This is a genomic window from Pandoraea sp. XJJ-1, assembly GCF_026802345.1.
Lineage (GTDB): Bacteria > Pseudomonadota > Gammaproteobacteria > Burkholderiales > Burkholderiaceae > Pandoraea > Pandoraea cepalis.
On record NZ_CP113828.1, the window covers coordinates 1 to 51,847 of the forward strand.

General features: G+C 63.2%; 53 protein-coding genes and 3 pseudogenes. 42 read left to right on the forward strand and 14 right to left on the reverse strand.

Annotation, left to right across the window (positions count from 1 at the left end; all coding sequences use genetic code 11):
* The 23 genes and pseudogenes from OYT13_RS24860 (at window position 1) to OYT13_RS24970 (ending at window position 21,120) form a co-directional block, all read left to right on the forward strand.
* Window positions 1-1,377, forward strand: coding sequence for an SRPBCC family protein (locus tag OYT13_RS24860; protein ID WP_268567938.1), 1,377 nt, complete (start codon window positions 1-3; stop codon window positions 1,375-1,377).
* 46 nt (window positions 1,378-1,423) lie between these two features.
* Entirely contained in the window at window positions 1,424-1,990 is a 567-nt protein-coding gene (locus OYT13_RS24865) for an aromatic-ring-hydroxylating dioxygenase subunit beta (protein WP_046196312.1), read from the forward strand.
* Between the two features lie 17 nt (window positions 1,991-2,007).
* Window positions 2,008-2,337 (forward strand): non-heme iron oxygenase ferredoxin subunit, encoded by a 330-nt coding sequence (locus OYT13_RS24870; RefSeq protein ID WP_046196311.1) that lies wholly within the window; start codon window positions 2,008-2,010, stop codon window positions 2,335-2,337.
* A gap of 18 nt (window positions 2,338-2,355) precedes the next feature.
* Window positions 2,356-3,186, forward strand: coding sequence for a cis-2,3-dihydrobiphenyl-2,3-diol dehydrogenase (bphB, locus tag OYT13_RS24875; protein WP_188590655.1), 831 nt, complete (start codon window positions 2,356-2,358; stop codon window positions 3,184-3,186).
* Window positions 3,187-3,204: 18 nt separating this feature from the next.
* Window positions 3,205-4,080: a biphenyl-2,3-diol 1,2-dioxygenase gene (gene bphC / locus OYT13_RS24880; RefSeq protein ID WP_268567943.1), complete on the forward strand. Its 876-nt coding sequence runs from the start codon at window positions 3,205-3,207 to the stop codon at window positions 4,078-4,080.
* Window positions 4,081-4,111: 31 nt separating this feature from the next.
* Window positions 4,112-4,972 carry a 2-hydroxy-6-oxo-6-phenylhexa-2,4-dienoate hydrolase gene (gene bphD / locus OYT13_RS24885; protein ID WP_188590653.1) on the forward strand — a complete coding sequence of 287 codons (861 nt, stop codon included), beginning with the start codon at window positions 4,112-4,114 and terminating at the stop codon, window positions 4,970-4,972.
* Window positions 4,973-5,096: 124 nt separating this feature from the next.
* Window positions 5,097-5,753, forward strand: a complete 657-nt coding sequence (locus OYT13_RS24890; RefSeq protein WP_268567939.1) for an OmpW/AlkL family protein — start codon at window positions 5,097-5,099, stop codon at window positions 5,751-5,753.
* A 179-nt stretch (window positions 5,754-5,932) separates the two neighbouring features.
* Window positions 5,933-7,144 carry an NAD(P)/FAD-dependent oxidoreductase gene (locus OYT13_RS24895; RefSeq protein WP_046196308.1) on the forward strand — a complete coding sequence of 404 codons (1,212 nt, stop codon included), beginning with the start codon at window positions 5,933-5,935 and terminating at the stop codon, window positions 7,142-7,144.
* A gap of 258 nt (window positions 7,145-7,402) precedes the next feature.
* The gene (locus OYT13_RS24900) at window positions 7,403-8,347 is read left to right on the forward strand and encodes a LysR family transcriptional regulator (protein WP_046196307.1); all 945 of its coding nucleotides are present in this window, start codon (window positions 7,403-7,405) and stop codon (window positions 8,345-8,347) included.
* 6 nt (window positions 8,348-8,353) lie between these two features.
* Window positions 8,354-8,623: an entry exclusion lipoprotein TrbK gene (locus tag OYT13_RS24905; RefSeq protein ID WP_080731479.1), complete on the forward strand. Its 270-nt coding sequence runs from the start codon at window positions 8,354-8,356 to the stop codon at window positions 8,621-8,623.
* 236 nt (window positions 8,624-8,859) lie between these two features.
* Window positions 8,860-10,863, forward strand: a complete 2,004-nt coding sequence (locus tag OYT13_RS24910) for a conjugal transfer protein TraG (protein WP_268567941.1) — start codon at window positions 8,860-8,862, stop codon at window positions 10,861-10,863.
* A complete protein-coding gene (locus OYT13_RS24915; protein WP_046196305.1) occupies window positions 10,860-11,324 on the forward strand; it encodes a CopG family transcriptional regulator in 465 nt (154 codons plus the stop codon). The genes OYT13_RS24910 and OYT13_RS24915 overlap by 4 nt, the downstream gene beginning before the upstream one ends.
* Window positions 11,321-12,359, forward strand: a pseudogene (gene trbB, locus OYT13_RS24920) (P-type conjugative transfer ATPase TrbB). The gene OYT13_RS24915 and the pseudogene trbB overlap by 4 nt, the downstream one beginning before the upstream one ends.
* Entirely contained in the window at window positions 12,356-12,748 is a 393-nt protein-coding gene (locus tag OYT13_RS24925; RefSeq protein WP_046196303.1) for a TrbC/VirB2 family protein, read from the forward strand. Before trbB ends, OYT13_RS24925 begins: the two are co-directional and overlap by 4 nt.
* Window positions 12,745-13,017, forward strand: coding sequence for a VirB3 family type IV secretion system protein (locus OYT13_RS24930; RefSeq protein WP_008786754.1), 273 nt, complete (start codon window positions 12,745-12,747; stop codon window positions 13,015-13,017). The genes OYT13_RS24925 and OYT13_RS24930 overlap by 4 nt, the downstream gene beginning before the upstream one ends.
* A gap of 12 nt (window positions 13,018-13,029) precedes the next feature.
* Window positions 13,030-15,483 carry a conjugal transfer protein TrbE gene (gene trbE / locus OYT13_RS24935; RefSeq protein WP_046196302.1) on the forward strand — a complete coding sequence of 818 codons (2,454 nt, stop codon included), beginning with the start codon at window positions 13,030-13,032 and terminating at the stop codon, window positions 15,481-15,483.
* Window positions 15,480-16,235, forward strand: coding sequence for a P-type conjugative transfer protein TrbJ (gene trbJ / locus OYT13_RS24940; RefSeq protein ID WP_046196301.1), 756 nt, complete (start codon window positions 15,480-15,482; stop codon window positions 16,233-16,235). The genes trbE and trbJ overlap by 4 nt, the downstream gene beginning before the upstream one ends.
* An 11-nt stretch (window positions 16,236-16,246) precedes the next feature.
* Window positions 16,247-16,546, forward strand: a complete 300-nt coding sequence (locus tag OYT13_RS24945; protein ID WP_046196300.1) for a hypothetical protein — start codon at window positions 16,247-16,249, stop codon at window positions 16,544-16,546.
* Complete coding sequence (trbL, locus tag OYT13_RS24950) at window positions 16,543-17,892, forward strand: P-type conjugative transfer protein TrbL (RefSeq protein ID WP_046196299.1); 1,350 nt, start codon at window positions 16,543-16,545, stop codon at window positions 17,890-17,892. Before OYT13_RS24945 ends, trbL begins: the two co-directional genes overlap by 4 nt.
* Window positions 17,893-17,910: 18 nt before the next feature.
* Entirely contained in the window at window positions 17,911-18,615 is a 705-nt protein-coding gene (gene trbF / locus OYT13_RS24955; RefSeq protein WP_046196298.1) for a conjugal transfer protein TrbF, read from the forward strand.
* Entirely contained in the window at window positions 18,612-19,592 is a 981-nt protein-coding gene (gene trbG, locus OYT13_RS24960; RefSeq protein WP_046196297.1) for a P-type conjugative transfer protein TrbG, read from the forward strand. Before trbF ends, trbG begins: the two co-directional genes overlap by 4 nt.
* 2 nt (window positions 19,593-19,594) lie before the next feature.
* A complete protein-coding gene (locus OYT13_RS24965) occupies window positions 19,595-20,878 on the forward strand; it encodes a TrbI/VirB10 family protein (protein WP_046196296.1) in 1,284 nt (427 codons plus the stop codon).
* A complete protein-coding gene (locus OYT13_RS24970; protein WP_046196295.1) occupies window positions 20,875-21,120 on the forward strand; it encodes a DUF2274 domain-containing protein in 246 nt (81 codons plus the stop codon). Before OYT13_RS24965 ends, OYT13_RS24970 begins: the two co-directional genes overlap by 4 nt.
* 1,058 nt (window positions 21,121-22,178) lie before the next feature.
* Here the strand turns inward: OYT13_RS24970 and OYT13_RS24975 are convergent.
* The 6 genes from OYT13_RS24975 to OYT13_RS25000 all read right to left on the reverse strand — a co-directional run bounded on the left by OYT13_RS24975 (window position 22,179) and on the right by OYT13_RS25000 (window position 27,865).
* Window positions 22,179-23,162: an AraC family transcriptional regulator gene (locus tag OYT13_RS24975; RefSeq protein ID WP_063599756.1), complete on the reverse strand. Its 984-nt coding sequence runs from the start codon at window positions 23,160-23,162 to the stop codon at window positions 22,179-22,181.
* A 109-nt stretch (window positions 23,163-23,271) separates the two neighbouring features.
* On the reverse strand, window positions 23,272-24,330 hold the full coding sequence (locus OYT13_RS24980) for a maleylacetate reductase (protein ID WP_063599757.1): 1,059 nt from the start codon (window positions 24,328-24,330) through the stop codon (window positions 23,272-23,274).
* Complete coding sequence (locus OYT13_RS24985) at window positions 24,327-25,043, reverse strand: dienelactone hydrolase family protein (RefSeq protein WP_256943243.1); 717 nt, start codon at window positions 25,041-25,043, stop codon at window positions 24,327-24,329. The genes OYT13_RS24980 and OYT13_RS24985 overlap by 4 nt, the downstream gene beginning before the upstream one ends.
* 15 nt (window positions 25,044-25,058) lie before the next feature.
* Window positions 25,059-25,898 (reverse strand): Bug family tripartite tricarboxylate transporter substrate binding protein, encoded by an 840-nt coding sequence (locus OYT13_RS24990; RefSeq protein ID WP_268567942.1) that lies wholly within the window; start codon window positions 25,896-25,898, stop codon window positions 25,059-25,061.
* A 75-nt stretch (window positions 25,899-25,973) separates the two neighbouring features.
* Window positions 25,974-27,086: a muconate cycloisomerase family protein gene (locus tag OYT13_RS24995; protein ID WP_063599758.1), complete on the reverse strand. Its 1,113-nt coding sequence runs from the start codon at window positions 27,084-27,086 to the stop codon at window positions 25,974-25,976.
* Complete coding sequence (locus OYT13_RS25000; protein WP_268567934.1) at window positions 27,083-27,865, reverse strand: chlorocatechol 1,2-dioxygenase; 783 nt, start codon at window positions 27,863-27,865, stop codon at window positions 27,083-27,085. Before OYT13_RS25000 ends, OYT13_RS24995 begins: the two co-directional genes overlap by 4 nt.
* Before the next feature lie 169 nt (window positions 27,866-28,034).
* Here OYT13_RS25000 and OYT13_RS25005 point away from each other — a divergent pair, with 169 nt between their 5' ends.
* Window positions 28,035-28,919, forward strand: a complete 885-nt coding sequence (locus tag OYT13_RS25005; protein WP_012248462.1) for a LysR substrate-binding domain-containing protein — start codon at window positions 28,035-28,037, stop codon at window positions 28,917-28,919.
* Window positions 28,920-29,062: 143 nt separating this feature from the next.
* On the opposite strand, the pseudogene OYT13_RS25010 reads toward OYT13_RS25005, so the two are convergent.
* Window positions 29,063-29,209, reverse strand: a pseudogene (locus OYT13_RS25010) (LysE family translocator); the annotation flags it as partial.
* Between the two features lie 144 nt (window positions 29,210-29,353).
* On the opposite strand from OYT13_RS25010, the gene istA (OYT13_RS25015) reads away from it, so the two are divergent.
* From istA (OYT13_RS25015) to OYT13_RS25030, 4 genes are all read left to right on the forward strand, one after another.
* Window positions 29,354-30,994: an IS21 family transposase gene (gene istA / locus OYT13_RS25015; protein ID WP_060983852.1), complete on the forward strand. Its 1,641-nt coding sequence runs from the start codon at window positions 29,354-29,356 to the stop codon at window positions 30,992-30,994.
* The gene (istB, locus tag OYT13_RS25020) at window positions 30,991-31,755 is read left to right on the forward strand and encodes an IS21-like element helper ATPase IstB (RefSeq protein WP_060983853.1); all 765 of its coding nucleotides are present in this window, start codon (window positions 30,991-30,993) and stop codon (window positions 31,753-31,755) included. Before istA (OYT13_RS25015) ends, istB (OYT13_RS25020) begins: the two co-directional genes overlap by 4 nt.
* A gap of 77 nt (window positions 31,756-31,832) precedes the next feature.
* Window positions 31,833-32,102, forward strand: coding sequence for a hypothetical protein (locus OYT13_RS25025; protein WP_268567935.1), 270 nt, complete (start codon window positions 31,833-31,835; stop codon window positions 32,100-32,102).
* 114 nt (window positions 32,103-32,216) lie between these two features.
* On the forward strand, window positions 32,217-35,132 hold the full coding sequence (locus tag OYT13_RS25030; RefSeq protein ID WP_003049965.1) for a Tn3-like element IS1071 family transposase: 2,916 nt from the start codon (window positions 32,217-32,219) through the stop codon (window positions 35,130-35,132).
* Between the two features lie 1,121 nt (window positions 35,133-36,253).
* Here OYT13_RS25030 and OYT13_RS25035 read toward each other — a convergent pair.
* A complete protein-coding gene (locus OYT13_RS25035; RefSeq protein ID WP_011114071.1) occupies window positions 36,254-36,535 on the reverse strand; it encodes a type II toxin-antitoxin system YafQ family toxin in 282 nt (93 codons plus the stop codon).
* Entirely contained in the window at window positions 36,522-36,785 is a 264-nt protein-coding gene (locus OYT13_RS25040; protein WP_011114070.1) for a type II toxin-antitoxin system RelB/DinJ family antitoxin, read from the reverse strand. The genes OYT13_RS25035 and OYT13_RS25040 overlap by 14 nt, the downstream gene beginning before the upstream one ends.
* A gap of 172 nt (window positions 36,786-36,957) precedes the next feature.
* Here OYT13_RS25040 and OYT13_RS25045 point away from each other — a divergent pair, with 172 nt between their 5' ends.
* The 10 genes from OYT13_RS25045 to OYT13_RS25090 all read left to right on the forward strand — a co-directional run bounded on the left by OYT13_RS25045 (window position 36,958) and on the right by OYT13_RS25090 (window position 42,625).
* Window positions 36,958-37,386: an antirestriction protein gene (locus tag OYT13_RS25045; RefSeq protein WP_011114069.1), complete on the forward strand. Its 429-nt coding sequence runs from the start codon at window positions 36,958-36,960 to the stop codon at window positions 37,384-37,386.
* A gap of 44 nt (window positions 37,387-37,430) precedes the next feature.
* On the forward strand, window positions 37,431-37,649 hold the full coding sequence (locus tag OYT13_RS25050) for a hypothetical protein (RefSeq protein WP_012478187.1): 219 nt from the start codon (window positions 37,431-37,433) through the stop codon (window positions 37,647-37,649).
* A gap of 11 nt (window positions 37,650-37,660) precedes the next feature.
* On the forward strand, window positions 37,661-38,869 hold the full coding sequence (locus tag OYT13_RS25055) for a hypothetical protein (RefSeq protein WP_011114068.1): 1,209 nt from the start codon (window positions 37,661-37,663) through the stop codon (window positions 38,867-38,869).
* 16 nt (window positions 38,870-38,885) lie between these two features.
* Complete coding sequence (gene korC / locus OYT13_RS25060; protein WP_011114067.1) at window positions 38,886-39,143, forward strand: transcriptional repressor KorC; 258 nt, start codon at window positions 38,886-38,888, stop codon at window positions 39,141-39,143.
* Between the two features lie 157 nt (window positions 39,144-39,300).
* Window positions 39,301-39,537, forward strand: coding sequence for a stable inheritance protein KleA (kleA, locus tag OYT13_RS25065; RefSeq protein WP_011114066.1), 237 nt, complete (start codon window positions 39,301-39,303; stop codon window positions 39,535-39,537).
* 208 nt (window positions 39,538-39,745) lie between these two features.
* Complete coding sequence (gene kleE / locus OYT13_RS25070) at window positions 39,746-40,072, forward strand: KleE stable inheritance protein (protein ID WP_011114065.1); 327 nt, start codon at window positions 39,746-39,748, stop codon at window positions 40,070-40,072.
* A 1-nt stretch (window position 40,073) separates the two neighbouring features.
* Window positions 40,074-40,403, forward strand: a complete 330-nt coding sequence (locus OYT13_RS25075; RefSeq protein ID WP_011114064.1) for a DUF2761 domain-containing protein — start codon at window positions 40,074-40,076, stop codon at window positions 40,401-40,403.
* A gap of 106 nt (window positions 40,404-40,509) precedes the next feature.
* Window positions 40,510-40,818: a transcriptional regulator KorA gene (locus OYT13_RS25080; RefSeq protein ID WP_011114062.1), complete on the forward strand. Its 309-nt coding sequence runs from the start codon at window positions 40,510-40,512 to the stop codon at window positions 40,816-40,818.
* Window positions 40,815-41,579 (forward strand): ParA family protein, encoded by a 765-nt coding sequence (locus OYT13_RS25085; RefSeq protein WP_011114061.1) that lies wholly within the window; start codon window positions 40,815-40,817, stop codon window positions 41,577-41,579. Before OYT13_RS25080 ends, OYT13_RS25085 begins: the two co-directional genes overlap by 4 nt.
* Entirely contained in the window at window positions 41,576-42,625 is a 1,050-nt protein-coding gene (locus tag OYT13_RS25090) for a transcriptional repressor gene korB (protein ID WP_011114060.1), read from the forward strand. The genes OYT13_RS25085 and OYT13_RS25090 overlap by 4 nt, the downstream gene beginning before the upstream one ends.
* Window positions 42,626-42,823: 198 nt before the next feature.
* Here the strand turns inward: OYT13_RS25090 and OYT13_RS25095 are convergent, their stop codons facing one another.
* The 4 genes from OYT13_RS25095 to istA (OYT13_RS25110) form a co-directional block, all read right to left on the reverse strand.
* Window positions 42,824-45,739, reverse strand: a complete 2,916-nt coding sequence (locus tag OYT13_RS25095; RefSeq protein WP_003049965.1) for a Tn3-like element IS1071 family transposase — start codon at window positions 45,737-45,739, stop codon at window positions 42,824-42,826.
* A 114-nt stretch (window positions 45,740-45,853) separates the two neighbouring features.
* The gene (locus OYT13_RS25100) at window positions 45,854-46,123 is read right to left on the reverse strand and encodes a hypothetical protein (protein ID WP_268567935.1); all 270 of its coding nucleotides are present in this window, start codon (window positions 46,121-46,123) and stop codon (window positions 45,854-45,856) included.
* A gap of 77 nt (window positions 46,124-46,200) precedes the next feature.
* Window positions 46,201-46,965 (reverse strand): IS21-like element helper ATPase IstB, encoded by a 765-nt coding sequence (gene istB / locus OYT13_RS25105; protein WP_060983853.1) that lies wholly within the window; start codon window positions 46,963-46,965, stop codon window positions 46,201-46,203.
* A complete protein-coding gene (gene istA, locus OYT13_RS25110; RefSeq protein WP_060983852.1) occupies window positions 46,962-48,602 on the reverse strand; it encodes an IS21 family transposase in 1,641 nt (546 codons plus the stop codon). The genes istB (OYT13_RS25105) and istA (OYT13_RS25110) overlap by 4 nt, the downstream gene beginning before the upstream one ends.
* 144 nt (window positions 48,603-48,746) lie before the next feature.
* Here istA (OYT13_RS25110) and OYT13_RS25115 point away from each other — a divergent pair.
* Window positions 48,747-48,893, forward strand: a pseudogene (locus tag OYT13_RS25115) (LysE family translocator); the annotation flags it as partial.
* Window positions 48,894-49,036: 143 nt separating this feature from the next.
* On the opposite strand, the gene OYT13_RS25120 reads toward OYT13_RS25115, so the two are convergent.
* Window positions 49,037-49,921 carry a LysR substrate-binding domain-containing protein gene (locus OYT13_RS25120; RefSeq protein WP_012248462.1) on the reverse strand — a complete coding sequence of 295 codons (885 nt, stop codon included), beginning with the start codon at window positions 49,919-49,921 and terminating at the stop codon, window positions 49,037-49,039.
* A 169-nt stretch (window positions 49,922-50,090) separates the two neighbouring features.
* On the opposite strand from OYT13_RS25120, the gene OYT13_RS25125 reads away from it, so the two are divergent.
* The 3 genes from OYT13_RS25125 (at window position 50,091) to tnpB (ending at window position 51,835) form a co-directional block, all read left to right on the forward strand.
* Window positions 50,091-50,873, forward strand: coding sequence for a chlorocatechol 1,2-dioxygenase (locus OYT13_RS25125; protein ID WP_268567936.1), 783 nt, complete (start codon window positions 50,091-50,093; stop codon window positions 50,871-50,873).
* A 165-nt stretch (window positions 50,874-51,038) separates the two neighbouring features.
* Window positions 51,039-51,380, forward strand: coding sequence for an IS66 family insertion sequence element accessory protein TnpA (gene tnpA / locus OYT13_RS25130; protein ID WP_014386446.1), 342 nt, complete (start codon window positions 51,039-51,041; stop codon window positions 51,378-51,380).
* Window positions 51,377-51,835 (forward strand): IS66 family insertion sequence element accessory protein TnpB, encoded by a 459-nt coding sequence (gene tnpB / locus OYT13_RS25135; protein WP_268567937.1) that lies wholly within the window; start codon window positions 51,377-51,379, stop codon window positions 51,833-51,835. The genes tnpA and tnpB overlap by 4 nt, the downstream gene beginning before the upstream one ends.
* The last annotated feature ends 12 nt before the right edge of the window (window positions 51,836-51,847 follow it).

The following is a 51,847-nucleotide window of genomic DNA, read 5'->3' on the forward strand; positions in this document are numbered from 1 at the left end:
ATGGGAATACATTCGGAACGCGAAGTGCAAGCCCTGCCGCTGACGTTCAAGCGTCGCTGGACGGACGAAGCCATCCGCGCACTGGTCGATCAAGACAAGGGCTTGATCGACCCGCGCATCTACGCAGACCAGGATCTCTACGAGATCGAGCTCGAGCGCGTCTTTGCGCGCTCCTGGCTGCTGCTCGGGCATGAAGCCCACATCCCCAAGACCGGGGACTACCTGACCACCTACATGGGCGAAGACCCTGTGATCATGGTGCGGCAAAAGAACGGAAGCATCAAAGTCTTCCTGAACCAGTGCCGCCACCGTGGCATGCGCATTTGCCGCTCCGATGCGGGTAATGCAAAGGCCTTCACCTGCACTTACCACGGCTGGGCGTATGACATTGCCGGCAACCTGGTCAACGTGCCCTACGAAAAAGAGGCTTTCTGTGACCAGAAGGAAGGCGATTGCGGCTTCGACAAAGCCGACTGGGGTCCGCTGCAGGCGCGCGTGGAAACCTACAAGGGCCTGATCTTCGCGAACTGGGACGCCGAGGCCCCTGACCTCAAAACCTACCTGAGCGACGCCATGCCCTACATGGACGTGATGCTCGACCGCACCGAAGCCGGCACGACTATCGTCGGCGGCATGCAAAAGTGGGTCATCCCCTGCAACTGGAAGTTTGCTGCCGAGCAATTCTGCAGCGACATGTACCACGCCGGCACGATGTCTCACCTGTCGGGCGTCTTAGCCAGCCTGCCGCCCGAGATGGACCTGACGCAAGTGCAAATGTCCAAAAATGGCAATCAGTTCCGTGCCGCCTGGGGTGGGCATGGCACGGGTTGGTTCATCAACGACCCCGCCATCCTGATGGCCATAGCGGGCCCCAAAATCGCGCAGTACTGGACTCAAGGCCCGGCCGCAGAAAAGGCCGCCAAGCGCCTGAACCAAATGCCGACGCAAACCATGTACCTCCAGCACATGACAGTGTTCCCGACCTGTTCATTCCTGCCAGGCATCAACACCATCCGTAGCTGGCACCCGCGCGGCCCCAATGAAGTGGAAGTGTGGGCCTTCGTGGTCGTCGATGCCGACGCGCCCGAGGACATCAAGGAAGAGTTTCGCCGCCAGAACATCCGCACTTTCAGTGCTGGCGGTACCTTTGAGCAGGACGATGGTGAGAACTGGGTCGAAATCCAGCGTGGGCTCCGTGGCCACAAGGCCAAGAGCGCTCCCCTTTGTGCGCATATGGGCATCAACGTGCCCAACAAGAGCAACCCGGATTTCCCAGGCAAGACAGCTTACGTCTACGCCGAAGAAGCAGCTCGAGGCCTGTACCACCACTGGGCGCGCATGATGTCCGAGCCAAGCTGGGACACGCTCAAGCCCTGAGTCCACGAAAAATCCTTCAAGGAGATACCACATGACCGTTGTCGCCATGGCCCAGAGTACGGCCGAACTGATCAAAGAATTTGCCTGGCCCGCCCAGCCCGTAAGTCCACAACTGCAACATGAGGTTGAGCAGTTTTATTACCGCGAAGCCCAGTTGCTAGACCACCACAACTTCGCGGCCTGGTTCGAGTTGCTCGAACAGGACATTCACTACTGGATGCCCATCCGCACCACGCTTCATAAGCGCGACAGCCACAAGGAATACGTTCCTGCCGGCTCACATGCGCACTTCGACGAAGACTACGACATGATGCGCGGTCGCATTCGCCAGCGTACCTCCGACCTGAACTGGGCCGAAGAGCCGCTGTCGCGTACCCGGCATATCGTCTCGAACGTGATCGTGCGCGAAACCGACACGCCCGGCACGCTCGAAGTGGCCTCCGCCTTTCTGCTCTACCGCAATCGCAATGAGCGGCAAATGGACATTTTTGCGGGCGAACGCCGCGACGTGCTGCGCCGCGCCAACAACGGCCTGGGCTTCAAGATTGCGCGCCGCACCATCCTGATCGACCAGAGCACGATTCTGGCGAACAACCTCAGCGTGTTTTTCTGAGCGGAGGAACCAGCACGATGGCGTTTACCAAAGCCTGCAGCGTGGACGATGTTCCGCCCGGAGAAGCCTTGCAAGTCAGTCATGACGCGCAAAAGGTGGCGATTTTCAATGTCGAGGGTGAGTTTTTTGCCACGCAGGATCAGTGCACCCACGGAGAGTGGTCGCTGGCCGAAGGTGGTTACCTCGACGGCGATGTCGTGGAGTGCTCCCTGCACATGGGAAAGTTTTGTGTGCGTACAGGCAAGGTCAAATCGCCCCCGCCCTGCGAGCCTTTGAAGGTCTATCCGATCCGCATCGAAGGGCGGGACGTGCTGGTCGATTTTTCCGCAGCCGCGCTGCATACCTGAACCAAAAGCGAGAACAACATGCAACTCACCAATGAAGTAGCCCTGGTCACCGGCGGCGGCTCGGGCCTGGGCCGCGCCATCGTGGACCGCTTCGTCGCCGAAGGCGCGCGCGTGGCCGTGCTCGACAAGTCGGCCGCCAGGCTCCAGGAGTTGAAGGCCGCGCACGGCGCCAAGGTGCTTGGCATCGAAGGCGATGTGCGCGTGCTGGCCGACCACCAGAAGGCCGCGCGCGAATGCGTTGCTGCCTTCGGCAAGATCGACTGCCTGATCCCCAACGCGGGCATCTGGGACTATTCGATGCCACTGGTCGACATCCCCGACGACAAGATCGATGCCGCCTTCGACGAGGTGTTCCACATCAACGTCAAAGGCTATCTGCTGGCCGTCAAGGCCTGCCTGCCCGCGCTGGTGCAAAGCCGCGGCAGCGTGGTCTTCACGATCTCGAACGCCGGCTTCTACCCCAATGGCGGCGGCCCGCTCTACACAGCCACCAAACATGCCGTCGTGGGCATGGTGCGCGAACTCGCTTTCGAACTGGCCCCGCACGTGCGCGTCAACGGTGTGGCGCCCGGCGGCATGAGCACCGACCTGCGTGGCCCGGCCTCGCTGGGCATGGCCAACCAGGCCATCTCCAGCGTGCCGCTGGGCGACATGCTGGCCTCGGTGCTGCCGGTGGGCCGCATGCCCGTGGCCGCGGAATACACCGGGGCCTATGTGTTCTTTGCCACGCGCGGCGACACCTTCCCCACCACGGGCGCTCTGCTGAACCATGACGGTGGCATGGGCGTGCGCGGCTTTTTCGAGGCTGCCGGGGGCAAAGACCTGCCGCAGAAACTGCAGCTTTCATAACCAAGGAGAAGACATGACATCGAACGTTTGGGTTACCTCGGCTTCGCCGTCAAGGACGTACCCGCCTGGGACTACTTTTTGACGCAAAACGTGGGTTTGATGGCGGCGGGTGCTGCCGGCGACGCTGCGCTGTACCGTGCCGATCAGCGTGCCTGGCGCATCGCCGTGCAGCCGGGCGAACTCGACGACCTAGCCTACGCAGGCTTGGAAGTGGATGACGCCGCTGCGCTCGAGCGCATGGCCGACAAGCTGCGCCAGGCAGGGGTAGCCTTCACCCGCGGTGACGAAGCGCTCATGCAGCAGCGCAAAGTCATGGGCCTGTTGTGCCTGCAAGACCCCTTCGGCCTGCCGCTCGAGATTTACTACGGCCCGGCAGAAACCTTCGACCAGCCCTTCCTGCCCAGCGCTCCCGTGTCGGGCTTCGTCACAGGCGACCAGGGTATCGGGCATTTCGTGCGCTGCGTCCCCGACACCGCCAAGGCGATGGCGTTCTACACCGAAGTGCTGGGCTTTGTGCTGTCCGACATCATCGACATCCAGATGGGGCCGGAAATGAGCGTGCCCGCGCACTTCCTGCACTGCAATGGGCGCCACCACACGATCGCCCTGGCTGCCTTCCCAATCCCCAAGCGCATCCACCATTTCATGCTGCAAGCCAACACCATAGACGACGTGGGCTATGCCTTCGATCGGCTGGACGCGGCCGGGCGCATCACTTCCCTGCTCGGGCGCCACACCAACGACCATACGATCTCCTTCTATGCCGACACGCCGTCGCCCATGATCGAAGTCGAGTTCGGCTGGGGACCGCGCACGGTGGATTCCTCCTGGACGGTGGTGCGCCACAACCGCACCGCCATGTGGGGTCACAAGTCGGTACGCGGCCAGCGCTGAACCGCGTCATTCAATTTTTTAGGAAATACCCATGACAGAACTGAGCGAAAGCACGACGAGCAAATTCGTCACCATCAACGAAAAAGGCCTCTCCAACTTCCGCATTCACCTCAACGATGCAGGCCAGGGCGAAGCGGTAATCATGCTGCACGGAGGCGGACCGGGAGCGGGGGGGTGGAGCAACTACTACCGCAACATCGGCCCCTTCGTCGCGGCCGGCTACCGCGTGATCCTGCCGGACGCGCCGGGCTTCAACAAGTCCGATGCTGTCGTGATGGACGAGCAGCGCGGCCTGGTCAACGCGCGCGCGGTCAAGGGCATGATGGACGCGCTGGGTATTGATAAAGCGCACCTCGTGGGCAACTCCATGGGCGGCGCGGGCGCACTGAACTTTGCGCTCGAATACCCCGAGCGCACCGGCAAAGTGATCCTCATGGGGCCGGGCGGCCTGGGCGCCAGCCTGTTCAACCCCATGCCTATGGAGGGCATCAAGCTGCTGTTCAAGCTCTACGCCGAGCCCTCGCTCGAAACGCTCAAGCAGATGCTCAACGTGTTCATGTTCGACCAGAGCCTGATCACCGACGAACTGCTGCAAGGGCGCTGGGCCAACATCCAGCGCAACCCCGAGCACCTGAAGAACTTCATCCTGAGCGCGCAAAAAGTGCCGCTTTCGGCCTGGGACGTGTCGCCGCGCCTGGGCGAGATCAAGGCCAAGACCCTGGTCACCTGGGGGCGCGATGACCGCTTCGTGCCGCTGGACCACGGCCTCAAGCTGGTCGCGAACATGCCGGATGCGCAGTTGCACGTCTTCCCGCGCTGTGGTCACTGGGCGCAATGGGAGCACGCGGACGCCTTCAATCGGCTGACGCTGGACTTCCTAGCCAACGGCTGAGCCCCCATTTCCTTTTTTCCGCACGGAGCAAATCTGTTGGCCGCTTTCCCGCAAGGGAAATGGGCCGCTGCTTTGCTCTAGAAAAGTCAGATAGTCCATTTAACAGAACATAAGGAGACAACCCATGAAACGCTTTTTCCGCACCCTGCTTTCGTTGGTCTGCGCCGCAGTGGTCAGCAACGCCCACGCACAAACAGCACCGAGCGCACCAACTTCGCCCTGGTCACTGGCGCTGGGCGCGGTGCACATGAACTTCAACACCAAGGCCGACCTGTATGCCGGCGGGCCCGTCCCGGGGGCTGGCGTAAACGCCAGCGACGACACCGTACTGGGCCTGGAAATCGCTTATTCCCTTAACCCCAACTGGACGGCTAGGCTGGACATCGGCACGCCCGTCAAGACAGACCTGTCCGGCACTGGCAACCTCGGGACTTTGGGGCGTCTCGGTGGCGTAAAAGCTGGGCCGGCAATTCTGACACTCAGCTACTCGCCGGGCATGTGGGGCCCTATCCGCCCATTCTTCGGCGGCGGCATGAGCTACCTCAAGGTATTCAGCACCAGCGAGGGCGCACTGCAAAACCTCAAGGTGGACAACAACTTTGGCGGCGCCTTCATCGTCGGTGCCGACTGGCCTTTGGCTGACGGCTACAGCATCTCCTTCACGCTGCAGAAGGTCTACCTCAAGACCACGGCCAGTGGTACCATGGGCGGCGTACCGGTCACGGCCAACGTGCGTCTGGACCCGCTGGTGAGCTTCCTGGCTGTGCGCAAGCAATTCTGATTCTGGCCCGGACAGCGATTTTTGCTGAACTTCAATGCAAGCGGCTCGATAACGTACGGTAATCGTTCGGCGTACAGTGACACGCATGCAAAGTGATGCGGCCGGGCAATTTGCTGCTGAATTGGGCCGCCCCTTTTTCCAATGATTTATCGAGCCACTGCACGATGCCCCAAGAAGCAATGAAAGCCCCTGTCGTCGTCCTCGGTGCCGGTTTGGCCGCCGTCTCTTTTGCTAGTGAACTGCGCCAGGCCGGCTACCAGGGGCCGCTCACCGTGGTCGGCGACGAGGCCGAGCCGCCCTACGATCGTCCGCCCTTGTCTAAAGACTTCATGGGCCATGGCGACGCCGAGAAAATCCGCCTCGACTGCAAGCGCGCGCCCGAGGTCGAATGGCTGTTGGGCGTGGCGGCGCAGTCGTTCGACCCGCAGGCACACACGGTGACGCTGTCGGACGGGCGCACGCTGCCCTACGGCACGCTGGTGCTCGCCACGGGCGCAACCCCGCGCACGCTGCCGGCCTTGCAGAGCGCGCCCATGCCCGTGCACACGCTGCGCACACTCGAAGACGCGCGGCGCATCCAGGTCGGCTTGCGCCCGCAGGCTCGGCTCTTGATCGTTGGCGGCGGCGTGATCGGGCTCGAACTTGCGGCCACGGCGCGCGCAGCGGGTGTTCACGTGACGCTGGTCGAAACCCAGCCGCGCCTCATGGGCCGCGCGGCCTCTTCCACGCTCTCGGACTTCGTGGCGCGCTACCACGCAGCGCAGGGGGTGGACTTGCGCTTCGGCCGCAGCGTCACTGGCTTTACCGAGGGCACCGTGCTACTCGACGACGGCGCGCGCATCGCGGCCGACATGGTGGTCGTGGGTATAGGCGTGGTGACCAACGACGCGCTCGCGCGCGCGGCCCGTCTGGCCTGCGACGACGGCATCTTCGTCGATGCCTTCGGGCGCACCACCTGCCCCGATGTCTACGCGATTGGCGACGTGACGCGCCAGCGCAACCCTTTGAGTGGGCGCTTCGAGCGCATCGAAACCTGGTCGAACGCGCAGAATCAGGGGATCGCGGTCGCGCGCCACTTGGTTGATCCAGCCGCGCCTGGATATGCAGAGTTGCCATGGTATTGGTCCGACCAGGGTGCACTGCGCATCCAGGTGGCGGGGCTTGCAAGTGGCGACGAGGAAATCGTGCGCGGCGAGTTCTCCATCGAGTCGCCCAAGTTCACGCTGATCGAGCTGCAAAAGGGCTGCATCGTGGGCGCCACCTGCGTGAACAACGCGCGCGACTTCGCGCCGCTTCGGCGGCTGCTTGCGGCCGGTGCGCAGCCCGACCGCGCCGCACTCGCCAACCCTGCCACCGACTTGCGCAAGCTCGCTGCCGCCGTCGGCACGTGAATGCCTGCGTATGACGTGCTCATAGCTCGGCGTATCAAGAGTGCACATGCCCCGCAGTCGCAATCTCGTGTGTCCATGCGCGCTTCGATCGTTGGCAATTTGAGTGCAAAGCAGAAGAAATCGAAAGCTGGGGCCAGATGGAGGACGGACGGAGTGGCTGGTGGCAGTGCTCCGATAAGAGTTCGTGACAGGGTGCATGAACAGGTGGCGTACCTCTGCTGCCGCATTCCTTGTACCCTCCAAATGGGAGCTTTATGCATGGAACTGCGACACCTGCGATACTTTTTGGCTGTTGCTGAAGAACTTCATTTTGCACGCGCGGCCGAGCGGCTTCATATGGAGCAGTCGCCGTTGTCGCGAGCCATCAAAGAGCTTGAAGAAGAACTGGGCGTGGTGCTATTTGCGCGTACCACGCGTAGCACACAACTGACCCGTGCAGGCAAGCTGTTTTTGGAGCACGTGCGCCGAGTTTTTGCGGCCCTAGAACAAGCGCGTGAGAGCGTGAACGCTGCGGCCAATGGATTTCATGGTCAACTGCGCGTGGCTTTATCCGACGGCATTACGCCGTCGCGCCTTCCCGCTTTACTAGCCCTCTGCCGACAGGAAGAACCCGAGGTCCAGATCCGCTTCTTCGAGGTGCCGCTGTCGCAGCAGATTAAAGGTTTGCATGACGATCTGTACGACGTGGGATTTGCGCAGTTCGAAGACGTAGGTGATGGCATCGTCACCATACCCGCCTGGAGCGATGCGCTCATGGTTGCGGTTCCAGCACGGCATCCGCTGCTGGCTCACAAGCGCATTCCTCTGGACGAGCTACTGCGCTACCCGCTGGTCTTGTGCGATCCGCAAGTTTGCGAAGGTCATGCCAGGCATGTCGAGCGAGTGTTGCGTCGTTCCGACGTGGAGCCGTTGGTCGCGGAGCGGGTTGCGTCCTGTGACCTGATGATGGCGCTGGTGTCGGCGGGTTTCGCGCTCGGACTCACTGGTGCAGCACACATTGCAGCCAGCAACGAAGCCGGCGTTGTGTCCCGGCCGCTGGCATCACGTGTACCGCCGCTGACGACCTACCTGCTGCACCTTGGGGGCGATCTATCTGATGTGATGATGCGCTTTATTGAACGTGTTCAGGCCATTGAATCGCCCGATTCACCCAGGCCCATGCGGGGCCACAACCCAGGCCCCCCGGAGGAACTGATGCCATGAAAACTCATCCTGCCCGTGCTGGTGGCCGCATTGACCGCATGTGACCAATCTGAGGCAGCTCAGAAAAAAGTCGCTGACCCGGAGGCAAAAATTCCGATGGTGGTAGAGCTGGCAGCCAACCCGGAACGACTCAATAAGCTGCGACATCAATGCAAGACTGAACGCTCCAAGCTGGGTGAGGTGTTATGCAACCGGGCCGCCGAAGCCACACGCAAGCGGTTCTATGGCGATGTACAAACGCAATACACCATACCGAAAGAGTCACCCAACCTCTGATTATTTGCGAATCGCCTCACCGCTTTAATTCCTCTGCCCAACACGCCGCAACGCACCCGCGCTTGCGGCGTTCTTCTTTGTCTCGCCACCGCGCTCATTCATTCTTTTTGCTCGACCTTTAAGCCCTAAACGGTCTTTGACCGGCACTGACGCAGCGCCGATCCTGATGCCTGCGGCACGTCCTTGTGCCGCTTTTTCCATGAGGAATGAGCGCAGGAGAAATCGGAGGCTAGGTCATGCGAGGGACGAACGTGTTGTTCGGTCAGACCGCCGTCGTATTCGGCATCGTGATCGCCGGCGTGTGGGCAGCCACACAATGGACGGCAGCGGCCCTTTGTTATCAAGTACGCCTTGGCTCGCCCTGGTTTGATTTCCTGGGTACGCCGGTCTACCACCCGTGGCGGTTGTTCGAGTGGTGGTTCTTCTTTGACGCCTACGCGCCCCGTGTTTTCGACATCGGCGGTGCGATTGCTGGCGGCAGCGGCCTTGTCGCCGTGCTGGTCGCCATCGGCATGTCGATCTGGCGTTCGCGCCAATCACGCCTCGTCACCACCTACGGCTCGGCACGCTGGGCCAACGCGGAGGACATTCGCAAAGCGGGCCTCACGCAGCCGGCCGGCGTGTTCCTCGGCCAGCACGACCGCCAGTACCTGCGCCACGAAGGCCCGGAACACGTTTTGACCTTCGCGCCCACGCGCTCGGGCAAGGGCGTTGGCCTCGTAGTACCGACGCTTCTTTCATGGCCTGCGTCAGCGGTCATCCATGACATCAAGGGCGAGAACTGGCAAATCACCGCAGGCTGGCGCTCGCGCTTCTCGCATTGCCTGCTGTTCAACCCGACGGATGCGAAGTCGGCGGCCTACAACCCGCTGCTGGAGGTGCGGCGCGGAGCGCATGAAGTGCGCGACGTACAGAACATCGCGGACATCCTGGTCGATCCCGAAGGCGCGCTGGAGCGACGCAACCACTGGGAGAAGACTTCGCACGCGCTGCTGGTCGGCGCCATCCTGCATGTGCTCTATGCGGGCGAGGACAAGACGCTGCGCGGCGTCGCCAACTTCCTCTCCGACCCTGCCTGCCCGTTCGAGCTGACCCTGCACCGGATGATGACCACGCCCCACCTGGGCGATGGCCCGCATCCGGTGGTGGCATCCGCGGCGCGCGAAGTGCTCAACAAGTCGGACAACGAGCGTTCCGGCGTGTTGAGCACCGCCATGTCGTTCCTCGGCCTGTACCGCGATCCCACGGTGGCCGAAGTCACCTCGCGCTGCGACTGGCGCATAGCAGACCTCATTTCCGCCGAGCACCCCGTATCGCTGTACCTGGTGGTGCCGCCTTCGGACATTTCGCGCACCAAACCGCTCATCCGCCTGATCCTGAACCAGATCGGACGGCGGCTCACCGAATCGCTGGATGGAAGCGATGGCATCGAACGCCGCCACAAGCTGCTGCTGATGCTCGACGAGTTCCCGGCCCTGGGCCGGCTCGACTTCTTCGAGACGGCGCTGGCCTTCATGGCGGGCTACGGCATCCGCAGCTTCCTCATCGCGCAGTCGCTCAACCAGATCGACAAAGCCTACGGCCAGAACCATTCGATCCTCGACAACTGCCATGTGCGCGTGACGTTCGCCACGAACGACGAGCGCACGGCCAAGCGCATTTCCGAGACGCTGGGCACCGCGACCGAGCTGCGCGCGCAGCGCAACTACGCGGGCCACCGGCTCGCACCGTGGCTGGGGCACCTGATGGTGTCTCGGCAGGAAACCGCGCGCCCGCTGCTCACGCCGGGCGAAGTCATGCAGCTTCCGCCCGACGAGGCAGTGGTGATGGTGTCCAGCGTCGCGCCGGTCAAGGCCAAGAAGCTGCGCTACTACGCGGACACCAATTTCAAGCGGCGTGTACTGCCGCCCCCCGTCCTGGCGGATACCGGCTATGCCGATGTACCGCCGCTGCGTTCCGACGACTGGAGCGGCCTGGCGATTCCTGCCGTGCCCGCCGCGCCTGCGGCCGATGCAGCCGAAGGCTTCGGTGCTTCGGCCGACGACGGCGGCCCGCGCCGCCAGCCCGAACTTTCCGAAGCCGTCGCCTACGACCCCGAGCTGGCCGCGCCCGCTGCCGACCTGGGCCTGCTCGATGACGACGACGACCTGCCGCTTCCCCTTCCTCGCCAGCTTGATCCGGCCATGCAACGCACGGCCCGGCTGGCTTCCCTCGACCCTAGCGACGGAATCGAGATATGAGCCACTACCGCCTGAACCTCTTTATCCAGCCCGAGCACGCCCAGCGGCTCGATGAACTGGCCGCCAAGAAAGGCGTGTCCAAGTCATCCATCGTCGCAGCAGCGCTCGCATCGTGGCTGTCGCCCGATGCCGCCGACCAGCGCGAGGCAGCAATTGCCAAGCGCCTTGATCGGTTGTCACGCCAGGCCGAACGAATGGAACGCGACCAAAACATCCAGATCGAGACGCTGGCGCTGTTCATTCGCTACTACCTGACCGTCAGCACGCCGATTCCCGAGGCGCACCAAGAGGCGGCGCGCGCCCAGGGCAAGGCACGCTTCGAGCAGTTCACCGAGCAGCTTGGCCGCCACCTGCTGCGCGGGCGCAGCCTCGTGCGCGACGTGGTGGAGGAACTGCATCCCGACCCGATGCGGATGGAGGAAGCGGCGGCGGCAGCCCAGGCGCGGGAGCGTGCGTCATGAGCGCCATTCCCCAATCCATGAGCGCCACGTCGCTCGACCGGCGCATCCAGATGCTGCGCACGGCAATGGGGGCCGCTGATCGCCACCGCGCTCGAAGACCCCGACGTGGTGGAAATCATGCTCAACCCGGATCGCACCCTTTGGGTGGATAGGTTGTCATCGGGCCGCGTGCCGATGGGCGTAGAGATGCCCGAAGCGGATGGCGAGCGAATCATCCGCTTGGTCGCGGCCCACGTTGGCGCGGAGGTGCATCGCGGCCAGCCGATGCTATCGGCCGAGCTGCCCGAAACCGGCGAACGCTTCGAGGGCATCTTGCCGCCCGCCGCGCCGGGGCCGGCCTTCGCGCTGCGCAAGCGCGCCATCGGCGTGATCCCGCTGGAGCGGTATGTCGTGGACGGAATGATGACCGCCGCCCAGGCGGGCTTTCTGGTGCGCGCTGTACGTGAGCGCCAGAACGTCCTGATCGCCGGGGCCACCAGCAGCGGCAAGACCACGCTCGCCAATGCCTTGCTCGCCGAAATCGCCGCCACCGGCGACCGCGTGCTGGTGCTCGAAGACACGGTGGAGCTGCAATGCGCGGCCCGCGACCACGTACCGCTGCGCACGCGCTCCGGCGTGGTGTCCATGACCGAGCTGGTGCGTTCGTCCATGCGCCTGCGGCCGGATCGCGTCGTCGTCGGCGAGGTGCGCGGGGCCGAGGCGCTGGATCTCATCAAGGTGTGGGGCACTGGCCACCCCGGCGGCATCGCCACGATCCACGCGGGTTCCGCGCTGGGCGCGCTGCTGCGCATGGAGCAACTGATTCTCGAAGTGGCGGTGAACCCGCCGCGTGCGCTGATCGCCGAGGCGGTCAACGTGGTGATCCACATCGCCGGACGCGGGCGCAAGCGCCGCATCGAGAGCATCGCCCGCGTCGTCGGCTTCGACGGCGTGGGCTACCGATTGGCGGATGCACTGGACGCGCCGTTTCCCGAGCTGCCATCGCAGTCCGCCCTTTCTTCCCCGTCCCTCAACCACCCTGGAGAACTGCCATGACGCAGATGATCGTTCCTGCTTTCCGTTTTTCTGCAAATCCGGCTTTGCGCCTTCCTGCGCGGTCACGGCTGCACAGCCTGGCCCGTCCTGCGGGGCAAGGACTGATGCTGGCCGCGCTGCTGCTGTTCCTGGCCGGAACCGCGCAGGCCGCCGGTTCCTCGATGCCCTGGGAAGGCCCCTTGCAGTCGATCTTGGAGTCGATCCAAGGGCCGGTGGCGCGCATCGTGGCCGTCATCATCATCATCGCCACGGGCCTCGCGCTGGCCTTCGGCGACACGTCGGGCGGCTTCCGAAAGCTGATTCAGATCGTGTTCGGCCTGTCCATCGCCTTCGCCGCATCCTCGTTCTTCCTGTCGTTCTTCAGCTTCTCCGGCGGGGCTGTCGTATGAGCGGCCCGGATAGCTTCGCGGCCGGGTTCGAGGTGCCTTTGCATCGCTCGCTCACCGAGCCGATCTTGCTGGGCGGCGCACCGCGCACCGTGGCGATTGCCAACGGCACGCTGGCTGCCGCCGTCGGGCTGGGCCTGCAACTGTGGATTCCGGGCGTCGTGCTTTGGATCGTCGGCCATTCGCTGGCGGTCTGGGGTGCGCGCGTCGATCCGCAGTTCATGGCCGTGTTCGCCCGGCACATCAAGCACCGCCCGCTGCTGGACGTGTGAGGGGATGCCGCCATGCTGAACCTCGCCGAATACCGTCAGCGCCCGGCCTTGCTCGCCGACTGGCTGCCCTGGGCCGGGCTGGTCGCGCCGGGTGTCGTCTTGAACAAGGACGGCAGTTTCCAGCGCACGGCCCGGTTTCGCGGGCCTGACCTCGACAGCGCCACGCAAGGCGAGCTGATCGCCACCAGCGCACGGCTGAACAACGCGCTGCGCCGAATGGGCTCGGGCTGGGCGCTGTTTATCGAGGCCGAGCGCCGCGCTGCCGCCGACTATCCGCACTCGGAGTTTCCCGAACCGCTGTCGTGGCTGGTGGACGAGGAACGGCGCGCGGCCTTCGAGGAATCGGGTAACCACTTTGAGAGCGGTTATCACCTGACGCTGGTGTACCTACCTCCCGAGGAATCCCGCGCCCGCGCGGCGGGCATGTTGTACGAGAACCGCCCTACCGAAGGCGTGGACTGGCGCGAGCGCCTGACTGCCTTCATCGCGGAATCGGATCGCGTCTTTGACTTGCTTGATGGCGTGATGCCGGAGATTGCCTGGCTGGACGACAGCCAGACGCTGACCTACCTGCACGCGGCCATCTCGACGCGACGCTATCGCGTGGGCGTGCCCGAGGTGCCATTCCACATCGACGCGCTGCTGACCGACTCCGCGCTGATCGGCGGCCTGGCGCCCATGCTGGGCGACCAGCACCTCCGGGTGGCGACGGTGCGGGGCTTCCCGACCTCGACCTGGCCGGGGATTCTGGACGACCTCAACCGCCTCGGATTTGCGTATCGCTGGAGTACGCGCTTTCTGTGCCTCGACAAATCCGAGGCGGAACGGGAGTTGGGGCGCTTGCGCCGCCAGTGGTTCGCCAAGCGCAAGAACGTCATCGCACTGCTACGCGAAACGATCTTTCAGCAGGAGTCGCCGCTGGTGGACACGGATGCCGCGAACAAGGCCACGGATGCCGATGCCGCCTTGCAGGAGCTGGGCTGCGATCAAGTCGCCTTCGGCTACCTCACCGCCACGGTGACGGTGCTCGATGCCGACCCGGCCGCGGCCGACGAGAAGCTGCGCATGGTGGAGCGCGCCATCCAGAGCCGGGGCTTCGTCACCATTCCCGAAACGCTCAACGCCGTGGATGCGTGGCTGTCCTCGCTCCCCGGCAACGCCTACGCCAATGTGCGCCAGCCCATCGTTTCGACGCTGAACCTGGCGCACATGATGCCGGTGTCGGCGGTATGGGCCGGGCCAGAGAAGAACGACCATCTCGGCGGCCCGCCGCTGATCGTCACCCGCACCGATGGCGCGACGCCATTTCGGCTGGTGACGCACATCGGCGACGTGGGCCACACGCTGGTCGCCGGCCCGACCGGTATGGGCAAGTCGGTCTTGCTCGCCACGCTGGCGATGCAGTTCCGCCGCTATCGCGGCTCACGTATCTTCGCCTTCGACATGGGGCGTTCCATGCGCGCCACCATCCTCGGGCTGGGCGGCGAGCACTACGACCTGGGCACGGACGGAGAAATCGCCTTCCAGCCGCTTGCCCGCATCGACCGCGAGAGCTACCGCACCTGGGCGGCCGAATGGATCGAAGGCCGCTTGCGGCACGAGGGTGTGGCGGTCGGCCCGGACGAGAAGACCGCGATCTGGTCTGCACTCGGCAGCCTCGCCGGTGCGCCGGTGGAGCAGCGCACGATGACGGGCCTGTCGGTGCTGCTGCAATCGAACGCGCTGCGCCAGGCGCTCGCGCCGTATGTGCTCGGCGGCGCGCACGGCAAGCTGCTGGACGCCGACCACGACCGGCTCGGCATGGCCGACGTGCAGTGCTTCGAGATGGAGGAGCTGATGCACAGCAAGGCCGCCGTCATGGCCGTGCTGCATTACCTCTTTGCGCGTTTCGATGAACGCTTTGACGGTGCGTCCACGCTGCTGATCCTCGATGAAGCGTGGCTGTTCTTGGATGACCCGGTGTTTGCCGCGCGCATACGGCAGTGGCTCAAGACGCTGCGCAAGAAGAACGTCAGCGTCATCTTCGCCACGCAGTCGCTGGCCGACATCAAGGATTCGAGCATCGCGCCGGCCATCATTGAAAGCTGCGCAAGCCGCATCTTCCTGCCGAACCCGCAGGCGACCGAGCCGCAGATTCGCACGATCTACGAAGGCTTCGGCCTGAACTCGCGGCAGATCGAGATCGTTGCCACCGCGCAGCCCAAGCGCGACTACTACTACCAATCCCGTCTCGGCAATCGCCTGTTTGACCTTGACCTGGGGCCGGCGGTGCTCGCCTTCGCGGGCGCTTCCACGCCGCAAGACCAGCGCGACATCGACGCGGTGCTCACCGCGGCTTCCACCGCTTCTTCCCCGTTCGCAGCCGCATGGCTGCGCCACCGCAGCCTCGATTGGGCGGCCGAGCTGCTGCGTGACTTCCCCGGCACGCCGCTCGTCCCCACCCATCCGCAGGAGAACCAACCATGAAACTGCATACCCCCAAGCTCGCCGCGTTAACCGCCACCTTCGTGCTCGCTTTCGGCATCGCGCAGCCCGCGCACGCGCTGTTCGGCGTCGGCGACATCGTGCTCGACCCGACCAATCTGGTGCAGAACACGCTCACCGCCGTTCGCACGCTGGAGCAGATCAACAACCAGATCCGCCAGCTCCAGAACGAAGCGCAGATGCTCATCAACCAGGCCCGCAACCTGGCCAGCCTGCCGTCCAGCGTGGTGGGCCAGTTGCGCGCGAACCTGGCGACCACCCAGCGCCTCATCGCGCAGGCCAAGGGCCTGGCCTACGACGTGACGAACATCGACCGCGAGTTCGCGCGCCTGTACCCCGAGAAGTACGCCGCCACGGTGAGCGGCAATCAGATGTACCTCGATGCGCAGGAGCGCTGGAAGAACACGCTCAACGGGCTGCAGACCACTATGCAGATGCAGGCCCAGGCGTCGCAGAACCTGAGCGACGACGAAGGCGTGCTGGCCGACCTCGTGGGCAAGAGCCAGTCGGCAGAAGGCGCGTTGCAGGCGATGCAGGCCATGAACCAGTTGCTGGCCCTGCAGGCCAAGCAGTCGATCCAGACGCAGCGGCTGCAGATCACCCAGGATCGCGCGGCCTCGCTGGAGCTGGCGCGGCAGGCTGCCGCCGTAGAGCGCGGGCGCGAGGTGAACCGGCGGTTCCTGGGCTCGGGCACGCCGTACACGCCGCAGCCCGTTGACTTCTACAACCGCTGACAGGTGATGCCATGAACCGCGCGCCTGTCCTGTTCGCCTGTTTGCTGGTCGGTTGCGGCCAGCAGCAGGCGCCTTCGGTCGATGCACTTTCGGCCAATCCAGTGCGGCTGCACGCGCTGAAAGAGCGGTGCCGCGCGGGCGGGCGCGACGGCGCGTTTTGCGCGCAGGTGGCCCAGGCCGACCTGCGCCGCTTTCTCTCTGGCAAGGCCGGCCCCGGCGAGTACCAGACGTTCGCCGACCTGCCGCCGATTCCGCCCAGCTTCGATGAGCCCGCCGATGACAACGGGCCTGGGCAGGAGAACTCGCCATGAATGACGTAACCATCATCGACCGCTTCCTCGATACGTTCTCGCGCTACATCGACTCGGGCTTTGGTCTGCTGCATGGCGAGGTGGCGTTTCTCACGGCCACGCTGATCGTCATCGACATGACGATCGCCGGCCTGTTCTGGGCGATGGGCCACGCCACCGGCCAGGGAGAGGACGTGATCGCCAAGCTGATCCGCAAGGTGCTGTATGTCGGCGCCTTCGCCTACATCATCGGCAACTTCAACTGGCTGGCCGGCATCGTGTTCCGCTCGTTCGCGGGCCTGGGCCTGACGGCCAGTGGCTCGACCTTGAGCATGGAGAACTTCCTGCAGCCGGGCAGGCTGGCCAAGGTCGGCATCGACGCCGGGGCGCCGATCCTCAAGCAGATCGGCGAGATGGCGGGATTCCCCGAGGTGTTCGTGAACATCACACCCATCGTCGTGATGTTCCTCGCCTGGCTGATCGTCCTGCTGTGCTTCTTCGTGCTGGCGATCCAGCTTTTCATCACGCTGATCGAGTTCAAGCTGACCACGCTCGCGGGCTTCGTGCTGGTGCCGTTTGCCCTCTGGAACAAGACCGCGTTCCTCGCAGAAAAGGTCTTGGGCAACGTGGTGTCCTCGGGCATCAAGGTGCTGGTGCTGGCCGTCATCGTGGGCATTGGATCGGGCCTGTTCGCCGAGTTCCAGGTGCAGCCGGCCGAGCCGTCCATCGACCATTCGGTCGTCGTCATGCTGGCCTCGCTGACCCTGCTGGCGTTGGGCATCTTCGGGCCGGGCATTGCGACCGGGCTGGTGTCGGGCGGCCCGCAGCTCGGCGCGGGCGCGATGGCCGGTGCCGCGCTGGGCGCGGCCGGCGCCGCGGTTGCCGTGGGCGCAGCGGCCACGGGTGTCGGTGGCGCCGTCGCGGCCGGCGCGCGCATGGCCCCGGCTGCGGCCAAGCTGGCCGGCAGCGGTGCGCGTGCCGCTACCGGGGCGGCCAGCAGCGCGAAGTCGGCGTTTCAGGCCGGTTCCGCATCCGCTGGCGGTGGCCTCAAAGGCGCAGCCGCTGGCGTGGGCAATGTCGCCAAGACCGGCGCGCAGGCAGCCGGGCAGAAGGTAGCGCAAGGCGCGCGCTCGATCCGCGAACGCGCTGCCGCAGCGTTCAGCGCCGACGCGCCCGCATCCGCAGGTGGTGGCGCCCCCAGCGGCGATGCGCCTCCCGCCGCTCCGCAGGAGCAACCGGCCTGGGCCAAGCGCCTGCACCGACGACAGCAGCTCACCCACGCCGCGACGACCGCCGCCCACACGCTGCGCGGTGGTGATGGCGGCGGCTCAGGCCAAGGGCCGAGCCTGCGCGATTCCGATTCCTGATCTTCAAGGAGAACACCCATGCGATTCAAACGCCCGCAGGTGCGCTATGCCGATACCCCGCAGCCTGCTACCCCTTATCAATTTGCTGCCCAAGTGTGGGACGAGCGCATCGGCTCGTCCCGCGTGCAGGCGAAGAACTGGCGCTTGATGGCCTTCGGCTGCCTTGCGCTCGCGCTGCTGATGGCCGGCGGCCTAGTCTGGCGCTCGGCGCAATCCATCGTGACGCCCTATGTGATCGAGGTCGATCAGGCTGGGCAGGTGCGTACCGTGGGCGAAGCCGCTACGCCGTACCGGCCCAGCGATGCCCAGGTGGCCTACCACCTGGGCCGCTTCATCGGCCTGGTGCGCTCGCTGTCCATCGACCCCATCGTGGTGCGGCAGAACTGGCTCGATGCCTACAACTACACCACCGACAAGGGCGCCGTGGTGCTCAACGACTACGCCCGCGTGAACGATCCGTTCGCGCGCATCGGCAAGGAGTCGGTGACGGTGCAGATCACCAGCGTGACCCGCGCCAGCGACACGTCTTTCAACGTGCGCTGGACGGAAACCCGCTACGTCAACGGCGCGCTGGATCGCACCGAACGCTGGAACGCGGTGATTTCCATCGTGCAGCAGACCCCGCGCACCGAGCAGCGCCTGCGCAAGAACCCGTTGGGCATCTACGTCAACGGGCTGTCGTGGAGCCGTGAACTCGATTCTTCCGAAGGAGCCAAGCCATGAATCCGTATTTCCGTAAATCTGTCTTGCCGCTGATCTTGGCTGCGCTTGCGGGCTGCGCCACGCAAGGCAAGCCGCCGCCGGCCATCTCGCTTGATGAGCCCGTGCAGGCCCAGCCGCTGCCAGAGGCGCCGAAGCCGGTGGAAGTCGTGACCGTGCCCGAGGTGCTGCCGATGCCGGCGCAGATGAAGCCTGTACCGGATGCCAAGCCAGCGGCGGAACCCGCCGACGAAACCGTGCGCGTAGCCCGCGCCAATGCCGAGGCGCGCATCGCGCCCACGCGCGAGGGCTACGTCAATGCGATTCAGGTGTGGCCCTTCACCGACGGCGCGCTGTATCAGGTCTACGCGGCCGTGGGCCGCGTGACCGTGATCGCGCTCCAGCCGGGCGAGGAGCTGGTGACGGTCGCTGCGGGCGACACGGTGCGCTGGATTGTCGGGGACACATCGAGCGGCAGTGGTGATGCGCTGCGCGTCAATGTGATGCTCAAGCCCATCCGCTCGGGCCTGAAGACGAATCTTGTCATCACCACAAGCCGACGCACCTACCTGCTGGAGCTGACCTCGACGGAAAAGACGTGGATGGCGTCGGTGTCCTGGGAGTACCCGAAAGACAAGATGCTGGCCCTGCAGCGCCAGGCGCAGGCGGCGAGCAGCGCCGCGCCCGTCGATACCGGGCTGTCGCTGGAGAAGATCCGCTTCCGCTACGCGATCAGCGGCAGCACGCCGCCGTGGAAGCCGCTGCGCGCCTTCGATGACGGCCAGAAGGTCTACATCCAGTTCCCGCCGGGTATCGCCCAAGGCGAGCTGCCGCCGCTGTTCGTGATCGGCGCGCAGGGCGACGGGCAGTTGGTGAACTACCGCTTCCGCTCCCCGTACTACATCGTGGATCGCCTGTTCGGCGCGGCCGAACTGCGCTTGGGCGGGGACAAGGGCGACGTGGTGCGCATCGAGCGCACGGATGGCACGCGGAGGAACTGACCATGAGCCAGGACGATATTTCCGACCATGCCGCGCCGCAGGCCGGCAAGGTGGCGCCGGAGGCGATGGCGCTGCGCGCGCAACCGCGTCCGGTCACGCGCCTGAACCGGCGCACGCTGGCCATCCTCACCGGCGGCCTGTCGGTCGCCGTGCTCGGGGCCACGATCTGGTCGTTGCAGCCGCATCGGCGCGGCGCGGGCGAACAGACCGAGCTTTACAACGTGGATCGCGTGTCCAAGTCCGAAGGGTTGGACGGCCTGCCTTCGGACTACTCCAAGCTGCCGGCGAAGGTGCCGGAGCTGGGGCCGCCGCTGCCGGGCGACCTCGGCCCGGCCATCGTGAAGTCCCAGCAGCCCGTGACACCGACCTATGCGCCGCCGGGCCACGACCCGGAGGATGCGCGGCGCAAGGAGGCCGCCGCTGCGGCGGCCTCGACGGTGTTCTTCCGCTCGGGCCAGCAGGGCAAGGCCGCAGCGCCTGCCGCAGCCCAAGCCGCCACGGCTGCGCCGGGCAGCGCCTTGGCGGGCTTCGACCCGCTCGCCGCCGGGCCGGCCTCGACGGCGGCCCAAACTCAACAGTCCGCGTCCGACCCGACCGCTGTGCAAAACCGGCAAGACCAGAAAGAGGCTTTCCTGAAAGGCGGTTCTACGGAAACCCGCAATTCCGGCCATCTGCAAATGCCCGCCTCGCCGTACCAGGTGATGGCCGGAACGGTGATCGCTGGCGCGCTGGTGACGGGCATCAAGTCCGACCTGCCGGGTGACGTGATCGGCACGGTGACGGAGCCGGTCTACGACTCGGCCACGGGCAAGTTCCTGCTGATCCCGCAGGGTTCGCGCATCCTGGGCAAATACAACAGCCAGGTGAGCTACGGGCAGAGCCGCGTGCAAGTGGTGTGGAACCGCATCATCCTGCCCGACACGTCTTCGCTCACGCTCGACAACCTGGCGGGCACCGATCCGGCCGGCTATGCCGGCCTGGAGGATGGAGTCGATTGGCATTGGGATCGCGTCTTTGCCGGTGCGGCGTTGACCACGCTGCTGGGCGTGGGCGCCGAGCTGGCCGCGCCGCAGAACCGGCAGGACGGCAACCGGGTCATCATCGCCGGACAGGGCAGCTTGCAGGACAGCGTGAACCAGGTCGGTCAGGAGATGACCCGGCGCAACATGAACATCCAGCCGACGCTGACCGAACGGCCCGGCCTGCCGGTACGGATCATCGTCAACCGTGATTTGGTGCTGCGGCCATACCAGCCGCTGTTCTTCAACAGGGGGGCGATGCGATGAACACGACCAAGAAACTGCGGCTGGGGCCACTGCCCAAGACCGAGAGCGTCAAGCTGACCTTTGCTTGTCCGGCCAGCTTGAAGGCCGACCTCGACCGCTACGCCGCGCTGCACGCGCAGGCGTACGGCGAGGTTGTCGATGCCGAGAAGTTGATCCCGCACATGCTGGAGGCGTTCATGGCCGGCGATCGGGGATTCAGGAAGGGCGCAAACACTAAGACCATGCCGCTGAAGCAGTCCTGACCATATTGGCATCTTCACCATCGACCAGGAATGAAAGCGCAGCCCAAGGGCTGCGCTTTCGCATTTTGGAGGTGGAGTGCGATGGCCTGGAGGCTAGGATGGCGATGCGACTCAGCCCGCCACGATGCCCCTGCGTTTCCCACCGCAAAGCGCCTATGTGGCACCTGGCTCAAAAAACGGCCGGGACACGCAACGACGAGAATTGGGCCTAACCTATTGCCCCGTAAGCCCTTTCGCACTGCTACTCGTCCGCATCAAAGACTTGACAGCGGACATTTTTCAACATTGCGTTGAATGGAGTCTAGGAACGCCTGCTCATCTCAGCTATCCGCTGCGCGAATATGTATATGAATCAGAATCCGGATTGCGAAAATCCAAGGGATATCCCCAGAGTCCGAAACTGGTGAAAATAGAAAGACCCCAGGCGACATGCCATGCGGCCGGCCTTAGCGCGTGCGCGTACTTTCTTAATTGTTGAATTGATCGGCTGGGCGATTCCGTACCTTGGAGCGGCGCCAAGAAGGCCGTATCAGACGGATGTCAGCGATGAAGAGTGGAGCTTTGCTGCGCCGTACCTTGCTTGCCTTCATGGCCGAGGACGCTCCGCAACGCGATCCATTGCCTTAACGAACTGAGGGCTTGGCACTCCGGGGCGTCCACACACGCTCTCAGGCTGGTACTGCTAAGGTGCTGTGTTGGCTGCCTCCGCCGCCTGCGTAAGCATGGGGCATAGACCAAGGGCAGGATCAGGATCACCACGTCTGCGGCACCGAGATAAGCGATGAAGCGATGGATGGGGGAATCCGGTTCGCTAACACCAGGCAAGACGCCACAGCCCATCCGTCAGGCAACATTGACTCCAGTTGCCGTCACGCGGGTCAGCAAGGATTTGAGCCGGTCTGGAAGGACGGTGCCAAGGCCTCGAACGGTTCGGCCCCGCAACAGCGGCAGCCCATCCTGCAGATCCTGCAGCGCGCAAACCAGTCGTGCTCGCGAGAGACATACCGGCCGTCGCTACGCCGTAGCGTTCGGCATGCACTGACGCTGCGATATCGCAGTCAGGAGAGAGCGCAACACCGACGCTGCGCCGTCTGGTGCGGTGACTCTCCGAAGCGTTGCCGGTAGTAGGCGGCGAATCGGCCGAGGTGGCCGAATCCGTAGAACAGGGCTGTCTCGGTGATGTTGGCACTCGGGTGCTCGGATAGCCACGCATGGACAGCATCCAGGCGCATGTCTCGTAGCAACTCCATGGGGCTCATCTGCCGGTGACGTTGACAAGTCTGCTGGAGGACCCGGGCGCTGACGCCGGCCGCACCTGATAGGTCTGCCAGTCCGATAGGCGCCCCAAGGCGCTCACGCATATAGTCTTCCATGGCCTGAAGCCGGGCGATGGGGTCGCGCGCAACGAAGTTCCGATCGCTCGACTCGCGCGGCAAACTACAGGAACTGGCCGCGCGCAGCAGCGAAGCCAAGCCCTGCTCGATATGCTCCACCCACGCGGCGGACTCTCCCGCGCAGGTCGGTGCGGACGACGCACCCAGCAACACCTGGACTAGCAGCAGCCACTGCGCATCCAGCCCTGCTGGCAAAGTCGCAAGCGGTGCGATCGGTGCGACGTCATCTGACTCGATCATGTCGCGCGGGATTTTCAGGATAAGTTGCTCACATCCTGCCTCCCAGCGCATGCGCCAATTTCGCCGTGGCGCCATCCAGCCGGTGCGCCCTTGTGGCAATACCATATACTGGCCGTCAACGGTCAATTCTGCGGCGCCTCTGATCGAATGATGCACCACGATGAACTCCTCGCTCGGTCTTGGTGCAATTTCGACCTCTGCACCATAGCGAAAGGAGAACAGGGTTAGGCGCCGCGCGCGTGCCTTGTACAAAGCCGCATCGACGTTGCCCGAACGCCATGTCAGGCTATGGTCGGCCAACTCTCGCGCTGCCGCGTCATGCATGCGCACGGCCTGATGGGACTGGAATACACGTTGTCGGTAAAGGGCGTGGAAATTCCTCGGAGGAGAGTAGGACAGATGCGCCATCGCAACCTCGTGGTGGTGTTGTTGTGTTCACTCCGCCCGGCTGTGCGGCTGGAGTGGCCAACGCCTGGGGCGTCAACTTGTATCAAAAGAAAATTCCATGCCAACCTCCTCAAGCGGAAGGCGGGCGTCCGTGGTACGCATCGCGCAGCAATGCAAGCAATGCGTCTCGATCCAGTTCCCGCGGATTGGGATAGCGGTCCTGCAATGCCAGGTCGCCAACATGCTCAATATCCTCCTCGTGCATTCCGAGATCGCGCAAGGCCACGGGTGCGCCATTGTCGCGAGCCAATTCGTACAAGGCCGTGGGTGGATCGTCATGCCCCAGGGCAATGCGCAGCACACGCATTGCGTCTGGCACCGCGCGCGCGTTATAGGCCAGCGCGTGGGGCAGCACGACCGTATGGGTCTGGGCATGAGGGAGATCGAGCGTTCCTCCCAGCGTGTGGCACAGCTTGTGGTGCAATGCCATACTGACGTTGCCAAGCACGCTCGCGCAGAGCCAAGCGCCATAAAGCGCGTCGCCGCGAGCCTGAAGATCTCTTGGTGATTGATACAACTTGGGAATCGCGCGTACCGTCGCTGCGATTCCTTCCTGGGCCATGATGGTAAGCAGCGGCGTGGCATCTGGCGCATACAGGCCTTCAACTGCATGGGCTATTGCATTGATCGCGCTGGTCACGCTGATGCTAAGAGGTAGCTCTAGGGTCAGCCGGGGCTCGTAGATAACTGCACGGGGCATGACGCGCGCGTCGCGGCCGGTTTTCTTGACGCCACCCTCTGTGATACCGAAGATGGACGTCATCTCGCTACCTGCATATGTCGTGGGCACAGCGACGATGGGCAACTCTGTACGGAGCGCCACGATCTTAGCGAGTCCGATAGTAGATCCCCCACCAATCGCAATGACGCCATTAGCCTCACTCGTGCGCGCAATCTTGCAGGCCTCCTCAGCCACCAAAGCGGGTACATGCATGGTCGCACCATCGTAGAAGGCTGCCACGTGGCCGATGACCGGCTCGGCCACTTGCCGTCCCAGGGGCGCCTGCTCAGGCGTGGTCAACACGAGCGCCCGGTCAATGCCGAGACGTTCCAGTTCCTGCGGCAATCGGGCGAGGCTATCGGGTCCAAAAATCACCCGCGGGGAACGATAGTCGTGAATGAAATTCATGGCTTCTTGCTCTGCAAGGGCGCCAGGAAATCCAGTGTACGTTCGTTGGCCAACGCCGCGGCACTCGCCACATAGCCCGGACTGCTCGTCCTGGCGAACGAGTGTCCGGCCTCTTCGTACCAGTGCACTTGCAGCAATGGATTGGCACCGAAGCCTTCAGTAATCAGCTGGCGGCTTGGCGCGGGCACGAAGTGGTCTTGGCCGCCCATGTGAAACAACGCCGGATGCTTGACTTCCGGGACCTTGTTGAGTTGCTTCTCCAGTCCAACACCGTAGTAGCCTACGGCGCGATCCACGTATCCTTTGGCGGCCACTAGAAAGGCAAGCGCACCGCCCAGGCAATACCCCACCAATCCCACCTTGCCGTTGCTGTAGGGTTGGTGTCGCGCATAGCGGATAGCAGCCTCCAGATCGCCCACGCCGGCCTCCATGTCGAAGGCCTGCCAGAGCTTGTAGGCTTGCTCTCTCTGCGCCTCATCCTGCGGATCGAGTGCTGTACCTGGCGCCTGGCGCGCGTACAGATCAGGGCAAACTGCCGCATACCCCTGGTCGACCAGCCATGACACCGTTTCTCGCATGAACGCGTTCACACCAAATATTTCTTGAGCGATCACAATCACGGGAGCGGGCGCTTTGGCCGGCGAGCCCACGAGCGCGCCGAATGTATGCCCGTCATACGATTGAATCGATATCCCTTCAGTCAACATCTTCATCTCTCCGATTACAGTTCATTGGGTGTTGAGTCGATGGTGGACGATCAACTGGCCCCATCGGTCGATCTCGTTGTCCCATAAGACGCCCAGAGCTTGCGATGTTCCCCCCTGCGCTGAAGCGCCGATATCCGCCAGCGCCTTTTGTACCTCCGGGGTCTTCAGTGCTTCATTCATTGCTGTGTTGAGCACCTTGACGATGTCCGGCGAGGTACGTGACGGCACAAATAAGCCAAACCATGTCAGGACCTCGAACTTCGGAAGGTCGGCTGCTTGCGCCAGGGGAGGAATCCCAGGCAATGAGGGCGCGGGTTGCAAGCTGGTGACACCCAGCGCACGCACCCGTCCAGATTTGATAAACGACTGCTGTGCGGTGATCGAATCGACCATCATGGAGACTCGCCCCGCGATCAGGTCGGCGGCAGCTGGCGTGCTCCCTTTGTAGGGCACGTGGAGCAGGTCAACCCCGACCTGAGCGGCCAGCAGAGCGGCCGCCAGATGGATCGACGTCCCCATGCCTGCAGAGGCGAATGACACCTTACCGGGGTTGGCCTTTGCGTACGCTAGTAGGCTCCTGGCATCCTTGTATGGGGAATCAGCCGGCACCACTAGAACGCTGGGGATAGTTGCCAACAGCGCCACGGGGGCAAATGCTTTCCGAGCATCGTAGGCGACGTTCGGATAAAACCACTTGTCCACTGCCAGCCCTGTCGAGTTCACCAGCAGCGTATAACCGTCAGCCGGGGAGCGCGCGACCTCCGCGCTGCCGATGATCCCGCCCGAGCCCGGACGATTCTCCACTGTCACCGGCTGCCCCAGCGTTTGCGACACGCGCTGGGCCAAGACACGAGAAACCATGTCGATTGCACCGCCCGGCGGGAATGGAACGATCCATCGAATGGGCTTGCTCGGGTAGTCTGCAGCACTCTTCAATCAACCCGCGCGGGTGAAGTGGCGCAGCTTGTCCGGATCGATATCAACACCCAACCCAGGACCCGAGGGCAACCGAATCTCGAAGTCCTTGATCTCGAGTTGGGTCTGCGTAAGCGTGTCGGCTAACACCCAGGGCCCTAGCAGTTCACATCCGAAGGGCATCGTCGGCAATGTGGCATACACATGGAGAGCAGCAGCGGTGCCGATTGATGAATCCAACATGGTGCCCCCATAGGACGCAATGCCCGAGGCTTCCGCGATCGCGGCGACCTTGAGGGTATTTGCCACCCCGCCCATGTTGCACAGCTTCAGCGAGAAGGCGTCGACGCAATGATGGCGCGCCAGTTCGAAGGCGGACGCCAGCGAGCTCAGGCTTTCATCGGCCAGGATGGCCACCCCGTTGTCGGCCGACAGGCGCCGAAGCGCATCGAAGTTGCTGCGTGCCACCGGCTGTTCGACCAGTTCGACACCGGCCGCCTCCAGGCGCGGAATCCACACCGATGCCGTGTTCTCATCCCAGGCCTGGTTGATATCGACCCGCACCGCAGCACGGTCACCGACGCGCTCGATAATCCTCTCGATATGGCGCAAATCATCTGCCGGGGAGCGCACGCCAAGCTTGATCTTGAACCGGTTGTGCCGACGCCGCTCGATCATTTCCTCGGCGATTGCGATGTCCCGCTGCGTGTCGCCGCTCGCCAAGGTCCAGGCAATGGGGATACCCTGCTGGATCGCGCCGCCGATCAAATCGCTCAGCGGCAGGTTCAGAGAGCGTGCCTTCAGATCATGCAGCGCAACGTCGATGGCCGCCTTGGCCGAATAGTTTCCGGTTACGGCGCGCTCCATTAAGTGCTGGAGCTCTCGCAGATTTGTCGCGTCCTTGCCGATCAGGAGCGGCGCCAAGTACGTTTCGATGATGACCTTGATGGTTTCAGCGCATTCGGAACTCCAAGTCGGCCCACCTACGCTGCTGCCCTCGCCGATGCCGACAAGCCCGCCCGCACGGATCTGCACGATCGCATAGCTCTGCTTCTGCACCGTGGTAAACGACATCTGGATGGGACGCGAAGCGGGGACGTCCACCAGCGTCACATCGATCGCTTCGATCTTCATGCCACTTTCTCCGTAGCCGACTTGCGTTGCTCGGCCTGCTCACGCTCGATTACGAAGTCCAGAGTCATGACCCGCACCCCGTCCTCGATCGTCTCGGGCGTAATCAGGTCGGGGGTGACGCCGTGACAGCAGTCATCGTCCACCCATTTGCCCCCTTCGAAGTAGTATTGCGTGGTCAACGGTTCGAAACCGTCCTTGCGCACCTTGAAGTGCACGTGCGCCGGACGCCAGGTATGGCTGCCCAGGTGGCCCAGCAGACGCCCAGTCGGCCCCTCGGAGGGGATCTGGTATGGCACTGGCATCGTGGTGCGCACGCGATAGTTGCCCTGGGAATCCGTCACGAGTTTTCCGCGGTAGTAGTCCACGGGGATGTTGTCGTGGATCCCGCTGTACAAGCCATCAGGCGTCGAGTGCCACACGTCGATGACAGCGCCGGCGAGCGACTCGCCCGTGTCCGAGCTCACCGTACCGCGAATGATCAGCGGTTTGTGGTCGTCGGTATCGTAGGTCTTGAGGACGCCTTCAACTACAGGAGCACCTTCCAGGAAGTACGGCCCCTGGATCGCAGGCGCAGAGGTCCGCGAGCGCTGCGCCTTGCCTTCGATGATGGTGCTGTTCAGGAAAACATCCAGAAGCAGCGCGGTTTCCCGCGTCTGTGCGACCTCGGTGAGATAGTCGACACCCGCGCGGTATTCGGCTTCCGTGACGCGCTTGTCCAGCAAAATTTTGCGTACTGCCTCGACGATCGCGCCTGCGACCTCGGCAACTCGTTTATCCATGACTCGTCTCCTTTCAAGATTTCATGGCTGAAACACCAATGAGTTGGTGCTTCAAACATGAATGCTAAGATTCGCGTGTCATGCGGTCCAATACCTTTTTTTGGCCTTTTTGATACGGGATCGGTATGGATTGGCGGTGCTCACCCTAGGGAAAACCAGAGGTTATTAAATGGAATTTCGGCAGCTTCGCTATTTCATCGCGGTCGCAGAAGAGGGAAATATCGGTGCTGCGGCAAGACGCCTGCATATTTCTCAGCCGCCCATTACCCGACAAATACAGGCCCTGGAACAGGATCTCGGTGTGGTGCTGTTTGAACGCACGCACCGCGGCGTAGAACTGACGGCAGCGGGTACAACATTTTTAGAGGATGCCAGGCGCCTACTGCACGTTACCGAGATCTCAAGGGTGAGATCACGTGCAGCATCGCGCGGTGAAATCGGGGAATTGCGCGTCGCCTATTTCGGAACCGTCGTTTTGCATACGCTACCGCTACTGCTGCGGCAACTCTTGTCGGTTGCTCCCTCGGCAACTGTGTCCTTGACGCAGATGAGCAAGAACCGCCAGATTGAAGCGCTGGACGCTGGCACCATCGATATCGGGTTCGGGCGTTTCTACCCCTATCAGGAGGGTGTAGTTGTCCGAAACGTAACCAATGAGAGGCTATTTCTGGGTGCGCAAAAGTCGCGCGCTCGCTCGTTTGGTGAGCAAGTTCATTGCAGCGCGCTTCGTAACGAGCCCTTGATCCTGTTCCCGCGAGAAGGACGCCCCAGTTTCGCAGACGAAGTCATCGGCGTATTCAAAAACGCGCGAGTGGAGCCAAAGGTTGTCGCCATAGTTGAAGACGTCAATGCAGCCATGGCTCTGGCGTTGGCCGGCGTCGGCGTGACAATTGTTCCCGAGACAGTAGCCATGATTTCGTGGCCTGACTTCGGCTTCACTGAACTCGTGGGCTCCAAGGCCACTGTACCGGTCAGTTGTATCTACCGTCACGATCACATTGCGCCGATTCTGAAAACATTCTTGAACTTGCTACCTATTCGAGAATCGCAATAGATGCCAATCGTTAGGTTGTCGAGCCCGCAATTCGGCATAACACTGGCCGTAAAGCGGGCATCAATCGCTGTACTCCAACTCTTACTGCGACATGGCTCACGCTAAAAGGAAGGCACGCGCAGCGAGGGCAATGCCCGACGCAATCAGCGCCGGGCCACCGCTATCAGTACTCCGAAGCCGACCAGCCGCCCGCCGAAGGCACGGTCGATCCAATGGCGGAAAGCCAGCAGACGATCGCGCACGGCACCGGCAGAGAAGCATAAGGCCACCAGGCTAAACCAGCCCATGTGCCCTGATGGCCACCCAAACTCCCCCACTTATGGCCACCTCAAACTCCCCCACCTGAACTGATCGGGGATAGGGGTTAAACGCCGGCGCCGTCGGCACCTGTTGGCAGGACATTGATCCGGTCTTCCTCGAGGGAAGGCCAAGGAGTGAATGTCTTGAAGTCCAACCAACGCGCCACCATAGAGACACTGCTGGAGCGCAATACATCGCAACGCGAGATCGCCCGCATCACGGGCATCGACCGCAAGACGGTCAGGAGCTATCACCAACGCTGGCTGGAGCAACTGCAGTCAAATTCCCCCGGGGTGGCCACCGGCTCGGCCCAGCAAATTCCCCCACCCTGGCCACCGGCTGCTGTGCCGGTGGCCACCTCCCTGTGCGAACCCTGGCGCGAGTTCATCGAAGCCCAGTTGCGTCTGAAGCGCAACGCCATGGCCATCTTCCAGGACCTGGTCGACCAGCACGGATTTACTGGTCAGTACAACTCGGTCAAACGCTTCTGTGCAAAGCTGCGCCACAAGGAGCCCGAGCAGTTCGACCGCCTGTCCTTTCTGCCTGGGGAGGAGATGCAGGTGGACTACGGCGAGGGCGCGCCCACCCGCGTGCCGGGCAGCGAGCGGTACCGCAAGCCCCGCCTGTTCGTGGCCACGCTGCGCTACTCGCGCGCCAGTTTCCGCTGCGTGGTCTGGAAGTCCAGCCAGCAAATCTGGGCCGAGTTGCACGAGCAGGCTCTGCGGTACTTCGGTGGCTGCCCGCAGTACGTGGTTCTGGACAATCTGAAGGAAGGCGTCTTCAAGCCCGACCTGTACGAGCCCGAACTCAACAAAGTCTACGCCGCCACCCTGGCGCACTATGGCGTGGTGGCCGACCCGGCGCGGGTGCGAGACCCCAACCGCAAGGGCACGGTGGAGCATGCCATTGGCCACACCCAGGCCACGGCCTTGAAGGGCCGGCGCTTTGAGTCCATCGAGGCCCAGAACGAGTTCCTGGCGCACTGGGAGAAGAGCTGGGCAGCCAAGCGCATCCACGGCACCGAGCGGCGCCAGGTGCAGGCCATGTTCGAGGAGGAGCGCAGCCACCTCAAACCTCTGCCGCTCCTGGGCATGCAGTATTTCGAGGAGGCGGTGCGCACCGTCTGCGACGACAGCTGCGTGCGGGTGGATCACAGCAGCTACGCCGCTCGCCCGGCGAACATCGGCTCCAAGGTGCTGGTGCGCATCTATGCCCAGCGCATCGAGATCCGCGATCTGCAAACCGGCGCCCTGCTGCGCACCCACGCCAAAGCCGAGCGCCCCGGCACGGTGGTGCTGCCCATGGAGGAGCGGGTATTCAATCCTTCGCGCGAGACCCGTCTGATCCTGCGTCAGGCTGGCGAGATCGGTGAGCACGCCAAACGGCTGTGTGAGCTGCTCTTTGCCATCGAGGGTCGGGTGGGCCAGCGCAAGCTCTGGGGCATCGTCAGCCTGGCCAGGCGATACCCAGCGCACTGCGTCGACACCGCCTGCGCACAGGCCCTGGAGCAGGGGATTTACAGCTACAAGCGCGTGCTGGCTTTGACCGAGGCCATCTTTGCCCAGGCGCTCAACGCCATCGAGACCCAGTCCAGCGGTGCGCCCGCCGGCGGCGGGCGCACGCTGACCCAGCAGCACGAGCTCATCCGCGACGCCGATGAGTACGCCGATCTGTTCGCGCACGCTGCGGCCGTCACAGCCACGAGCACGCTCGAGTCCGCCACGGCGAACACCACCACCAACAACACCAACAACGCACCTGGAATTCAGCCATGAACATGATCGAGATCGAACGCGCGCTGCGCGAGCTGCGTCTGTCCGGCATTGCCGAGACCCTGTCCACCCGCGTGATGCAGGCCCAGGCCGCGCAGGAGCCCTTCCTGGAGACCTTTGGGGCCATGCTGCAAGACGAACTGGACCGCCGGCGCTCGCGTCTGACCGAGCGCCGCTTCAAGCGCTCGGGCCTGGATGAGCGGCCCTCGCTGGCTGACTTCGACTGGCGTTTCAACCCGAAGCTGCCGCGCAGCGCCTGCTTCGAGTTGCATACCCTGAAGTTCATCGGCGAGGGCGCCAATGCGCTGATCATCGGCAAGCCCGGTACCGGCAAGAGCCATGTGGCCAAGGCCGTGGCCTACCAGGCAACGCTGCAGGGATACGACGCGCGTTACCTGGAAGCCGACACCGAGTTTGCTCGCTACGCGTTGGCCAGCGACTCAGAGCGCACCGAGCTGCTCAAGGACTGGGTCTCACCGGACCTGATCATCCTCGATGACCTGTTCCTGGCCAGACGCATCAGCGAGCACGCAGCCGAGGTGCTGCAGGCCATCGTGCACCAGCGCTACAAGCTGCGCCGCTCCATCGTCATCACATCCAACCGCGTGGTGCAGGACTGGGGCAAATATCTGGGCGACGCCACCATGGCCACCACCATCCTGGACCGCCTCATGCACCGCTGCGCAATGCTGGAGTTCGAGGGCAAGAGCTACCGCCTCAAGGAGGCTGCCGCACGCATCGCCATCACACCCGAGTCGTCATAATCTGGTCGTCCTGCCTGGGGGAATTTGGGGTGGCCAAGGGTGGGGGAATTTGACCTGGCCATCGGGGCGGTGTGCTCATGGGTACCCGGTTCTGGGCTACCCAGGAGGCCCTCATTCACCAGAACGCCAAAGACCTGGTGGTCAAGGCGAAGGGCGGGCAGACGGTGCGCACGTCGGTCTTCGACATCGCGCGCGGTCGCGTTTGGCCACCAGAGTACACCGGCCGTTTGATGGTCAACGACTTCATCCGCAAATGGCACGGCCACGAAGAGGAACTTAAGGCCGTCTGGAGCGAAGAGAAGGTCCGCGTCGAGAGGGGGTCTCCTCGTTTTCAGTGCAATAAGTGACGGTACGCAAAGCTAGCACTGGCGCGGGGGTGGTCTGGGTAGACCGTTGATTTCATTGACTTTCCTGTTCGCTTTGTAAACGGGTATGGTGGCCTCCCACTTTTGAGGTTCACGATGCAGGGTTGGCACACAACGTTTTTGGGGATGCGTGGGCTCCCCCGCGATATCAGCGACTTCGAGATGAAGGCATTTTTCACCTTCGATGGTGCCGAGCGCGACGCAATCAATGCACGCCGAGGTGATTCCCACAAGCTTGGTCTGGCGCTCCATATTGGTTTCCTGCGCATGAGTGGGCGTTTGCTCGGTGCCTTTCGGGTAATTCCAGTAGCCTTGTGGCGCCACCTTGGCAACGAGCTTGGCATTGCAGCACCAGAAGTCGCCTCGCTGAGAGCCATGTATGAACGCGGGCGCACGCTATTCGATCACCAACAAGTAGCCTGCACGGTCCTTGGATTCCAGTGGATGAGCGAGCACCAGCGCCGCTCACTGGTACGTGAACTGCGCGACGAAGTGGCGCGCTGCGCCGACCGCGATCAGCTACTCGTGCGGGCGCGTCAATGGCTGTACAAGAACAAGCTGGTGATCGTGCACGAGCGGGCAATTCGGACACTGATTGCGGCGGCACTTGCCCAGCTTGAAGTTGAAACAGGCACCGCCATCGCCGCCAGCGTTGATCCAGCAACACTTGATCGCTGGCGAGCCTCAGTTTCAGAGCTGCGCCCAGATGGACAAACCCAGCAGAGTTGGCTATGGGCTGCACCGGCGAAACACTCAACCCGCCAAATCAGCGAGGTACTGGAGCGCATCGACCTGCTTTACACGCTGGACGTTCATAAGCACCTGGCAGACATCCCCGATCTCATCTTGCGCCGCTACGCGCGCCGACTTGTCTCCAGGCCGCCCTCAGCCGGAGCCAAGATCAAAGAGCCAGCGCGCACCGTGGAGGTCGCATGCTTTCTTCGGTATTGCCTGTTCACCACCACAGACCAGTTGATCCTTATGGTGCAGCGCCGGATCGCCGATCTGTGGCGTCAGGCTGCCGCCGATGTCCCCGCTACCGTCAATTGGGCCGCAATGTACAAAACGCTGCTCGGCGAACTTGTTGCCTTGAGCGCGCAAGGTGCGGTGCCAGATGCTGAGTTGCGTGCCCGTCTTGAAGCCTTGATCACCGAAACCCAGAAACGCAAACCACCGAGCAGGGCCTCCCTGGTCCGCGAGGGATTGATTGATGGAATTCGCCCCGTGCGGTCGTTGCTCGTCGCCATTGCAAAGCTGCCCTGGCAGGCCACCGGCGAGCATCCTGCCATCGAGTACCTTGCCAAGCTGCAAGCTTTATATCTCAAAGGATCCAGAAAGCTGCCAGTTGAAGTGGTGGCACCAAGTCTGGGAATGATCTGGCAGGTTTCGATCTCCAGCCCAGACCGGGAACGGGCGTTTCAGGCGTTGGAGGTGGCCACCCTGTTTGCCCTGCGCCGCGCGGTGCGCAATGGCTCGGTCTGGATTGAGCACAGCCTGAGCTTTCGGGGTCGTGCGCGCTTGTTCTTCACGGACGAGCGTTGGCAGGCAGAGTCCAAGAAACACTATGCCCGTCTATCGTTACCCAGCAAGGCTGCCACTTTCTTGAAGCCTTTGCTGGCCAGAGTAACTGCCGGTGTCGATGCGGTGGCCGCTGCAGCCCGCAGTGGCGTACTGCGCGTGGATGATGAACTCCATTTGTCGCCATTGCCCGCAGAGGACGAAGACCCAGAAGTGACCAAGCTGCGCGCGGCTTTGGATCACCGCATCGGTGAGGTTCAATTGCCGGAAGTGATTCTGGCCGTTGACGCCCAGGTGCGCTTTAGCTGGATCATGCTCGGACGTGAGCCGCGCTCTACCGACGAGCTGCTGATGGTCTATGCCGGCATCATGGCCCACGGCACCAGTCTGACTGCGGTCGAATGCGCGCGCATGATTCCGCAATTGTCTGCCACCAGCATTCGCCAGGCCATGCGCTGGGCGCGGGACGAACGGCGTCTGAGCCAGGCCTGCCAGGCTGTGCTGGAATTCATGCAGCGACACCCGATTGCCGCCACCTGGGGGCGGTCCGATTTGGCATCTTCTGACATGATGAGCATGGAGACCACCAAACGGGTGTGGCAAGCCCGGCTTGATCCTCGGCGCAACACACCTTCCATTGGAATCTACTCCCATGTAAAAGACCGGTGGGGCATCTTCCATGCGCAGCCCTTTGTGCTCAATGAGCGCCAGGCGGGCGTGGCCATTGAAGGTGTCATCCGCCAAGAAAAGCTGGAGACCAGCCAGCTTGCTGTGGATACCCATGGCTACACCGACTTTGCCATGTCACATGCCCGTTTGCTTGGTTTTGATCTTTGCCCGCGGTTGAAGGAACTCAAACAGCGCCACCTCTTTGTGCCACGCGGCACCAAAGTGCCCGCAGAAATCGCTGCGGTGTGCGAAGCCAATGTCGACGTCGCTTTGATCGAAAAGCATTGGGATAGTCTGGTGCACCTGGCAGCCTCGGTCATGAGCGGACATGCCAGTGCGGTGGCAGCTCTTGCGCGGTTCGGTTCTGCCGCCCAGGGCGATCCAATCTATGAGGCTGGCGTGCAATTGGGGCGGTTGCTGCGTACGGCGTTTTTGGCTGACTACTTTGTCAAGGACGCTTTCAGGAACGAGTTGCGCCGGGTGCTCAATCGGGGCGAGGCTGTTAACGCCCTCAAGCGCGCCATTTATACCGGCCGGATCAGCCCGGCGCAGGCCAAACGTGTCGATGAAATGCAGGCTGTGGCCGATGCGTTGAGCCTGATGGCCAACATCGTGATGGCGTGGAATACCTCACAGATGCAGGCGGTCCTGGATCGCTGGTCGAACCGCCGCCAGGTCATTCCACCGGAACTGATCGGGAAGATTGCGCCCACCAGGCTGGAGAGCATCAACTTGCGGGGTGTGTTTCGCTTCCCGGTTGACCGCTATGCTGACCAAATCCTGCCTTCGCGGCCAAATGCATCGATAACTGGCACCAATGGATGAAACCGACCACGGTTTGACGCCACGAATCGCAGATTTGAAAGTGAACAGGAAAGTCAATGAAATCAACGATCTACCAACACCACCTCCGCGCCAGTGCTAGCTTTTCGTACCGTCACTTATTGCACTGAAAACGAGGAGACCCCTCACCGGGCCGGTGGCCCTCGCCGCTGGGCTTTGCGGCCCTGACGGGCCTTCCTGGCCCGTTTCCGGGGCCTTCCCTGCCCTGCCCCACCGGCGCGGCCGTTGTGGACAGTTTCGGGACAAGTCGGCCGAGGCCGGCCGGCGCAGCCCTGACGTTGACACTTGAGGGGCAGCGGGGCCGGCGCGATGTTGACACTTGGGGGGCAGCGGCCGATTTCGGCCTGGTCGAGCCGTCCAGGCGGCCGCCGAGGCGGCCTAAGTGCCTGATCGGCATGGAGTTATCCACCGAAGTTGTGGATAACCCTGTTAGGAACCCTGCCCCGGTATTGACACTTGAGGGGCGGCCCTACTGACACTTGAGGGGCGCGGTTCTTGACACTTGAGGGGCAGCGTATTGACACATGGGGGGCTTATCCATTGACACTTGAGGGGCGGCCTCTTCGCGCTTTTCCTTGGCGTGACAACGGTTTACGCGCGTTTTTCGGTCATGCTAACCAGGTTTTTAACCGTCTTTATAACCTTTTTATATAACCAGGTAGTTTTAACCAGAGGCTGGCGAAAAAAACGGCAACACGGCCCAAGCTACCGCGCAGCATGACCGGCCGCCGAAGGGGGGAAACCCCCCTTCTCGATCCCACCCGGCCGCAAGCGGCCTCCCATCCCCCCAGGGGCTACGCCCCTCGGCCGCCTTGCGGCCTCACCCCACAATGGAGCGCCTTCGGCGCTACGGCTTAGGAGAGCCAGGCGCAAGCGCCTGGCGGAAGGCAGTAAGTTCGAGAGCTTGCGAGGGGGCAAAGCCCCCTCACACTCCCCAACCAGGTCGCCGCGGTTCGACCGGCCGCGCGATCCTCAAGCATCGCAGCAGCTCCACCGCCGCAGGTTTTACGCCAAGGAAGGGGGTCGGCCAGCTCGGCCGGTGGCGCGGAAAGCGCCCCTCAAGTGTCAATGAAACGTGAGACGCGGGGCCAGGCCCGCGCCGATCACAAGCCGAGTTCGGAGTGAGAGCCGAGGCGCACCAGGCGCAGCGTGTCGGCGTCGGGCTTCTGGTAGATCAGCACCAGGTCGGGCTTGACGTGGCAATCCCGGTGATCCTTCCAGTCCCCGGTCAGCGCGTGGTCGCGGTGCCGAGGTTCCAGCGGCTGGTCGTCGGCGAGCGCGACCAGGACGGGCACCAGGTCGGCGTCGAGCGTGGCCCGGTGCTGCCCTTTCGCCTCGCGCTTGTAGTCGCGCTTGAACTGGCCGGTGCGCTCAATCTGCCGCATGCAGATCGGCCATCAGATCGTTGACGGTGGCGAAGCGCGGCAGCTTGCCCTTGCGGGCTTCCTTCATCGCCTCGATGGTGGTGGCGTTCGGAATCAGCGGCTCGAAGGGCAGCGCCTTGTCCTGGGCCACCTTCGTGAGCAGCAGCCGCACCGCGTCGGACACGGTAAGGCCCATCGCGGCCAGGACGGCCGCCGCTTCTTCCTTGATCGCGCCGTCGATGCGCGTTTGTACGAGCTGGTTTGCAGCCATGATTGGTTCTCCGGTTGGGTTCGTGAATTACATTGTAATGCACGCCAAGGGAAAGGGCAAGGTTTAGCGGCTAAAACGTTTAGCTAAAGTGCTTGACGATTAGGACATTTTGCCCTAATATAGCACTTGAAGGCCGGGCATTTCGCCCAGGTCAACTACCGGAGAAAGTCCGATGAACACCCAAGAGCAACCCGTTACCGCTTCCCTGGTCGCCGAGGCCCAGCGCCTCGACTTCCTGCCCGCCTACTTCGGCCCGCGTCTGATGATGCGCGGCGAGGCCCTGGTGTATGCCTGGCTTCGCCGGCTCTGCGAACGCTACAGCGGCGCGTATTGGCACTACTACACCTTGTCGGACGGCGGTTTTTACATGGCCCCCGACCTGGCCGACCGCCTGGAGATCGAGGTGGACGGCAACGGCTTCCGAGGCGAGTTGTCGGCCGACGCCGCCGGCATTGTCGCAACCCTGTTCGCGCTGGGTCAGCTCGCGGCCGAGGCCGCCGACACGGACGCCGGCGATGCCCTGATCGACCGCTATCACTTCCTGCGCGGCTTCGCAGCCAGCCACGCCGAGGCGGCCGCGATCTACCGGGCTATTGACTGATGAGGGGCGGCCCCGGCTTCGGCCGGGGCTTCCAGGAGGCGACCATGACCAGGAACAACGCTCCCCAGGCACCGACGAACAGCTACGCGACGGACGGCAAGTGCCACAACGCCGAGCCGGGCACCTACGGCCACGAATGCGGCAAGCCGGCCGCATGGATCGGCACGAACCACAAGGGGTTCAGCTCGGGATTCTGCGACGACTGCAAGCGCCACGGCTACGAAGCCCGCGACGTGATCGCGTGGCGGCGTGCTGACACTTGAGGGGCCGGCCGATGGCGAAGAAACGCAAGACGCCGGCCCAGCCGGGCCAGGACTGGAACGCGCCGGCGGCCGAGCTGCTGGCCGAGCTGCCCACCGACCGCGACGAGCTGCTGGCCGCCGCCGTGGCGGCCGTGGTGGAGATCGACGCGGCGATCATGCGCGGTGACGGTGCGGCCGCCGAGGCGGCCAGCGACCGATACGAGGCCGTCATCTGGAAGATGAACGGCGGAACGCACGTGGGCAGCATGGCCGACCACGACGCGCCCGGCCAGGTCATCGAGCGCCATTGCGCGGCGGTGCCTGGCGACGTGCCCTTGTGGGGCCAGCGCGGCCAGTTCCTGGTCGCGGATGGCGACATGCGCGCCCTGGTGGAGTACGAGGCCGGCTACGGCGGGCCGCTGGGTGCCCACTTCCAGTTCCACGTCATCGACCTGGACAGGCCGTTTATCTCCGAAACGGGCTACCGCTCGCACTTCGACACGGCGCAGGGCTGCATGACGGTGGACGAGGTTGCGCGCGGCATCCTGGCTGCGCAGCGAGCCGAGAAGAAGCGCCCGGTGATGGTCGAGGCCAGCTACCGCGACCGCCTGGCCGATGCTCCCCTGCCCGCTTGGCTGGCCGGCTTGGAGCCGCCGGCGCGGCGCGCACCGGCGACCGTCCTGGTGCCGCCGGGGTTCGTCCTGGTCGATGTGGTGCTGCCCTCGCATCGGGCCTTCATCGCCAGGCGCTGGGCGGCCGAGGCCGCGACCAGGATCAAGGCGGCCAGGGCCGCCGGGTTGGACGCCAAGGGAAAAATCACCGGCGCAGGCCCGGAGCGAGATCCCGCATCGCCAGAAACGACGATGACCTGCAGCATCGTCAAAGCCGACGATGCCGAGCCGGGCGAGGGCGGGCCTGTATCGCCGGAAACAACGATGCCGCGAGCGAGCGCGGCAACCTGCAGCATCGCCAGGAATGGCGATGGAGGCCCGGCCGACCTGGTGGAGTTCAAGCCCGGCCAGCGGTGCGAGATCGTGAGCGTCCATCACCCGGTTTTCGACCGCTACATCGGCAAGCGCATCATCATCGTGAAGGTGCATCCCGACACCCGCCAGGTGTGGGCGCACGACGACAGGCCGGTAACGTACAAGACCAATCGCGCAGGCCGGCGCGTGGTCGATTCAGACCCGAGCTGCATCCAGTCGATCTACGGCTTCGACCAGTTGCGGCTTATCACTTGACCAGGAGAACGAACGAATGACGAACGACGCCAATATCCGGCTGGAGTGCTTGAAGCCGGCCGAACGCTGGGCGCAACCGACCGGCGAGGAAGTCCGAGAGGTGCTGCGCCTGGCCGGGTTCAGCGGCAGCAAGGCCGCGAAGGCGCTGGGGCTGGGCGCGAAGGGCGACCGCACGATCCGCCGCTGGATCGGCGAGGACACCCCGATTCCCTATGCGGCATGGGCGATCCTGTGCGACCAGGCCGGGCTGGGCGTGATCTGGAAAGAGGATTGACGCCAAGGGAAAGGTTTTAGCGGCTAAAGTTTAGCCTTCGGATTCCGGTAAAGCGAAAAAAGTTTAGCTAAAGTGCTTGACAGGTTAGGGCATTTTGCCCTAATATAGCACTTGAAGGCCGGGCACATTGCCCAGGTCAACTACCGGAGAAAGTCCGATGAGCGACAACAAGATTATGCCCTGGATTGACGAGCTGGAGGGCGCGGCAGCGACCGACTTCCCGGCCCGCCGTGACGAGATCGCGGCCATGATGGCCGAGGCGGCCGAGCTGGTGTGCAAAGCCGAGGAACTGCGCGGCAAGGCGTACTTCGCCGGATGCTCCCTGGAGGGGCAGGCCAAGGGCCATTGGTCGATGGAAGCCGTCGAGCAGGCCAAGCGCCGGGCCGGCTGGTAAGAGCACATGGCCCGGTCGGCAACGGCCGGGCCTATCGAGGACGCCAAGAAGGAGTATTGCGTGAGCCGAGGCAAGATCAAGGGCGGCCCCAGGTGGAGGAACGCCCCGGAGTGATCCGGGGCGCTTGGCCTGGTGCTGGCACACCGTAACCATGCTTCCGAGTGGGAGCACCCAGCATTCAACACGTAAGCGCGTGGAGGGTCAAGCTATGTCCAACATCATCAAGTTCCCCAAGGAGATCGAGCAGCCCGCCGCGCCCGCGCCGGTGGAGCCTGCCGCCGCGTCTGCTGCCCCCAACAAGGCCCCCGGTGCTGGCCTGCTGGCCGGCCTGGTCAAGTTCGTATGGGTGGCGACCGTGCTGGTCTGGCCGATCCTCAAGTGGGTGCTGTCGATTGCCACCTTCTTCCAGTTCGTGCGGATGCTCTACCACTGGAACACGCCTGGCGTGTATGCCGGTTGGTCGTTCCTGGCGTACTTCGCGGTGCTGACCGCGATCACCTACTTCGTTTCGATCTACAAGCCGAAGGGGCTTTGACATGAAAAAACAGACCCTACCCTACCCGCCGGGATTCGTGGAGCCGAACACCGGCCGGGTGGCCGTCCTGGTGCGCGAGTACGCGGCCAGCGACTTGAACGGCGATGCGCCGGCCTATTGGTACAGCGCGCAATCCGAGGAATGGGGCCTTGACCCCTGGCGACTGGTGGAAGGCGTCGATCCGCACACCGCCGGCGGTCAGTTCGACGTGTGCTTTGCCAACGGTTCGAGCCGCACGGTCGGCCCGCTGATGACGTTCTTCATGAGTGCCGCTGACGCGGCCAGGTTGAACGCCAAGAAAGAAGATCACGCGCCCATTTTTAGCCGCTAAAACGCTTGACGCGGGCGGCGAGTTTAGCTAAACTTCTGCACATGGTCGGCGGCTGGCACCGCCTTTTGTTCAACAACCGGGTGTGGAGTTTATATGGGTGTTCTCCATGAAGAAACGGCTAACCGAAGCCCAATTCCAGGCGGCGATCAAGGGCCTGGAGATCGGGCAACAGACCATCGACATAGCGCGCGGCGTGCTGGTCGATGGAAGGCCCCAGGCCGAGTTTGTGGCCTCGCTGGGGCTGACCAAGGGGGCGGTATCGCAAGCGGTCAGCCGCGTGTGGGCAGTGGCGGGGGAAGTGCTCCCGCAGGGCTTCGAGCGGGTGACGGCGGTACTGCCGGAGCATCAAGCGTTCATCGTCAAGCGTTGGGAAGCCGACGCCAAGGGAAAGAGGAAACAGGAACCCAACTCATGAAAACACTGGTCACGGCAATTCAGAAAGGCGGTCAAGGCAAGACGTTCGCAACCTGCCACCTGGCGTTCGACTTCCAGGAGCGCGGCCTTCGGGTTGCAGTGATCGACCTGGACACCCAGGGCAATGCGAGCTGGACGCTGGCCGGCCACGACTCGGGCTATCCCGCCAGTCGCATGTTCACCGCCGGCGGCGACGAGCTGCGCGCCTGGTTCGCTGACCGGGAGGATGACGGCCTGGCGCTGATCGCGGCAGACGCCAACCTGGCGAACCTGGACAAGATGGAGCTTTCCCAGGCGGCCGCCGCGCTGCGGGCCAGTGTGGCCGCGCTGGGCGAGTTCTTCGACGTGTGCCTGATCGACACGGCCCCCTCCCTTGGCGTCGCCATGACGGCGGCCGTGCTGACGGCCGACTACATGCTGTCGCCCATCGAAATGGAGGCGTACAGCTTGCAGGGCATGAAGAAGATGGTCGCGGTCATCAGCAACCTGCGCAAGCAGAACCCCAAGCTGCGCTTCCTCGGCATGGTGCCGAACAAGGTGGACGCGCGGAAGCCGCGCCACGTCAACAACCTGGCGACGTTGCAGCAGGCATACCCGCAGCTCATCTTGCCGTTCAGCATCGGCGCGCGTGACAGCATCGCCGAGGCGCTGGGCGAGCAGATGCCGGTGTGGAAGATCAAGAAGACCGCCGCGCGGAAGGCCACCCAGGAGGTGCGTGCGCTGGCGGATTACGTGTTCACGAAGATGGAGATCGCGCAATGAGCGCCAAGACCAACGCCAAGAAGAAGGAGCAGGACAAGCCGCAATCGTCCGGGCTGGGCCTGGACGGGCTGGGCGACCTGGCCGGCCTGCTGAACGAGCAGCCGGCGGCCAACGCCGGCGGCGCAGGCCCGCAGGAGCTGCCGCTTGACCTGATCGACGAAGACCCGCACCAGCCGCGCACGGCCGACAACCCCGGCTTCTCGCCGGAGAGCATCGCGGAGATCGGCGAGACGATCAAAGCGCGCGGCGTGAAGTCGCCCATCAGCGTGCGCGAGAACCCGGACGCACCGGGGCGCTACCTCATCAACCACGGCGCGCGGCGCTATCGCGGCTCGAAGTGGGCGCACAAGACCACGATCCCGGCCTTCATCGACAACGACTACAACGAGGCCGACCAGGTTATCGAGAACCTGCAACGCAACGAGCTGACGGCGCGTGAGATCGCCGACTTCATCGGCCGCGAGCTGGCGAAGGGCAAGAAGAAGGGCGAGATCGCCAAGGAGATCGGCAAGTCGCCGGCCTTCGTCACGCAGCACGTCACGCTGCTGGACTTGCCCGAACCCATTGCCGAGGCGTTCAATAGCGGCCGGGGCAAGGACGTGACTGTCATCAACGAGCTGGTGACGGCCTACAAGAAGAACCCCGACGAGGTGGCCGCCTGGCTGGCCGACGACAGCCAGGAGCTGACGCGCGGCTCGGTGAAGCTGCTGCGCGAGTTCCTGGAGGACAAGCGCAGTCACGAGGACGGCGACCGTGATCCCAACACCGTCGATGCGCTGACCGGCAAGACCGACGCCGAGGCCGGCGACGGCGAGCAGGGGCCGCAGGATGATGACGCCAAGGGGAAGAAGGAGCCGAAGGAGGCCGACCCCGACAAGCTCAAGAAGGCCATCATCCAGGTCAAGCACGACGACCGGCCGGCACGGCTGATCCTCAACCGCCGGCCCCCGGCCGAGGGCTGGGCCTGGCTCAAATACGAGGATGACGGCCAGGAGTTCGAGGCCGACCTTGGCACCGTGCAGCTTGTCGCGCTGCTGGAGGGCTGACACGCCCAGCGCCGGGCATCGCCGACCACCGACCCCCACCCATCGCCCCGCCATCGGGGTCTCCTCGTTTTCAGTGCAATAAGTGACGGTACGAAAAGCTAGCACTGGCGCGGAGGTGGTGTTGGTAGATCGTTGATTTCATTGACTTTCCTGTTCACTTTCAAATCTGCGATTCGTGGCGTCAAACCGTGGTCGGTTTCATCCATTGGTGCCAGTTATCGATGCATTTGGCCGCGAAGGCAGGATTTGGTCAGCATAGCGGTCAACCGGGAAGCGAAACACACCCCGCAAGTTGATGCTCTCCAGCCTGGTGGGCGCAATCTTCCCGATCAGTTCCGGTGGAATGACCTGGCGGCGGTTCGACCAGCGATCCAGGACCGCCTGCATCTGTGAGGTATTCCACGCCATCACGATGTTGGCCATCAGGCTCAACGCATCGGCCACAGCCTGCATTTCATCGACACGTTTGGCCTGCGCCGGGCTGATCCGGCCGGTATAAATGGCGCGCTTGAGGGCGTTAACAGCCTCGCCCCGATTGAGCACCCGGCGCAACTCGTTCCTGAAAGCGTCCTTGACAAAGTAGTCAGCCAAAAACGCCGTACGCAGCAACCGCCCCAATTGCACGCCAGCCTCATAGATTGGATCGCCCTGGGCGGCAGAACCGAACCGCGCAAGAGCTGCCACCGCACTGGCATGTCCGCTCATGACCGAGGCTGCCAGGTGCACCAGACTATCCCAATGCTTTTCGATCAAAGCGACGTCGACATTGGCTTCGCACACCGCAGCGATTTCTGCGGGCACTTTGGTGCCGCGTGGCACAAAGAGGTGGCGCTGTTTGAGTTCCTTCAACCGCGGGCAAAGATCAAAACCAAGCAAACGGGCATGTGACATGGCAAAGTCGGTGTAGCCATGGGTATCCACAGCAAGCTGGCTGGTCTCCAGCTTTTCTTGGCGGATGACACCTTCAATGGCCACGCCCGCCTGGCGCTCATTGAGCACAAAGGGCTGCGCATGGAAGATGCCCCACCGGTCTTTTACATGGGAGTAGATTCCAATGGAAGGTGTGTTGCGCCGAGGATCAAGCCGGGCTTGCCACACCCGTTTGGTGGTCTCCATGCTCATCATGTCAGAAGATGCCAAATCGGACCGCCCCCAGGTGGCGGCAATCGGGTGTCGCTGCATGAATTCCAGCACAGCCTGGCAGGCCTGGCTCAGACGCCGTTCGTCCCGCGCCCAGCGCATGGCCTGGCGAATGCTGGTGGCAGACAATTGCGGAATCATGCGCGCGCATTCGACCGCAGTCAGACTGGTGCCGTGGGCCATGATGCCGGCATAGACCATCAGCAGCTCGTCGGTAGAGCGCGGCTCACGTCCGAGCATGATCCAGCTAAAGCGCACCTGGGCGTCAACGGCCAGAATCACTTCCGGCAATTGAACCTCACCGATGCGGTGATCCAAAGCCGCGCGCAGCTTGGTCACTTCTGGGTCTTCGTCCTCTGCGGGCAATGGCGACAAATGGAGTTCATCATCCACGCGCAGTACGCCACTGCGGGCTGCAGCGGCCACCGCATCGACACCGGCAGTTACTCTGGCCAGCAAAGGCTTCAAGAAAGTGGCAGCCTTGCTGGGTAACGATAGACGGGCATAGTGTTTCTTGGACTCTGCCTGCCAACGCTCGTCCGTGAAGAACAAGCGCGCACGACCCCGAAAGCTCAGGCTGTGCTCAATCCAGACCGAGCCATTGCGCACCGCGCGGCGCAGGGCAAACAGGGTGGCCACCTCCAACGCCTGAAACGCCCGTTCCCGGTCTGGGCTGGAGATCGAAACCTGCCAGATCATTCCCAGACTTGGTGCCACCACTTCAACTGGCAGCTTTCTGGATCCTTTGAGATATAAAGCTTGCAGCTTGGCAAGGTACTCGATGGCAGGATGCTCGCCGGTGGCCTGCCAGGGCAGCTTTGCAATGGCGACGAGCAACGACCGCACGGGGCGAATTCCATCAATCAATCCCTCGCGGACCAGGGAGGCCCTGCTCGGTGGTTTGCGTTTCTGGGTTTCGGTGATCAAGGCTTCAAGACGGGCACGCAACTCAGCATCTGGCACCGCACCTTGCGCGCTCAAGGCAACAAGTTCGCCGAGCAGCGTTTTGTACATTGCGGCCCAATTGACGGTAGCGGGGACATCGGCGGCAGCCTGACGCCACAGATCGGCGATCCGGCGCTGCACCATAAGGATCAACTGGTCTGTGGTGGTGAACAGGCAATACCGAAGAAAGCATGCGACCTCCACGGTGCGCGCTGGCTCTTTGATCTTGGCTCCGGCTGAGGGCGGCCTGGAGACAAGTCGGCGCGCGTAGCGGCGCAAGATGAGATCGGGGATGTCTGCCAGGTGCTTATGAACGTCCAGCGTGTAAAGCAGGTCGATGCGCTCCAGTACCTCGCTGATTTGGCGGGTTGAGTGTTTCGCCGGTGCAGCCCATAGCCAACTCTGCTGGGTTTGTCCATCTGGGCGCAGCTCTGAAACTGAGGCTCGCCAGCGATCAAGTGTTGCTGGATCAACGCTGGCGGCGATGGCGGTGCCTGTTTCAACTTCAAGCTGGGCAAGTGCCGCCGCAATCAGTGTCCGAATTGCCCGCTCGTGCACGATCACCAGCTTGTTCTTGTACAGCCATTGACGCGCCCGCACGAGTAGCTGATCGCGGTCGGCGCAGCGCGCCACTTCGTCGCGCAGTTCACGTACCAGTGAGCGGCGCTGGTGCTCGCTCATCCACTGGAATCCAAGGACCGTGCAGGCTACTTGTTGGTGATCGAATAGCGTGCGCCCGCGTTCATACATGGCTCTCAGCGAGGCGACTTCTGGTGCTGCAATGCCAAGCTCGTTGCCAAGGTGGCGCCACAAGGCTACTGGAATTACCCGAAAGGCACCGAGCAAACGCCCACTCATGCGCAGGAAACCAATATGGAGCGCCAGACCAAGCTTGTGGGAATCACCTCGGCGTGCATTGATTGCGTCGCGCTCGGCACCATCGAAGGTGAAAAATGCCTTCATCTCGAAGTCGCTGATATCGCGGGGGAGCCCACGCATCCCCAAAAACGTTGTGTGCCAACCCTGCATCGTGAACCTCAAAAGTGGGAGGCCACCATACCCGTTTACAAAGCGAACAGGAAAGTCAATGAAATCAACGGTCTACCCAGACCACCCCCGCGCCAGTGCTAGCTTTGCGTACCGTCACTTATTGCACTGAAAACGAGGAGACCCCCTCTCGACGCGGACCTTCTCTTCGCTCCAGACGGCCTTAAGTTCCTCTTCGTGGCCGTGCCATTTGCGGATGAAGTCGTTGACCATCAAACGGCCGGTGTACTCTGGTGGCCAAACGCGACCGCGCGCGATGTCGAAGACCGACGTGCGCACCGTCTGCCCGCCCTTCGCCTTGACCACCAGGTCTTTGGCGTTCTGGTGAATGAGGGCCTCCTGGGTAGCCCAGAACCGGGTACCCATGAGCACACCGCCCCGATGGCCAGGTCAAATTCCCCCACCCTTGGCCACCCCAAATTCCCCCAGGCAGGACGACCAGATTATGACGACTCGGGTGTGATGGCGATGCGTGCGGCAGCCTCCTTGAGGCGGTAGCTCTTGCCCTCGAACTCCAGCATTGCGCAGCGGTGCATGAGGCGGTCCAGGATGGTGGTGGCCATGGTGGCGTCGCCCAGATATTTGCCCCAGTCCTGCACCACGCGGTTGGATGTGATGACGATGGAGCGGCGCAGCTTGTAGCGCTGGTGCACGATGGCCTGCAGCACCTCGGCTGCGTGCTCGCTGATGCGTCTGGCCAGGAACAGGTCATCGAGGATGATCAGGTCCGGTGAGACCCAGTCCTTGAGCAGCTCGGTGCGCTCTGAGTCGCTGGCCAACGCGTAGCGAGCAAACTCGGTGTCGGCTTCCAGGTAACGCGCGTCGTATCCCTGCAGCGTTGCCTGGTAGGCCACGGCCTTGGCCACATGGCTCTTGCCGGTACCGGGCTTGCCGATGATCAGCGCATTGGCGCCCTCGCCGATGAACTTCAGGGTATGCAACTCGAAGCAGGCGCTGCGCGGCAGCTTCGGGTTGAAACGCCAGTCGAAGTCAGCCAGCGAGGGCCGCTCATCCAGGCCCGAGCGCTTGAAGCGGCGCTCGGTCAGACGCGAGCGCCGGCGGTCCAGTTCGTCTTGCAGCATGGCCCCAAAGGTCTCCAGGAAGGGCTCCTGCGCGGCCTGGGCCTGCATCACGCGGGTGGACAGGGTCTCGGCAATGCCGGACAGACGCAGCTCGCGCAGCGCGCGTTCGATCTCGATCATGTTCATGGCTGAATTCCAGGTGCGTTGTTGGTGTTGTTGGTGGTGGTGTTCGCCGTGGCGGACTCGAGCGTGCTCGTGGCTGTGACGGCCGCAGCGTGCGCGAACAGATCGGCGTACTCATCGGCGTCGCGGATGAGCTCGTGCTGCTGGGTCAGCGTGCGCCCGCCGCCGGCGGGCGCACCGCTGGACTGGGTCTCGATGGCGTTGAGCGCCTGGGCAAAGATGGCCTCGGTCAAAGCCAGCACGCGCTTGTAGCTGTAAATCCCCTGCTCCAGGGCCTGTGCGCAGGCGGTGTCGACGCAGTGCGCTGGGTATCGCCTGGCCAGGCTGACGATGCCCCAGAGCTTGCGCTGGCCCACCCGACCCTCGATGGCAAAGAGCAGCTCACACAGCCGTTTGGCGTGCTCACCGATCTCGCCAGCCTGACGCAGGATCAGACGGGTCTCGCGCGAAGGATTGAATACCCGCTCCTCCATGGGCAGCACCACCGTGCCGGGGCGCTCGGCTTTGGCGTGGGTGCGCAGCAGGGCGCCGGTTTGCAGATCGCGGATCTCGATGCGCTGGGCATAGATGCGCACCAGCACCTTGGAGCCGATGTTCGCCGGGCGAGCGGCGTAGCTGCTGTGATCCACCCGCACGCAGCTGTCGTCGCAGACGGTGCGCACCGCCTCCTCGAAATACTGCATGCCCAGGAGCGGCAGAGGTTTGAGGTGGCTGCGCTCCTCCTCGAACATGGCCTGCACCTGGCGCCGCTCGGTGCCGTGGATGCGCTTGGCTGCCCAGCTCTTCTCCCAGTGCGCCAGGAACTCGTTCTGGGCCTCGATGGACTCAAAGCGCCGGCCCTTCAAGGCCGTGGCCTGGGTGTGGCCAATGGCATGCTCCACCGTGCCCTTGCGGTTGGGGTCTCGCACCCGCGCCGGGTCGGCCACCACGCCATAGTGCGCCAGGGTGGCGGCGTAGACTTTGTTGAGTTCGGGCTCGTACAGGTCGGGCTTGAAGACGCCTTCCTTCAGATTGTCCAGAACCACGTACTGCGGGCAGCCACCGAAGTACCGCAGAGCCTGCTCGTGCAACTCGGCCCAGATTTGCTGGCTGGACTTCCAGACCACGCAGCGGAAACTGGCGCGCGAGTAGCGCAGCGTGGCCACGAACAGGCGGGGCTTGCGGTACCGCTCGCTGCCCGGCACGCGGGTGGGCGCGCCCTCGCCGTAGTCCACCTGCATCTCCTCCCCAGGCAGAAAGGACAGGCGGTCGAACTGCTCGGGCTCCTTGTGGCGCAGCTTTGCACAGAAGCGTTTGACCGAGTTGTACTGACCAGTAAATCCGTGCTGGTCGACCAGGTCCTGGAAGATGGCCATGGCGTTGCGCTTCAGACGCAACTGGGCTTCGATGAACTCGCGCCAGGGTTCGCACAGGGAGGTGGCCACCGGCACAGCAGCCGGTGGCCAGGGTGGGGGAATTTGCTGGGCCGAGCCGGTGGCCACCCCGGGGGAATTTGACTGCAGTTGCTCCAGCCAGCGTTGGTGATAGCTCCTGACCGTCTTGCGGTCGATGCCCGTGATGCGGGCGATCTCGCGTTGCGATGTATTGCGCTCCAGCAGTGTCTCTATGGTGGCGCGTTGGTTGGACTTCAAGACATTCACTCCTTGGCCTTCCCTCGAGGAAGACCGGATCAATGTCCTGCCAACAGGTGCCGACGGCGCCGGCGTTTAACCCCTATCCCCGATCAGTTCAGGTGGGGGAGTTTGAGGTGGCCATAAGTGGGGGAGTTTGGGTGGCCATCAGGGCACATGGGCTGGTTTAGCCTGGTGGCCTTATGCTTCTCTGCCGGTGCCGTGCGCGATCGTCTGCTGGCTTTCCGCCATTGGATCGACCGTGCCTTCGGCGGGCGGCTGGTCGGCTTCGGAGTACTGATAGCGGTGGCCCGGCGCTGATTGCGTCGGGCATTGCCCTCGCTGCGCGTGCCTTCCTTTTAGCGTGAGCCATGTCGCAGTAAGAGTTGGAGTACAGCGATTGATGCCCGCTTTACGGCCAGTGTTATGCCGAATTGCGGGCTCGACAACCTAACGATTGGCATCTATTGCGATTCTCGAATAGGTAGCAAGTTCAAGAATGTTTTCAGAATCGGCGCAATGTGATCGTGACGGTAGATACAACTGACCGGTACAGTGGCCTTGGAGCCCACGAGTTCAGTGAAGCCGAAGTCAGGCCACGAAATCATGGCTACTGTCTCGGGAACAATTGTCACGCCGACGCCGGCCAACGCCAGAGCCATGGCTGCATTGACGTCTTCAACTATGGCGACAACCTTTGGCTCCACTCGCGCGTTTTTGAATACGCCGATGACTTCGTCTGCGAAACTGGGGCGTCCTTCTCGCGGGAACAGGATCAAGGGCTCGTTACGAAGCGCGCTGCAATGAACTTGCTCACCAAACGAGCGAGCGCGCGACTTTTGCGCACCCAGAAATAGCCTCTCATTGGTTACGTTTCGGACAACTACACCCTCCTGATAGGGGTAGAAACGCCCGAACCCGATATCGATGGTGCCAGCGTCCAGCGCTTCAATCTGGCGGTTCTTGCTCATCTGCGTCAAGGACACAGTTGCCGAGGGAGCAACCGACAAGAGTTGCCGCAGCAGTAGCGGTAGCGTATGCAAAACGACGGTTCCGAAATAGGCGACGCGCAATTCCCCGATTTCACCGCGCGATGCTGCACGTGATCTCACCCTTGAGATCTCGGTAACGTGCAGTAGGCGCCTGGCATCCTCTAAAAATGTTGTACCCGCTGCCGTCAGTTCTACGCCGCGGTGCGTGCGTTCAAACAGCACCACACCGAGATCCTGTTCCAGGGCCTGTATTTGTCGGGTAATGGGCGGCTGAGAAATATGCAGGCGTCTTGCCGCAGCACCGATATTTCCCTCTTCTGCGACCGCGATGAAATAGCGAAGCTGCCGAAATTCCATTTAATAACCTCTGGTTTTCCCTAGGGTGAGCACCGCCAATCCATACCGATCCCGTATCAAAAAGGCCAAAAAAAGGTATTGGACCGCATGACACGCGAATCTTAGCATTCATGTTTGAAGCACCAACTCATTGGTGTTTCAGCCATGAAATCTTGAAAGGAGACGAGTCATGGATAAACGAGTTGCCGAGGTCGCAGGCGCGATCGTCGAGGCAGTACGCAAAATTTTGCTGGACAAGCGCGTCACGGAAGCCGAATACCGCGCGGGTGTCGACTATCTCACCGAGGTCGCACAGACGCGGGAAACCGCGCTGCTTCTGGATGTTTTCCTGAACAGCACCATCATCGAAGGCAAGGCGCAGCGCTCGCGGACCTCTGCGCCTGCGATCCAGGGGCCGTACTTCCTGGAAGGTGCTCCTGTAGTTGAAGGCGTCCTCAAGACCTACGATACCGACGACCACAAACCGCTGATCATTCGCGGTACGGTGAGCTCGGACACGGGCGAGTCGCTCGCCGGCGCTGTCATCGACGTGTGGCACTCGACGCCTGATGGCTTGTACAGCGGGATCCACGACAACATCCCCGTGGACTACTACCGCGGAAAACTCGTGACGGATTCCCAGGGCAACTATCGCGTGCGCACCACGATGCCAGTGCCATACCAGATCCCCTCCGAGGGGCCGACTGGGCGTCTGCTGGGCCACCTGGGCAGCCATACCTGGCGTCCGGCGCACGTGCACTTCAAGGTGCGCAAGGACGGTTTCGAACCGTTGACCACGCAATACTACTTCGAAGGGGGCAAATGGGTGGACGATGACTGCTGTCACGGCGTCACCCCCGACCTGATTACGCCCGAGACGATCGAGGACGGGGTGCGGGTCATGACCCTGGACTTCGTAATCGAGCGTGAGCAGGCCGAGCAACGCAAGTCGGCTACGGAGACAGTGGCATGAAGATCGAAGCGATCGATGTGACGCTGGTGGACGTCCCAGCTTCGCGTCCCATCCAGATGTCGTTTACCACGGTGCAGAGTAAGCGTTCCGCGAACCCATCTTTCATCTCACCGTTGAAGCTGCGAACCTCGGGTCTTCGCAATCAACGAACGAGACGAGGTGGACATGGATCGACAGCAGATGGAACGGTGCCTGGAGCAAGTGGCGGCGTATCGTGCCTCTGGCCAGAAGGCGCAGGTATGGGCCGAGGCCAACGGGGTGCCAGCGGGAACGCTGCAAAGCTGGTGCGCACATGCGCGGCGCTGGCAGGCGCGGCTCGACGGCGTCAGCCCTGAGCCCTCGCCAGCCGCCAGGCCGAGCGGCTTCGTGGCCGCCCGCGTGGCGCCTGGTGCCGCATCGACATCGGTGCGCGTCGAATTGAACGTGGGAGGCACCCGGCTCGATCTGCATTGGCCGCTGGCGCACACGCGTGAACTCGCTTCGCTGCTGCGGGAGTTCGGCCGATGATTCGCATCGACGTCATCTGGCTGGCGCTTGGCGCGGCCGACCTGCGCGGGGGCATCGACACGCTGTTGGCCCAAGTGGTGCGCGGCTTCGCGCTGGGCGCGCAAGCCCACCACGCCTACGTGTTTGCCAACCGCCGCGCCGACCGGCTCAAGGTGCTGGTCTACGACGGCGCGGGCATGTGGCTGTGCACCCGGCGGCTGCAAGCGGGCAGCTTCGCCTGGCCGCGCCAGGACACGGGGTCACTTCAACTCACGCGCGAGCAGTTCGACTGGCTCGTCGCGGGCCTGCCGTGGCAGCGCCTGGAGCAATCTGGCCACGGCATTCGGGTTGACGACTTTGGTGATCCATCCCGTGTGGATCGCTTGGGCCCTGTACGCCAAGCGTGCAGTGGTAACGGTAGCCCGATGAGTGCGCGCATGCGCCGGGCTTATTTGTGTTGGCATTTTGGGTATTAGGAGACCTGCATC

What these genes read in the sequence shown, in the direction of transcription:
- OYT13_RS24860 (WP_268567938.1), top strand. Translation starts at nt 1, where the DNA reads ATGGGAATACATTCGGAACGCGAAGTGCAAGCCCTGCCGCTGACGTTC.
- OYT13_RS24865 (WP_046196312.1), top strand. Translation starts at nt 1,424, where the DNA reads ATGGCCCAGAGTACGGCCGAACTGATCAAAGAATTTGCCTGGCCCGCC.
- OYT13_RS24870 (WP_046196311.1), top strand. Translation starts at nt 2,008, where the DNA reads ATGGCGTTTACCAAAGCCTGCAGCGTGGACGATGTTCCGCCCGGAGAA.
- bphB (WP_188590655.1), top strand. Translation starts at nt 2,356, where the DNA reads ATGCAACTCACCAATGAAGTAGCCCTGGTCACCGGCGGCGGCTCGGGC.
- bphD (WP_188590653.1), top strand. Translation starts at nt 4,112, where the DNA reads ATGACAGAACTGAGCGAAAGCACGACGAGCAAATTCGTCACCATCAAC.
- OYT13_RS24890 (WP_268567939.1), top strand. Translation starts at nt 5,097, where the DNA reads ATGAAACGCTTTTTCCGCACCCTGCTTTCGTTGGTCTGCGCCGCAGTG.
- OYT13_RS24895 (WP_046196308.1), top strand. Translation starts at nt 5,933, where the DNA reads ATGAAAGCCCCTGTCGTCGTCCTCGGTGCCGGTTTGGCCGCCGTCTCT.
- OYT13_RS24900 (WP_046196307.1), top strand. Translation starts at nt 7,403, where the DNA reads ATGGAACTGCGACACCTGCGATACTTTTTGGCTGTTGCTGAAGAACTT.
- OYT13_RS24910 (WP_268567941.1), top strand. Translation starts at nt 8,860, where the DNA reads ATGCGAGGGACGAACGTGTTGTTCGGTCAGACCGCCGTCGTATTCGGC.
- OYT13_RS24915 (WP_046196305.1), top strand. Translation starts at nt 10,860, where the DNA reads ATGAGCCACTACCGCCTGAACCTCTTTATCCAGCCCGAGCACGCCCAG.
- OYT13_RS24925 (WP_046196303.1), top strand. Translation starts at nt 12,356, where the DNA reads ATGACGCAGATGATCGTTCCTGCTTTCCGTTTTTCTGCAAATCCGGCT.
- OYT13_RS24930 (WP_008786754.1), top strand. Translation starts at nt 12,745, where the DNA reads ATGAGCGGCCCGGATAGCTTCGCGGCCGGGTTCGAGGTGCCTTTGCAT.
- trbE (WP_046196302.1), top strand. Translation starts at nt 13,030, where the DNA reads ATGCTGAACCTCGCCGAATACCGTCAGCGCCCGGCCTTGCTCGCCGAC.
- trbJ (WP_046196301.1), top strand. Translation starts at nt 15,480, where the DNA reads ATGAAACTGCATACCCCCAAGCTCGCCGCGTTAACCGCCACCTTCGTG.
- OYT13_RS24945 (WP_046196300.1), top strand. Translation starts at nt 16,247, where the DNA reads ATGAACCGCGCGCCTGTCCTGTTCGCCTGTTTGCTGGTCGGTTGCGGC.
- trbL (WP_046196299.1), top strand. Translation starts at nt 16,543, where the DNA reads ATGAATGACGTAACCATCATCGACCGCTTCCTCGATACGTTCTCGCGC.
- trbF (WP_046196298.1), top strand. Translation starts at nt 17,911, where the DNA reads ATGCGATTCAAACGCCCGCAGGTGCGCTATGCCGATACCCCGCAGCCT.
- trbG (WP_046196297.1), top strand. Translation starts at nt 18,612, where the DNA reads ATGAATCCGTATTTCCGTAAATCTGTCTTGCCGCTGATCTTGGCTGCG.
- OYT13_RS24965 (WP_046196296.1), top strand. Translation starts at nt 19,595, where the DNA reads ATGAGCCAGGACGATATTTCCGACCATGCCGCGCCGCAGGCCGGCAAG.
- OYT13_RS24970 (WP_046196295.1), top strand. Translation starts at nt 20,875, where the DNA reads ATGAACACGACCAAGAAACTGCGGCTGGGGCCACTGCCCAAGACCGAG.
- OYT13_RS24975 (WP_063599756.1), bottom strand. Translation starts at nt 23,162, where the DNA reads ATGGCGCATCTGTCCTACTCTCCTCCGAGGAATTTCCACGCCCTTTAC.
- OYT13_RS24980 (WP_063599757.1), bottom strand. Translation starts at nt 24,330, where the DNA reads ATGAATTTCATTCACGACTATCGTTCCCCGCGGGTGATTTTTGGACCC.
- OYT13_RS24985 (WP_256943243.1), bottom strand. Translation starts at nt 25,043, where the DNA reads ATGAAGATGTTGACTGAAGGGATATCGATTCAATCGTATGACGGGCAT.
- OYT13_RS24990 (WP_268567942.1), bottom strand. Translation starts at nt 25,898, where the DNA reads ATGGTTTCTCGTGTCTTGGCCCAGCGCGTGTCGCAAACGCTGGGGCAG.
- OYT13_RS24995 (WP_063599758.1), bottom strand. Translation starts at nt 27,086, where the DNA reads ATGAAGATCGAAGCGATCGATGTGACGCTGGTGGACGTCCCCGCTTCG.
- OYT13_RS25000 (WP_268567934.1), bottom strand. Translation starts at nt 27,865, where the DNA reads ATGGATAAACGAGTTGCCGAGGTCGCAGGCGCGATCGTCGAGGCAGTA.
- OYT13_RS25005 (WP_012248462.1), top strand. Translation starts at nt 28,035, where the DNA reads ATGGAATTTCGGCAGCTTCGCTATTTCATCGCGGTCGCAGAAGAGGGA.
- istB (WP_060983853.1), top strand. Translation starts at nt 30,991, where the DNA reads ATGAACATGATCGAGATCGAACGCGCGCTGCGCGAGCTGCGTCTGTCC.
- OYT13_RS25025 (WP_268567935.1), top strand. Translation starts at nt 31,833, where the DNA reads ATGGGTACCCGGTTCTGGGCTACCCAGGAGGCCCTCATTCACCAGAAC.
- OYT13_RS25030 (WP_003049965.1), top strand. Translation starts at nt 32,217, where the DNA reads ATGCAGGGTTGGCACACAACGTTTTTGGGGATGCGTGGGCTCCCCCGC.
- OYT13_RS25035 (WP_011114071.1), bottom strand. Translation starts at nt 36,535, where the DNA reads ATGCGGCAGATTGAGCGCACCGGCCAGTTCAAGCGCGACTACAAGCGC.
- OYT13_RS25040 (WP_011114070.1), bottom strand. Translation starts at nt 36,785, where the DNA reads ATGGCTGCAAACCAGCTCGTACAAACGCGCATCGACGGCGCGATCAAG.
- OYT13_RS25045 (WP_011114069.1), top strand. Translation starts at nt 36,958, where the DNA reads ATGAACACCCAAGAGCAACCCGTTACCGCTTCCCTGGTCGCCGAGGCC.
- OYT13_RS25050 (WP_012478187.1), top strand. Translation starts at nt 37,431, where the DNA reads ATGACCAGGAACAACGCTCCCCAGGCACCGACGAACAGCTACGCGACG.
- OYT13_RS25055 (WP_011114068.1), top strand. Translation starts at nt 37,661, where the DNA reads ATGGCGAAGAAACGCAAGACGCCGGCCCAGCCGGGCCAGGACTGGAAC.
- korC (WP_011114067.1), top strand. Translation starts at nt 38,886, where the DNA reads ATGACGAACGACGCCAATATCCGGCTGGAGTGCTTGAAGCCGGCCGAA.
- kleA (WP_011114066.1), top strand. Translation starts at nt 39,301, where the DNA reads ATGAGCGACAACAAGATTATGCCCTGGATTGACGAGCTGGAGGGCGCG.
- kleE (WP_011114065.1), top strand. Translation starts at nt 39,746, where the DNA reads ATGTCCAACATCATCAAGTTCCCCAAGGAGATCGAGCAGCCCGCCGCG.
- OYT13_RS25075 (WP_011114064.1), top strand. Translation starts at nt 40,074, where the DNA reads ATGAAAAAACAGACCCTACCCTACCCGCCGGGATTCGTGGAGCCGAAC.
- OYT13_RS25080 (WP_011114062.1), top strand. Translation starts at nt 40,510, where the DNA reads ATGAAGAAACGGCTAACCGAAGCCCAATTCCAGGCGGCGATCAAGGGC.
- OYT13_RS25085 (WP_011114061.1), top strand. Translation starts at nt 40,815, where the DNA reads ATGAAAACACTGGTCACGGCAATTCAGAAAGGCGGTCAAGGCAAGACG.
- OYT13_RS25090 (WP_011114060.1), top strand. Translation starts at nt 41,576, where the DNA reads ATGAGCGCCAAGACCAACGCCAAGAAGAAGGAGCAGGACAAGCCGCAA.
- OYT13_RS25095 (WP_003049965.1), bottom strand. Translation starts at nt 45,739, where the DNA reads ATGCAGGGTTGGCACACAACGTTTTTGGGGATGCGTGGGCTCCCCCGC.
- OYT13_RS25100 (WP_268567935.1), bottom strand. Translation starts at nt 46,123, where the DNA reads ATGGGTACCCGGTTCTGGGCTACCCAGGAGGCCCTCATTCACCAGAAC.
- istB (WP_060983853.1), bottom strand. Translation starts at nt 46,965, where the DNA reads ATGAACATGATCGAGATCGAACGCGCGCTGCGCGAGCTGCGTCTGTCC.
- OYT13_RS25120 (WP_012248462.1), bottom strand. Translation starts at nt 49,921, where the DNA reads ATGGAATTTCGGCAGCTTCGCTATTTCATCGCGGTCGCAGAAGAGGGA.
- OYT13_RS25125 (WP_268567936.1), top strand. Translation starts at nt 50,091, where the DNA reads ATGGATAAACGAGTTGCCGAGGTCGCAGGCGCGATCGTCGAGGCAGTA.
- tnpA (WP_014386446.1), top strand. Translation starts at nt 51,039, where the DNA reads ATGGATCGACAGCAGATGGAACGGTGCCTGGAGCAAGTGGCGGCGTAT.
- tnpB (WP_268567937.1), top strand. Translation starts at nt 51,377, where the DNA reads ATGATTCGCATCGACGTCATCTGGCTGGCGCTTGGCGCGGCCGACCTG.